The sequence below is a fragment of the Streptantibioticus silvisoli genome (assembly GCF_027947535.2).
Taxonomy (GTDB): Bacteria; Actinomycetota; Actinomycetes; order Streptomycetales; family Streptomycetaceae; genus Streptantibioticus_C; species Streptantibioticus_C silvisoli.
On record NZ_JAAGKO020000052.1, the window covers coordinates 1 to 57,671 of the forward strand.

Below are 57,671 nucleotides of genomic sequence, written 5' to 3' on the forward strand. Positions count from 1 at the left end.
GCAACGTGGTCGAGCGATGCTTCGCCCGCCTGAAGCAGTTCCGTGCGGTCGCCACGCGCTTCGACAAACTCGCCGACCGATACCGCGCCGGAGTCGTCCTGGCCTCCCTCATCCTCTGGCTCCGCGAATCAGGCAGATGATCATTTGTCAGACAGGCTCTAGCCATCGCGGGAAAAGGGGGGCACCCGCCCCCGGCAAGGGGCGGGCGCGCACCTCGCCGGCGTCACCTTCACCAACTGGCGGGGGACAGGAGCTCGGTGCGGTGGGACCGGGCCCAGTCGGCGAAGGTGCGCGGCGGACGATTCGTGACCGCGGTGACGTGGCTGGTCGGCTGGGCGCTCCACGGATCCAGGGTGGAGCGGAATTGCTCGATGACGGCGCTCGCGTACTCCTCGGGCATGCCGTAGGACACCATCTGAGCGACCGAGCCGGCCGGGTCGGCCTCGGCGTAGTGCAGGTCGCGGTCCAGCACCTTGCTGAGGATGGCGACCTGGTCGGCGGGGCTGAGCGGTTCGGGACCGGTGAGTTCGTAGCTCCGGTGGGCGTGGCCGTCCTGGGTGAGGCAGGCCGCGGCGACCGCGGCGATGTCCGCCGGATCGACGAAGGCGCCCCGGCCGGCGGCGAACGGGGCGTACACGACCTGGCCGCCCGCGATCATTCCCGCCCAGTTGAGCGCGTTGGACATGAATCCGGTGGGCCGCAGGAACGTCCATGCGATGCCGCTGGCACGGATCGCCTCCTCGTCGGCCCGGTGCAAGGTGGAGATCGGGTCGGTGGCGCCGTGCGCGACGTTGCGCACGGACAGCTTGACGATCCGCTCGACGCCCGCTCGCTGCGCCGCGGCGACGAGCCGCTGGCCGTGTGCGGCGATGTTGAGCCCCTCGGTCAGTGCCTGTTTCGATCCACGGTTTTGTGTAGCTTTGGGTCCTAGCCTGGGCTGGTGTCCGAGGAGACGAGCCGGGCGGGCGAGCGGGTGTGCGAAGGCTGTGGCGATCGGCTCAAGCCGACTGTCCGGCCGTGGATGAACCGTTCCGGGTCTGGTGGAGACTCTAGATCTTGACTGTGACCTGGGGTTTCTTGTCGCTCAGGTAGTAGTGGGCTTCGTATTCGGCCGAGGGAACGTGGCCTATCTCACCGTGCAGGCGACGGTGGTTGTACCAGTCGGCCCACTCGGCGGTGGCCAACTCGACCGCCGCCAAAGTCTTCCAAGGTCGCTGTGGTTTGATCAGCTCCGTCTTGTAGAGGCCGATCGTCGATTCCATCAGTGCGTTGTCGTACGCGTCGCCGACCGAGCCGATGGAGGCCGCGATGCGTTCCCGTTCCAGGTGTTCGGCCAGGGCGAAAGACGTATATTGGGCGAGTTCAACCGGTCGTTGCAACACCTGGCTGCTGTAGCGAGCGTAGCTGCTCCTCGAAGACCTCGGCCGGTGTCCGCCAGCCGAGGATCTTGCGTGGCCGGTTGTTGATCGCCAGGGCGACGGCTTCGAGGTCTGCGGACGACCACCGGGACAGGTCGGTGCCCTTCGGGAAGTACTGACGCAGCAGCCCGTTCGTGTTCTCGTTCGTCGGTCGTTGCCAGGGTGAGTGCGGATCGGCGAAGAACACCTTCGTCCCGGTTTCGACGGCGAACCGGGCGTGGCCCGAGAGTTCCTTTCCGCGGTCCCAGGTGAGGGTTTTGCGCAGCTGCTCGGGCAGTTTCGTCATTGATGCCGTAAGCGCCGTGTTCATCGCGATCGCGCCGTAGCCTCCGAGCGAGGGTCCGTTCTTCACGGGCGGGTCCTCGCCCCAGCCCTCGAGCCGGGGCAGGTGCACCAGGAGCGTGGAGCGGCTGCTGCGCTCGACGAGCGTGCCGATTGCGGATCGTCCCGTCCCGATAATCAAATCTCCTTCCCAGTGTCCAGGGACCGCGCGGTCTGTGGCCTCGGCGGGGCGTTCGCTGAGGACGACATCTGCGGTGACGTGCCCCTGCGGCTTGTTCTGCGACCGCGCGCGGGGAGTCCGCAGTGCCCGGCCGGTGCGCAGGCATGCCACGAGTTCCCGCTTGAGCGCGCCACGGCCTTCGATGAACAGCGCCTGGTATATCGCTTCGTGGCTGATGCGCATGGACTCATCATCGGGGAAGTCGGCACGAAGCCGGTGCGAGATCTGCTCCGGACTCCAGGCCGTCACCCATCGCCTGTCCTGCCGGCGCGGCTTGTTCAACCCCTTCCAGGCGCGCGTCCCAGGCCCGATGACGATCGTGCCGTCAGGTCGACGGACACTGCCGGCCAGCCGATCCTGCACATACTCGCGCAACCTGTCGTCGCCTGCGAGCTTCGCAGTCTTCGGACGCTTCGCGGCGCGTTGAGCCTTCCACTGCGCCACCAGGGCCCGGTAGACCGACGTGCCGCTCCGGGTCGCCGCATTGCGGCGCAGTTCGCGTGAGATCGTGCCCGCGTCGCGTCCGATCCTGCGGGCGATCTCGCGCACGCCGAGCTCCTGGGCGCGCAGCAGCGCGATCTCCTCACGCTCAGCGAACGACAGGTACCGGCCCGTGGGCTCGTCCAGGCTCAGCGGCGTCATCCCCCCAGCGTGTCGGAACCACCGGATCCCGACAGGTGCCGACACGCCGACCCCCTCGGCGGCCCGGACCGTTGTGACCCCGGACGCGATCAGGCGCCAGAACTCCCGTTGCACAGCACGCGACGGCTCCGGGCGGCCGGGCGAGCGCATCGGCGCCCGCATCGCCCGATCCGCGGCCCACTGCCGTCGAACCCCGGCCGGCGCCAGCGGCACCGGCTTCCCCGCTCGTCCCATCCAACACCTCCATCATGAAGGTGTTGCGACGACCAGTTGAATCCACCTTGCGACCCGGCATCGGAGTGATGGATCAACTCGCCCGCTGCCGGCCGGGTGCCGGCCCGGTCGCCATGCCACAGCGCCATCTCCAGGGCGGCCAGGACGAGTTCGGTGTGCTTGGTGGTGGCTGCCGACCAGCCGACGATGCGGCGGGAGAAGGTGTCCACCACGAAGGCGACATAGACAGTGCCGGCCCAGGCCGCGACGTGGGTGAAGTCCGCGACCCAGGTGCGGTTCGGGGCAGCGGCCACGAAGCTGCGGTCGACCAGGTCGGGCGCCCGTTCGGCGGCTGGGTTCGCCACCGTGGTGATCACCTTCCTGCCGCGGACCGTGCCGGTGATGCCGAGTTCGCGCATGAGGCGTTCGACGGTGCAGCGGGCTACCGCGTGACCCTGCCGGTTCAGCTCCCGCCAGATCTTCCGGGCGCCGTACACACGGTAGTTGGCGTCATATATCCCGCTGACCAGGGCCTTGAGGTCCGTGTCCCGCAACTGACGGGCGGAGGGCGATGCCTGGCGCTGTTTGTGGGCGTAGTGGGTGGAGGGGGCGATGCCGCAGTCGTGCATGGTCAGCACGTGGCAGATCGGCTCGACACCGCCGAAGCGGTCCCGGTGCTCGTCGATGAACGCTACGAGCGCAGGTGTGGCCGGTCGAGCTCGGCCGCGAAGAAACTCGCTGCGGCCTTGAGGATCCCGTTCGCCCGCTTCAGCTCGGCGTTCTCCTTCTTCAATGCCTTGACCTGCGCGGATTCCTCCGTTGTCGTCCCGGGCCGGGTCCCGCTGTCGATCTGGTCCCGGCGGACCCAGGTACGCAGCGTCTCGGTCGTTCCGATCCCGAGCTTGGTCGCGACGGCCTTCATCGCGGCCCACTCGGTGTCGTAGTCGGGCCGCACCTCTGCGACCATGCGAACCGCACGCTTGCGCAGCTCAGCGGGATAAGGGGAGGCACGTGCCATGACTCAATCCTCTCAGAGCGTGTTTGAGATCGGCTATTCGGTGGTGCGGCGGAGTAGTCGGGGGCCTTGGCGGGTGGCTGGTTTGCCTCGGGTGAGGCGTCGGAGCATGAGGTCGGTCATGGCCCAGCGGATCATGGTCTCGGCGTGGGCGGGGCTGCGTTCGTAGTCGCAGGCGAGACGCCGTCGGGTGGTGATCCAGGCGGTTGGGTCGGCCGCGCGGCGAGGTGTCTGCTGGGCAGTCCTTTTCCGCGCGGCCTCCCGCCGAACCGGACGTGATGGTTTCCCATCATCCGGCTCTCTCGTGATCACTGCGTGAGAGGTATGGCCGATTGCTTCGAGTGGATGTGGTCGTGGCAGTGGCGGCAGACCACCAGGGTCTTGCGCCGTCGTTTCGCCATGACCCGAGACCAGTCGGAGGGTGGCCATTTTCGGTTTGCGAGTTCGGCGAGTTTGCGGACGTGGTGCACTTGAACCTCGTCCGAACCCCCGCAGAGTTCGCAGGTGTTCACCAGGAGTCTCTTGATCAGCTCCTTGGTGGGGTAGTCAACCAGCTGCGGTCGGCGGTCGGTGAGGGTCGCCGTTCGCTGTTGCTGGAGGGGAATTCCACCGAACCGTGCAACCAGTGGCTTTCTGTTTCCGCGTGGGACACGGGCCTCGAAGCAGACTCGCGGCCCGTTCGGTGTGTCGATCTTGGCTTTGTGTTTCGCCGCCATCTTGGACACCGTTGAGCGGTGCTTGGCCGCCAGGGTCTTGAGCATCGATGTCTCCATGACCCATTGCAGGCGGTGCAGCCGGAAGACATCTCCGGCCAACAGGTAGTACTGGGCGATCCCCCTGTAGACAGCCCCGAAGGTGGAGACGATGGTGTAGTCGCTTCCATTGGTCAGGGCTGGCTGTTTAGCGGGTTGACCGCGTTCCAGGTAGGGGGTGCTCTTGGCTTTAATCACGTCCCGGGGCACTCTCAGCGCGATTTGGCCGTTGATGGTTCTGCGGCCGTTGGTCTTCTTCGTGCTGTTGTGCTGGGTAGTGATCTCGTAGCCGAGGAATCGTGCTGCCTTGGTGCGGGCGTGTGTGATCAGCGTTTTCTCGTGTGAGAGTTCCAGCTTGAGGTCGTCACGCAAGAACTCCGCCACACGCTGTTTGATGGCCTCGGCCTCGGCCTTAGGTCCGGTGAACCCGAGGAGATGGTCATCCGCGTAGCGGATATAGCGTAGTCGCCGGTAGTCCGGATCGCCTGGGTCTGCGCTCGGCAGGCTCTGCATCTGCTGACGTAAGGACCGGGCTCCGGCCCGGTCTGTGCGTCGTCGTGCTTTCGCCAGCCGGTTCTGCAGATCCAGGTAGGCCGGGTTGCGGGCTCGGCGCTCTCCTCTGGTGTATTCCGGGATGAGTACCTTCTCGACGAATTCATCCAGCTTGTGCAGGTAGATGTTGGACAGGACCGGGGAGGCCACTCCGCCTTGCGGTGCTCCTGAGAGTGTGGCTCCCCACTTCCAGTCCTCCAGATATCCGGCTGTCAGCATGTTGCGCACCAGCCGCAGGAACCGGTTGTCGTAGATCTTCTCGCCGAGGATCGAGAGCAGGACCTGGTGGTCCAGCGATCCGAAGCAATCGGCGATGTCTCCTTCGATGAACCAGGCTGTGCCCGTCCAGGTGTTGGCCACTTCCCGCAGCGCGGTGTGGCAGCCCTTGGCTGGACGGAAACCGTGAGACCGGTCGGAGAACATCGGCTCGTAGTACGCCTCCAATACGAGGCGTATGACCTCGCCGACGAGCTTGTCCGACCATGTCGGCAGCCCGAGCGGACGCGTCTTCCCGTTCTTCTTCGGGATATGAACACGCCGAACTGGTCGGAAGCGGTAGCGCTCGTGGCGCATCGCATCAATGATGCTCCCGATCTTCCGTTGCGACATTCCGTCCACGGTCTCCTGCGTGACCCCCGGCGTCATCGCGCCCTGGTTGGCGTAGATGCGTCCGTAGGCCATCAGATACAACTGCGGGTTGAACAATTGCCGGTATAATTCGTCACACGGCAGGCCGAGCCTGCCGCGCTCACGCAGGACACCCAGCACCGTTTCGGCGCTCTGCATTGCGCATACCTCCCGATCTGCTGGTGTCACAATCACCTGGCCCCCTTTGCCCTGTGAACGGCTTTCCCGTTCTCCCTGGCCGGTCGTTACTCCGGCGACTACTACGGGGCCTCCGTCGCCGTAGGACTCGCGTCCGTCAGGCGATCCCACGTTCGTCTTTGTTGTACGTCATAGCGTGACGTAGGCGTCCCACTCATCCCCTTGAATGCCCTCGTTGGGCATCGCTCCGCGCCCCGGAAGTTGCGTCGACTCACGTTCGATTCCGACGCAGGACACGGCACCGGTTTCAGTTGTCTTTCCGGTGGATGGGAACTTGCATCTCCTGGGGATTGGGCTTCAAGCAATCCAGCCTTCGCCATATCACGCGGGCCTCCCAGCGCACTGTCTCTGACAACTGAGCCCGGCCGCTGGTTTTCTGACATGCTGTTGTCCCCTTCACCTTTCGGATCCAGGTGAGTCATCAGGCCCAGAAACCTCCTTCCAAGTTCCTCCCGGCTGAGCCGGGGATACAACAAAGCGCCTCGTGGCGCACAACGTGCGCTCCACCGCCCATCGTTTCGGCTGGACCTGGAAGCCGCGTTGCCCTTCGGGCTTGCGGACGATGTCCAGGTTGCGGTCGAGGATGTCCGTGGTCCAGGTGACCAGGCGGCCGGCGAAGCCCTGGTCGGCCCAGATCTTCTGGACCGTGGGGTGGTCGAGGCGGGTCCACAGCAGGGAGCGCTTCGCGCCGTCGCGGTCCTGCACGGATGCGGCCATGACGTGGACGGCCAGGAGCAGGCCGAGGGTGTCGGTGACGATGAACCGCTTGCGGCCCCGGGTCTTCTTACCCGCGTCGTACCCGCTGGTGGCACGGGAGACGGTGTCGGCGGACCGGACCGACTGCGAGTCGATCAGTCCGGCCGTGGGCTCGGCCTTCCGGCCGTCGGCCTGCCGGACCTTCGCACGCAGCGTGTCGTGGATCCTCTCGACGGTGCCGTCGTCGTGCCACCAGGTGAAGTACCAGTACACCGTCGCCCAGGGCGGGAAGTCCTTGGGCAGGTAGCGCCACTGGCATCCGGTCCGCGCCAGGTACAAGATCGCGTCCACGACCCGGCGCCGCGGGTGTTTCTCCCGGCGCCCGCCCCTCCGGCCCGTCCTCGGCGCCGGGAGTAACGGCTCGACCAACGCCCACTGCTCATCCGTCAGATCCGACGGATAGCCCTCCCCAGAAGCAGTCATACCAGGCCCAACGAGCCATCCCCAGCCCCGCAACGGCAGATCTCAGACACGCTCTCAGAGAATCGAGCCTCCATTCGACCCGGAACGGTTCACTGCGGCCTGCGCTGAGGCTACCGGCAGGACGGCCGTACCGAGGCCAGCCATGGCCACTGCGGTGAAAAGTCCGATCTTCTGCATGAAACTCTTCATGTGCTCCCTCTCGGTCAGTCTGATAGGCCGAAGGATTACGGCCTATCAGGAGAAACGACTCCAAAGCTGTTGGGGAGCGGGCCTCAAGCGGTGTTTTTTGGCGTGCTTATCCTCGGAGCTGTTTGCGGTGAGGACGGTTCGCGTGGTCAATCGTTTCAGCGGAGCGTCATAGGAGTTCATTGGCCAGGAAAAACCATTCTGTTATTCCTGCTTCCGGATCGGGCAGGCTTCTATCAAGGCCGCGACGGCATCGGTCGAAGGGTTCAGACACAGGCACTCAGGCCGACTGGACGATCTGGTCGACGCCGTGCTGCAGCACGGCGTTCCAGTAGTCGATGTCGGTGGCCATCAGCTGCACCAGTTCGAGCGACCACTTCCAGTCGCAGTTCTTGGCGCCGAGCAGCGCACCCAGAACCTCGGGCAGGGCCATGCCGATGTAACGCGGCTTCAGGCGCACCCGGGAGGGGACCTTCACCGACTCCAGGTCGGCGGCGGTCAGATGTTCCTGGCTGACCAGCCACTCCGTGATGAACGCCTGGGTCACCGACTGTCCCGCCTGCTGTGCCGCCGCCACCTGGCCGCGCAGGTCCGCACTGTGATCGCTCAGGTGGACCAGCCAGTCGCGGAGCCCGGGCGCGAGCGTGAAAGCGGCGTCGTTCGTCTGGCCGGAGCTCTGCTGCTTCTGCCAGGCGATGACCTTATCTATCCCCTCGGTCTGCTCGTCGCCGTCGAAGTCCGGGTGCTCGGGGCCGCGGAAGTTCGTCAGGTTCGCGGTGCGGGTCTCGGCGGAGCCGCTGCTGGTGATCATGCTGGTATGTGGGGAGGCGCTGGTCATCATGAAGATGAGGGCATTCATGTCGGCGGCCAACTCGGGGTCGAGGTTCATCTGCTTGGCCGTCCTGATGACGTCGTAGTAGTACAGATGCGCACCGGACTCCGAGATCGCGTCCTTTATCTTCTCCCTGAGCAGCACGCTCTCGACGGAGTTCTCCACCACGTCGACCCCGCCCAGCTCGGCCAGCAGCCCCACATGTGCCTCGCCGACGTTGCCCAGCCCGATCTGGTGGGCGACCCCGTCGCGCTTCAGACTGCCGAGCACCTGCCAGGCGTCCGTGAGTAGTTCCTTGTTGACGTCCAGGTTGTGGATGACCAGGGAGTCCAGCGAACCATTGAACAGCGCGGCGACCTTGCGCAACCGGTCGGTCAGCTGGGCGGGCGACTCACCGGCCTTGACGTCGAACTTGTAGAGCAGCTCGTAGCTGTTCCGGGGCCGGCCACGCAGCGCCTCGGCGACATCGTGGATGTTGTTGTAGCTCTCCGCGGTGTCGAAGCGGCGGTACCCCTCGGAGACAGCCGCGTTCAGCTGTTCCCGGCTCCGACCGTCGACGCCGAACACCGGCCACGGCTTGTCGGGGGCGGGCTCCTCGGCCATCATCCGGGCCACCACCGGCTCCGCCTTCTGCGCAGACGGCGCGGCGGCGGTCGGACCGGCGGTGGTCGGGCCGGTGGCGCGCTGGGCGGGCACCGGGCCTGACAGCGCCTGCCGGGCGTTGGCCTCCGCCTCGCGTTCGAAGCGGTCGGATGGGTCCGAGACGCGCAGGCCGGAGCCGTTGTCGGTGCCCGCGACCGGTCCCTGGCGCTGCTGGATGACGTGGGTGAGCTCGTGGGCGAGGGTGTGGCGGTCACCTCCGTCGTCGCCGATCACCACGTGGTTGCCGGAGGTGTAGGCGCGGGCGCCGATCTCGGCGGCGGAGCGCTGGGCTGTGGTGCCGGTGTGCAGGCGCACGTCGGAGAAGTCGGCGCCGAGGCGTCCTTCCATCTCCTGCTGCAACGGTGCGGCCATGGGTTGCCCCGAGCCGCGCAGGACGTCATGGACGGAGGAGCGCTGGACGGCAGGAGTGTCCTGTTGGTGACCGCAGCCGGCGCCGTGTTGATGGCGCGACTCCTCGACCATGCGGGACACCGCCCTGTTCCCGACCGCGCGCTGCAGCGCCAGGAGGGTCAAGGGAGAGAGTGGACCAGGCCCCAGCCTGGCAGACGTCATCGGGGGCCTGCTGACACGCGGCGCGCCCTGCAGCGACTTTGCGTCGGGGGTCGTGGCGTTGTCGTGCGCGCGCATCGGTGGGCCTCTCTAGGCTCTGGGCGGAACACCCCCTTTCCTACCGGGTCCGTCGCGTCGCCCGCCAGGGCGATTCGGGCAGAGTGCATTGCCCGAATGTGCGACATCCCGCGAGTTCCCCTGACCCCTGCTGAGTCGTCGACCCCGTAGCCAGGGCCTTCTTCCTCCTTCGTGTGCTCTGCTGGCCGGTGACGTAACTTCGGGATTCTCGAAGCGTTCTCATCTCGTCCGACCGATTCGCAGTCGGGCTGAAGGCGAGGAGGCTCGGGTTGGCGGCGCTGGCGGTCGTACGGGACCTGTGTGAGCACTGGGCGCCCGCGTCGGCGGAGGAGCTAGAACAGTTCGAGACCGACGTGCTGTCCGGGTTCGTCCTGGCGCGAGCCTCGGCAGGGCTGACGGACGGCACCATCCGCGGGGACGTCGGGCACCTGGATCAGATCAGGTCCTGGTTCGGCCGACCGCTGTGGGACATGGAGCCGGCCGACGCGGACGCATACTTCGGGAAGGTGCTGCGGCACTTGCCCAGCGGCACTCGGCTGGGCCGGTCACAGGCACTGAGCACGTACTTCATGTTCCTGGAGCTGCGACACAAGGTCGAAATCCACCGGATGACCGGCCGGGCGGTCGAGTGCCCGATCGACGAGATGAACCGGCCGCGCGGGGCCAAGGACGTGCGACTGCGGATCCCTCCGAGTGGGTCGGAGATCGTGACGCTGTTCAACGGCTGGGGCAGCGGGTTGGCGACCTGCCGGAAGTTCGCCCCTACCGCCCGGAACTACACCGCCTCGAAGCTGACCAATGTGGGACGTACTCGCGTTCGCGCAGGTCATGGCTCGGGTCAGTTCCAACGGCCGGTCACCATACCCGGACGACCATGCATGTGGTTGTGGCGATAGAGACGTTCTCACCCCGCGCGATTGCACGTACCCGCGTTGTCCGACCGACGACGCCAGGTTGGGGTTGGCGCTGTTCGACGACCGGGATCGAAAACAGGCACTCAGCGAGAACACCGCGCGTACGCCGTCCAGCACGGGTGCCAGATCGTCGTCACCGAGATCGGCCACGACCTTCTGGGTGCCTTCGGGAAAACCTGCGCCGGGATTGCGGGTGAGAACCCGAAGGTGATCCGCGTGGTCGGGAAGAAGCGCCTTGACGACTTCCGAACCGATGGTGCCGGTGGCTCCGGTGATCAAAATCATGAGGTCTGGTCCTTTGTCTGGGATGGGGCTCGGGGAATAGGAGAGCGGGTGCCGCTTCCGCAGGCCGGGGCTCCGTCCCGCGATGGCACAGTGGGCGGATGACCTCGTTCGGCGTTCACGGGCACCAGATGTGGTGCTCGGCCCCGCGTCGACGGGAGTTGCTGCATGGGTGCCGTTGGCCTCGCCGGTGCGGGCTCATGCCTGACATGCGGCCCATTCGGCCCGAGGCCGACAGCGACGCGTGATGCCAATCGCTGGAGGCCGCGAGGTGCGGAAACCGGGTCCGCGCCGAAAGCTTCGGTCAGAGCAGTTCGAAGGGGCTTTGGTATGGGCGCGGATCTGCGCGCCCGCCTGTCCGCTCGCAGCGCCAGGCCCCCGCAGGCTCCCGCCGGCGGTGGCGGGCCGTGCTGCGACAAGTCCGACTCCGGTGAGCACGTGCATCCTCACCACCACCCGCCCATCGTCGAAATCGTCAGGATAATTGATTACTATAGTCAACAGAGCTGACTAATGTCAAGGCGGACCGGGGACGTGCCGACACCCTTCGAACCCCGGGGTTAGAAGCTGGCGGGAGCAAGCGACAGGCGGCTCGGTGCGGCCGGGCCTGCCGTGCGGGGGAGTCGGTTCTCTCGCGGGGGCGACGAACTCGCGGTCCGCGATGAGACGCATGTCCTTCTCGCGGTCATCAACGAACGCCTGTGACCCCTCGGGCGGCGCGCTGCACGCAGACCAGTTGATCCCGCTCGTCCCATGACCCGGTGACGGTGAAACCGAGTCGTTCGTACCGGGCAATGGCCTCGGTCCGCCATTCCCGTACCGAGAGCCGGACGGTGTCCACGCCGTTCTCCGCGGCATGGGGGAGCGCGGCGTCGAACATGGCGGACGCAATGCCCGGGCCACGGAAGTCAGGGTCGGTCCAGAGCCTCTTGATCTTCCAAGGCCCGTTGGGCGGGGAGGTCGGCACCACACAGCCCGCAGCGGCATCCCCCAGGAGGGCCACTCGCACGGCATCACCGGCGAACGGGGTCCGAGGGTCGGTGATCTCTGCTCGGTAGCGATCCGGCAACTCGTCCACTACGGCGACCGGTTGCCCCTTCTCGGCCTCGGTCCGAGGACTCGATGCCGCGGCGGGCGATGCGCGTGGCGGTGCCCCGGCTTCGAAGCCGTCGACGCCGAAAAGGGAGGAATCCGGTGCCTCGGTGACGGCCCGGCCACTGCTCAGCGGCTTCGAACTCGGCTGTCCTGCTGGGGCGCGGGGCCTGCTGGGGTACCACTCGGAGGCCTGTACCACTCGAAGGCCCGGCGGCTGCGCCGCGCGAACGAGCACCTGGTCGACGTGTTCCCGCTCCTGCCCCAACGGCTCGGCCGCCAGCGCCGGTTGAGGACCGCACTGGCGTTGCGCACCGGCTGCCCGTATCCCTTCTTGGGCAAGCCGGCGCCGGTCGGCATCGCTCCGCCCCGCAGTGGCCGGAGCGGACGCGGTCCACGTGGGGGCCCTCTGCCGGAACCACGCGGAGGTGCTCCCGTCCCGCAACGCGGCGACGAAGGGCGGCCGTTGAACCGGCACCCGGCCCGGGCCGTTACCGGACGAGGTGGCTCTCGATGTGGTCGATCACCGCTGACACGGCCTGCCGGTACGCGGTGCTCGACCGGCGGACCTGGGACAGCAGCATCCCGCCCTGGATGGCGGCCAGCAGGGCGGTGGCGAGCGCGGCCACATCGGCGCTCCCGCTCAGTTCGCCGCGCGCCTGCATGCGCGCGAGCCCCGACCTGATGGGATCTTCCCAGCGGTCGAAGGCGGCGACGAGGCCGGCCCGCGCCGACTGGTCGCTGTCGGCGAGTTCGCTGGCGAGCGAGCCGATCTCGCAGCCGCCCTCGCATCCCATGGCGTCCTGCCGGTCTCCTGCGATGTCGCACCACTCGCGCAGGGCCTCGATGCTGTCCAGGCTGTCCAGCAGGGGACGCTGCCGGGTGATCTTGGCGTCCGTCTGATGGTCGATGACCGCCAGCACCAGGCCCTGTTTGTCGCCGAAATAGTGGTAGATCTGCGACGCGCTGACTCCGGCGGCCGCCTGGATGTCCGGGATGCTCGTGCCCCCCGCGCCGCGGTGGAACATCAGCTCCGCGGCGGTTTCGACGATGCGCTCGCGGGTCTTGCGGCCGGCCTTGGTGAGCCGGCGTCTCTCCGGCTCGTCGGCCCTCACTGGTGTACTCACGCGGCCAGGCTACCAAAGTTGGAATTGACATTCCAATGACGGCCCGCAGATATTGGAAAAGTCATTCCATCCCGGGATGGCCGTCTCCTCAGACAGGTGTGCACCATGCCCCTCGACCCCCAGATCGAGATCCTGCTCCAGCAGTTGGCCGCGGAAGCCGGACCGGCCCCCGAGAGCCGCACGGTGGCGGAGAACCGCGCGTTCGGGCGCGCCTTCACCGCCCTGGCCGGCGTTCCCGAACCGATCGCGGACGTCCGGGACACCGCCGCCGCTGCCGGCGATCGCGACATACCCCTGCGCGTCTACCGGCCTGTCACCGGGCCGGACGCCGGCCTGCTGCCCGTGACGCTCTTCTTCCACGGCGGCGGATGGGTCTTCGGCGACCTGGACACCCAGGACCACATCGCCCGCACCGTGGCCGGCCGCTCCGGCACGATCGTCGTCTCCGTCGACTACCGGCTGGCACCCGAGCACCGCTTCCCCGCCGCGACCGACGACGCCTACGCCGCGCTGACCTGGGTCGCGGACAACGCGGCCGGCTTCGGGGGCGACGCGGAGCGCATCGCCGTGTTCGGCGAGAGCGCCGGCGGCAACCTCGCCGCGGTCCTCGCGCAGGAGACCCTGCGCCGCGGGGGACCCCGCATCGCGCTCCAGGTGCTCGCCTACCCGGCGGTCGACCGGTTCGACGACAGCTGCTCGATGTACGAGAACGCGACGGGGCCGGTCCTGTCCCGTTCCTACCTGGAGTGGTTCTGGGGTGCCTACCTCAGCACCCCCGACCAGGGCGCCGACCCGCGGGTCTCGCCGGCGCGCTGCGACGTACCGGCCGGACTCCCTCCCGCCGTCATCGCCACCGCCGAGAACGACCCCCTGCGCGACCAGGGGGACCGCTACGCCCGCAAGCTGGCCGACGCAGGGGTGCCGGTCCAGCACCTCCCGGTCGAGGGAGCCGTGCACGGGTTCCTGTCGTTCACCGGCTCGGTACGACTGTCGCGGGACACCCTGGACCGGCTCTCGGACGCGGTGGCCGTGGCCTTCGCCTGACCTGGCCCACGCGGCATCGACCGCCGTCGGCCGTCTCCGTGGCTGCCGCCGGCCGTCTCCCCGGACGCCGCCTACGGTCTTCCCGGCTGCCGCAGGCCATCTCCCCGGACGTCGCAGGCCGGTGACGAGCGGTCGGTGGGACGGAGGCGTGGGTGAGCGGCGGCGATCAGCAACGTTCAGCGGTCGACGGCAGCCGAGCCCCGAGCCGAGCCGGGGAGCCGGGACGGCGGCCGGAGCCGGAGCCGGAGCCGGAAACCGGGCCCGGACCCGGCCCCGGGGCCAGGGGCGGCCCGGGGCTCCGCTTGCGGCCGGTCGTCAGCCGGCCTGGTCGCAGGCGTCGAGGATGAGGCGAGCGATATCGTCGGCATGTGTGACGATCGACAGGTGGCCGGAATCGAGTTCGATGGTGGTCGCTCCCATCCGGGCCGCGAGAAACTGCTCCAACGCGGTCGAGGTGGTCCGGTCGTTCTTCGAGACCGCGTACCAGGTGGGCTTGTGCTGCCAGGCCGTGGCGGTGGTGGTACCGGCGAAGAGGGAGTCGGAGATCCTCCCCTGTGCCGCGTACATGGCCAGCGCCCTTCGGCGGGGCACCCCGTTGGCGAAGTCGTTGAGGAAGCCGTCCCGACTCAGCTGCTTGAAGCCGCCGGACTCCACCAACTGGGCGGTGGCGGGCGGCGTGGGGAAGCGGCCGGCCAGCGCGGTGTAGTCCTCGCCCGCCTCCGGTGCCCGGGCGGCGACGTAGACCAGGCCGGCCACGTTCGGGGCCGTTCCGGCCTGGGAGATGACGGTGCCGCCCCAGGAGTGCGCGGCCAGGATCGTGGGACCGTCCTGGAAGGCGAGGGCCCGTTCGGTCGCCGCCACGTCGTCGGCGAGCGAGGTCAGCGGATTCTGTACCGCGGTGACGTTCACCCCGGCGCTCTGGAGCCTTTCGATCACCTCCGACCAGGAGGATCCGTCCGCGTAGGCGCCGTGCACCAGCACGACGTTGCGCACCCGGCGGCCCGAGCGGGGGCGGGCGTCGGACGGGTCGGCGACCGCCTCCCGCGGGGAAGCGGCGGCGGGGCCCGCGCTGCCCAGGACCGCCGCCAGCCCAGCGGTGACCGCTCCCGAGAAGATCCGTCGAGAGATCATGTGCGACTCCGTGCCTCGCGCCGCGCACATCGGGACGTGCCCGGCTTGGGCCTCAATCCTGTTCGGGGCGGACACCGGCCGCCTGTGGGGCACTTCACAATGGGCCGGTACGTCATATTTCCGTAAGACGTCGTTCCCCTTCGCCGACGAGGAACTACGGCGTTCACCCAGGACGCCGTGTTCGACCTCAGCGGTATCGGCCACAGCATTCACTCGTTCGAGCCCCACGTGGGTCGCGAGCAGGTCGTCCGGACGCTGATGGATACGGTGGGAAAGGGCATGGACACCTTCCACGCGCTGTCCGGCATCCGGGTGAAGGCGGACGGCGGCAGCGCCCGGCTGACCTGCTACCTGATCGGGCGACACCACCGCGACGGGCAGGGGCCGTCGGTTCCGTTCCAGGACCATCTCCTGCTGGGCAACCGGTTCGAGGCCGGCCTGGTCCGCGACCACGACCGCGGATGGCTGGTCCGCCGTCACCGGGTCAGCCCGCGCCGGTCCGTGGGGAATCCCCGGCCGCCGCGCTCTCCACCGCGATGACGGCCCGGCATACCCGAAAATGGACAGGGAACCTGTCAGCTCACGTCCGGCGACGGACGCAACAGGAGGAGACGGTGGCCATGCGAGTGATCGGCCTGACCGAGTTCGGCGGACCCGAGGTGCTGCGGGTGATCGAGGTGCCCGACCCGGTACCGGGCCCCGGCGAAGTGCGGATCCGGGTGCACGCGGCATCGGTCAACCCCACGGACACGTTGCTGCGCTCCGGGGCCGTGTCCGCCCGGTTCGACGGGCGTCCCGGTCCCTACGTGCCGGGCATGGACGCGGCGGGCGTCGTCGACGCGGTCGGACCGGACACCGACACCCCGCTCCGGCCGGGGGACCCGGTGGTCGCGATCGTGCTCCCGTACGGTCCGCACGGCGGTGCCTACGCCGAACGCATCGTGGTGCCCGCGGCATCCGCGGTGCCGATCCCGTCCGGTGCGGACTTCCCGGCCGCCGCCACGCTGCTGATGAACGCCCTCACGGCCCGGGTCGCCCTCGACCTGCTCGCCGTGCCCGCCGGTGGGACCGTCGCGGTGACCGGGGCGGCCGGGGCGTTCGGCGGTTACGCGGTGCAACTCGCCAAGAACGACGGGCTGCGCGTGCTGGCGGACGCCTCGGCCGCCGACACGGAGCTGGTGACCGCGCTGGGCGCGGACGAGGTCGTGCCGCGCGGCGACGACGTCGCCGACCGGTTCCGCGCGCTCGCGCCCGGCGGGGTGGACGCCGTGCTCGACGGAGCGGTGCTGAACGGGCTGGTCCTCCCGGCGATCCGGGACGGCGGCGGCCTGGCCGTCATCCGCGGCTGGCAGGGCCCGGCCGACCGCGGCATCCGCGTTCACCCGGTGATGGTCGGCGAGGCCGCCACCGACCACGCCCGCCTGCTCCGGCTGCGGGAGCAGGCCGGCACGGACGAACTGACGCTGCGGGTGGCCGACGTACTGCCGGCCGACCAGGCCGCCGAGGCTCATCGGCGGCTGGCCGAGGGCGGAGTACGCGGCCGCCTCGTACTGGATTTCACCGCTTTCCCCTCCTGACGTCCCGACCCCGCGAAGCGGCGACAGCACCCGCGGCGGCCCGGTGGTTCGGCCGGCAGCGTCCGGTGCGCAGCGGGGTGGGCGCCGCTGCGGTCCAGTCACGGTGCCGGTGCCGGCTGCTCACAACGGGCACCGGCGCTGACTTGTCGCGGCAACCGGCGCCGGCGCCGGCTGGTCACGCCGGATCGGCCCGCCGTCCGCGTGGGAATGTCCGTGCGTCGCCGAGTACGAAGAGCGGTTCCGGCTGCGGCGAACGGGCTCAGCGGAACGAGCTGAATGGGCTCAGCGGCACGCGTCGAACGGGCTCAGCTGCCGAGCGGGTTCAGCGGAATGCGGCGACGTTGCGGGCGGCCCAGTCGGCGAAGGGGCGCGGTGCACGGCCGAGTACCCGCTGGACGTCCGGGCTGACGCGCCGTTCGGCCGGAGTCGGGGAACCGAGGATGTCCAGCGTGTCGTCGGCGAGTTCCGCCGGCATGCTCTGGGCCATGGCGGCCTTGGCCTCGTCGCGGGTGAACTCGTGAAACGTCACCGGTGAACCGACCGCGGTGGCGATGGCCTCCGCCTGCTGGCGCGGAGTGATCACCTCCGGGCCGGTCAGCTCGTAGACGGCACCGGTGTGCAGGTCGTCCAGCAGGCAGGCCGCGGCGACCGAGGCGATGTCCGCCGGGTCGACGATCGGCACGCCGACGTCGCCGAAGGGCGCGGCGACGACCCGTCGCGTGCGGACGGACTCGGCCCACCACAGAGCGTTGGAGGCGAAGCCGCCCGGCCGCAGAACGGCCCACTCCAGGCCGGAGTCCCGCAGCGTGTCCTCCAGCGCGCGCATCGCGATCCGCGTCGGGCCGAAGGGCCTGGTCACCACGCCCAGCGTGGAGAGCAGCACGACCCGGCGGACCCCGCCGGCCACGGCTTCGCCGATGACGTCGGCAGGACTGGCGCCAGCGGCGTGCAGGTCGCCGGACAGCAGCAGGAACAGCGCCTTCGCCCCGGCCAGCGCGGGCTTGAGGCTGGCCGACTCGGCCAGGTCCGCCACCACATGGCGGCCGCCGTTCGGGGCCTCCGCCGCGTGCCGCGACACAGCCGTCACCTGCTGGCCCGCCTCGGCCAGCGCCCGCGTCAACGGCCGGCCGATATTCCCGGTAGCCCCGGTCACCACGATCATGATCAGCTCCTTGTCGGATGTTCTCTGAGGTCCTGACGCTAGGAGCACGGGCTAACTTTTGGTAAGTACATACCTTGAAGTAAGCTCCTGACATGGTGGGAGGCGTGCAGCACAGACCGGCCGGGGCGGGTCAGCGGTATGACGTGTTTCACACCGACTGTCCCGCGCGCGACCTGGTCGACCACGTGACCAACCGGTGGGGCATCTGGGTGTTGATCTCCTTGCGGAGCAACGACCTCCGGTTCTATGAGCTGCGCGAGAGCATCCAGGGCATCAGCGAGAAGATGCTCGCCCAGACGCTGCGGGCGCTGGTCCAGGACGGCCTGCTCCGGCGGGAGGTCGAGCCGACGACGCCGCCTCAGGTCACCTACGGGCTGACCGAGTTCGGCCGGGACGTCGGCGAGCCGCTGACCGAACTGTTCGACCGGATCACCCGGCGGCTGTCGGCGGGCGGCGAGGGATGACGCGGTAACGGCCGGTGCGGGTCCGCGACACCAGGGACGACGTGCTGAGCCAGGTCCCCGGCCTGATCGGACAGCGCCCTCGCACTGATCCGGCAGCGACCTCCGCCCGAGCCCGAGACACCGACGTGCCGGACCGGGCCGTTGGAAACCAGTCGCCTTCCGTGGCTGGAAGCCGGTCGGCCGGGGGGTTTCCGTAACGAGCTGCATGACATGCGGACTTCCGCTGGTCCGCCGGCCTGCTACGACCAGTGTCCGGGACCGTCGCCTTGGTCAAGTCGTGGCTTCCGCCGGGGTGAAGCGGACGGGCGGGCCGGTGCTCGGTCGTGCGGCGGTGACAGCTGTGAAGGGCCACGCGGATCTGTTCGGACGGAGACAGCGGCACGGTGGCATGATCGCGAGGCGTGGGTGGCGAGCGCCGCCTGGACATGGGGTCGAGCCCGCGCACCCCGGCGGCACTGGTTGGCCGGAAGCTCAGTGGAAGACACGCTGTCCCGCAGAGGCTCGGGGCGGCGCATCCGATGTCCAGTGCGGCTTCGTGAGCTGAGCGTTGGCGGCATCGGTGAGCCGGTGCCGGTAGTGGCTTCGCCGTGCGGTGGCTCGATGGCGGCCGCGCCAGGGTGACCGTCGCACGGACCTGCCCCGCGATCATGGCCACGGCCTCGTCCGACATCGGCCGCCGGCGATCAGCGTCAGCGCACGGCCGCAGCCGGCGCGCGATCTTCAGGAGCCCGTACAACACCCGATGATCACGCGCCGGCCGTTCCTGTTCCCGCTCCAGCTCTCAGGTGGGCAGGTCTGACGCCGGATCGCAACGTCGGACGGGACTGTCCAGCCGTCGGCCCTGCCCACTTGTCCGACCCGCCCGGCTCAGCCGCTGACCGGCCCCCGCCCAGGTCGCTGTCGGTCGGCCGATAAGGAGGCGCCACCGCGGCTACAGGGGTACCACTGCGCTGTAGTTCTCCGGGATGCTTCCGGTCCCGCCGGTGGCCCAGGTGATGTCGGTGAGGCCACCGGTCTGCCAATCCCCACTCTGGTAGGGGGTCAGCAGAGACCAACTGCTGCTGTCGGTGTCAATGACCGAACGGGTGGCCGAGTCCACAAGACTGCCGTTGAGGTAGAGGCCCAGGGAGATCTGGATCCTGGCGACTGTGCCGTCGCAGTACACGAGAACCGCCCCGTACACGAGGACCGTGCCGTCCACGGTGTCGTCGCTGAGAGTCGGGTTGGCGACTACCAGGTTGCAGGTGATCGTGGTCCTCGGCGAGGTCTGCGACGACGGCACGACGGTGACGCTCGCCCCGCCCGCCGTGTCGGTGACGCTCCGGCGGCCGGCCGGGACGGTGAAGGTGCTGGTGTGCCCCGCCAGGTGGCGGGGGACGGCGGGGGCGGCCACGGCTGCGGGGGCTGCGGCCACGCCCAGCGCGGCCAGCGCCGCCGCGGCGGCCGTGCCTCCGAGCAACGTCCTGCGCATTGCGACCTCGATTCGGGGAGCGGTCATGGTTCACGACTGGTCATGTGCCGGAAGGCGACGCCGGGTTGCCGGGTGCGGGGTGCGCTGCGGACAGGTCGTGGTCACCTTCGAGAAACGGGAATCCGCCATTCCGTACGGAATTTCCGCCTCCCCGGAAAAAATCCACGACCTTCACGCTGCCTCCACGTGACGGAATCATGGTCCGGTGCGCCGGGGCGTGTCAAAGGTCGCACCGGGCGGTTTTACGCCATTCCGCTTTCACGGACCCCACGCCTCGCACGCGGCAATTCCGCCACCCCGCGGAGCGCGCCCCGGGTGACGAAAAGACGCCAGGGGGACCACGGCTGGGCTGACTTGGTGCTCGGCGGTGCAAAGCCGGCCTCAGCAGCATTACCGGTGCCGGGGGCGCCGTAATCGCCGATCTCGCCGGGGTCAATGTTGGGTGCGACGTGCAAGAGCCGCAGCGCCCGGCTCGGTTCCCGAACCCGGCGAGCGGATCGGCGAGGTCGTCAACCAGGACCTGACGCTGCTAGTTTCGGGCGTTATGCAGAGCATTGATTCCCAGGAGCTGCGTCGTCGGTTCGCGGCATTGACCACCGCCCACCTCACAGATGCCTGCATCCGTGCCCGGGTTCCCGTTCGCTGTGCGCCCTCGGCACTTCAGGCCGTCATCCCGGGAAGCCGGATCGCGGGACGGGTACTGCCCGCCCGCCACGTCGGCAGCGTCGACATCTTCCTGGAGGCGTTCGAGCACGCGGAGCCGGGCGACGTCCTGGTGGTCGACAACGGCGGCCGTACCGACGAGTCCTGCGTCGGCGACCTGGTGGCCCTGGAGGCCAGGACCGCCGGCGTGGGCGGCATCGTCATCTGGGGCCTCCACCGCGATACCGCCGACATCCGGGCGATCGGTCTGCCGGTCTTCAGCACGGGGTCGGTGCCGACGGGACCGCAACGCCTCGACGAGCGGCCGAAGGACGTCCTGGAGTCGGCCGTTGTCGGGGAGTGGACGGTGGGCAGCGCCGACCTGGTTCTCGGGGACGACGACGGAGTGATCTTCGTGCCGTCCTCGGGCGCCGCCGAAGTCCTCGACCTCGCCGAAGCGATCCGCGACACCGAGCGCGGCCAGGCCGAGCGAATCCGCTCCGGCACCTCCCTGCGCGCTCAAGTGCGGTTCGACACGTACCTCGCCGGACGGCGCGAGAACCCGGCCCTGACGTTCCGCGAGCATCTGCGTGCCGTCGGCGGGGCGATCGAGGAGTAGGCGAAGTCCGGTGCGGCGAGGGGCCCGATGCCGGGGGCCCGTGACGGCGGCGACGGCCGGAGCGGCACGCGCGCGGAGGAGCCGTCCGGCGTTCAGGGCGATTCCGTGCCGGCCTCGCCGTTCGCCCGCCTCGGTCGTGCGGGACCTCCGGTGGTGGTGTGCGGGCCCGCCGTCCTGGTCAGCCACGCGGTCAGATCATCGGTGAACCGGTCGGGCTGCTCCTGGTGCAGCCAGTGCCCGGCGCCCGCGTAGACGTGCAGTCCGTCATCCGGGCGGGTCATGAAGGCCCGTCCGGCGACGGCCCGTTCGTCGTTGCGGTAAAAGGCGAGTACCGGACACGTCAGGCCCGCGAGGAACCGGTCGGTCGCAGGCCGGAAGTGGAAGGAGCCGGGGCCGAAGGCGATGCGCCGGTACATCGCGCACGCCACGTCGGGGCGGGCGTGCAGTGCCGATTCGCGGTGCGCGGCGGCCAGTTCGGGGGAGGTGCCCGGTGCGTCGTCGAGGCGGGCGAAGTAGTCGGCGATGACGTCGTTGGCGCCCGGGCCGGCCAGTTGGCGCGCGACGTCCTCGATGCGGGCGCGCCCGTCTTCCCCGACGCCGTAGGAGGGGTCCACGCAGACGAGCCCGGTGACGCGGTCGGGTCGTCGCGCCGCGAGGGTCGCCGCGACCTCGGTGCCGGCGGAGTGGCCGATCAGCAGGGCGCGTTCGATCCCCAGGTGGTCGAGCAGGGCCGCCATGTCCCCGGCCAGGTCCGCCAGCAGGTAGCCGTCGTCGCTCGTGCCGGACCGCCCGCAACCCCGCAGGTCGGCGGTCACCACTCGGCCGTACGGGGTGAGGCGGTCGATCAGCGGCGCCCAGTCGGAGGAGGCGCAGGCCCAGCCGTGGACGAGCAGCGCGGCGTCGAACAGGCGGGGACCGCCGCCCTCCTGCGCCGGGTGGTCCTCGAAGTACAGCCGCAGGCCCGGACGTTGCAACCGGGTCATCGCGATCGGCCCCCGCTCCCCGGCCCGGCGAGCTCCGTGCGGTGGTCCTCGTGACTTCCGGCGGTTGGGTCCACGGCGTGACGGACTCCGGTCAGGAACCACGGGACCGGCCGTGGTGGCGCGACCGGGCCGCGAGCCTGCTCTGCCGCTCCGTCAGCACCGGAGCCGCGAACGGCCGTGGCCTCGGTTGCGACGCCGGTTCCGGCTCCGGAGTCGTCTCCGGCTCCGGGAGGGAATTCTGGCATGCAAGCGATATACACGCTGCGCCGGGATTTCATGCGCCCCGAGGTCTTCGCATTCCTCCGGCGAGGGTGGGGGAGTGCTCTCCGGATATCCCTCGGACTGGCCGAACGTCCCAGGTCGCGGCGGACGTATTTCGGTGGCCGCGCCCGGCGCCTGTCGCCGAGCGGAAGGTATTCGCCGGCCCGGGCAGGAAGCCGAACGGGTGACAATGCCACGGCGACGCGTGAGTTCGGTCCCTCTTCCGTCCGGCGTGGACCAGGTGGTCCGGGTACGCCGCCCGGGTGAGGTGTCAGGCAATACGCCGACTGAAGCGGCTGCATGTCGGCCTGGCCCCGGTGATCCTGGCCCACGGGTTGGCGAATTCACGCCTGCTTCGCTGCCCCGGTTCCCCAACGCGGCGGATCTTGCGTCCGGTTGGCCGACGGGTACGACACCTCGCCGGCCGAGCGGGAGGCGAGAGCCTGACCCCGCCGCGCCCTCGGAGACCGCAGCGGCGGGTGGAGGCCGGGCCGGTCGTGGGATCGATCCGTTCCCGGCCGGTACCGGTTCCTCCCGGGCCGCGTCTTCATCCGGGCCACCTCCGTGACCAGCCCGTACACCGAACTTCAGCGCACCGCCGTATCGCAGTTGTACGCTGCTGTGCGGGCAGCCCCTCACGATTGCCTTGTACGCAGTGGTCATGGGAGCGCCCCACGTGTTCCCGTGTGAGCCAGGAGGCAAGTGATGAGCGAGCCGTGGACGATCGAGCGGATCGCCGAAGCCCTCGGTGACCACACCCTGGCCCAGCGGTTCCTCGGGGAGATCAACCGGACGCCTGCCCACGAGTTGCTGACGACGTTCGCCAAGTGGGAACGGATCGCCAGGATCACACTGGCCGCGGTGGAGCGGGGCCGGGATCTGGCACCCTTCGCGGAGCGCGGCGAGAACCCGCCCGGCGTATGGGTCGACAAGACTGATCAGGTCCTCGAAGTGGCTGAGCGGAACCGGTCTCACCGGGTCGCGTGAGCTGACATGCTGCGGGTGTGTACCGGCTCGAATACCAACTCGATCAGGAAACGCTCCACGACGCACTGCCTGAGGACGTCAGCGCCGCGTTGACCGATGCCCTGGCCGTGGCGTGCAACGACCCGCTGGGCGCGACCCGCCCGTACGGCGTGGACGACAAGGCCATCCGCATGGCGTACACCGACCAGGCGTTCGCCGTGGTGATGCTGGGGCACGAGGTGAGGACCATCTACGTCCTGGAGATCATCTTCCTCGGCTGACCGCCCCGCCCTGCGTGTAGGACCGCCTGATGCCGGCGGTTTCCCCGCCACGCCGCGGAACGGACTCATGGCGTCGCCGAAACACCGCACGCATTCATCAGTGCGTCCACACGGCCGGTGCCGGCACGCCGACGGCCACCGCGACGCACGCTCGCACGAACCCCACACCGGCATTCGCCGCCCACGACGTCACCGTACGTTCAGCAGTCGCGCACCGGCCGGGTACGGACCCTTGTGACCGGGAACGCCGGTCGGAGTGCTGTCCCCCTTGCGGCGTGCGGTGGCCGGTCCGGGAGAGTCCCGCACCGGGAAGACAGGACAGCGCCGGCGGCACTGACGGCACTGAACCGAACGGAGAGGGGGCCGAGGTTCCGGGCCCCTCTCCCTCCTGGATCCGCCGGGGCTCAACTCCCCACGGCGGCAACGTGCTTGTTACGCCCCGATCGCCGGTAGCGGGCGACCAGGGGTCTTCTGGTAATGGGTTGGCGCGTGTGCGGGAGTTCCCGTGCGTCATGTCCGGTGCCCATCGGTGCGGTCATCGCGAACCGTGTGGCGCCGTCCGGGGAGAGAGCCGCAGGACGCGCCGTATGCCGACGCGGTACGGCCCGGGGACGATGGGCTGGAGACGGTGGGTGGAGCACTTTTGCGCGTCGTAGCCGGGCCTCAACTCGTTTCGGCGCCGGGAGTACGGTCGGCGGGCGGGGTGCGCCACTGCCTTTTCGCCGTCCAGGGCAGCGTCCAGGTGCCGGTGCCGACGATGGCGATCAGCAGGAAGCTCCAGCAGAACATCACGGACGGTTCGCCGCCGTTCTGGATCGGCCACAGGGCGTGCTCCTGGTGGACCGTGAAGTACGCGTACGCCATCGAGCCCGAGCTGACCACGGCGGCGATGCGGGTTCCCACTTCGCCGATGCCGAGCAACACCACTACGCCACCGACGAGTTGGATCAGCCCGGCCCACCAGCCCGGCCACGCGCCCACCGGCGGGCGGCCGCCCTCGGGGCCACCGAACAGACCCAGCACGGTCGACGCGCCATGACAGGCGAACAACAGACTCACCACGATGCGGAACAGTGCGAGAGCCGATGGACCGGCGGCGTCCAGTCTCTTGCCCGTGTTCAACACGAAAACCTCCTACGAGTCGGGGATTGCGGAGCCGGCCGGGGCGCGACGAACACCGTCACGGGGGACCCCTTGCCGAACTGCTTGCGCAGCGACTCATACGTGCGCGCGCCCGGCGACGCTCAAGAAGGGAGAAACTTTTTTCTGAGGCTCGTGCAGGGACCGTTGATGGCATGGGAGTTGGGGCGTAAGTGCATGATGGTGCGTCAGCTCGATGGTGGCGGCGGGACGGGACGCGGCCGGTGAGCGACGCCCCGGCGTTCCGCCGACCGGTCGGCGCCTACGCCATCCGAGGCCGGCGGGTCGACCTCGGACCACCGGTAGGACCCGTCGGGCCCCGTCAGCGTCTCGCCGGGCAACATCAGGAAGCCGTTCCGGTGGCCGATCGCCCACTGCGGGACCTCGCGCGCGGTACCGGCCGCGAGCGCGGTCCAGGTGACGCCGTCGGGCAGGTCGTAACGCATCGCCGACGGGCCGTCGACCACGAAACGCATCCACCCGCCTCGATGGACGCGGCATGCTTGATCAGCCCAGGCACAGCGCGCTGACCGTCGCACGTTCACCGGCCCGGTCGTCGCCGAGCCCGCGCGTCGTGGCGGTCAGGGCCGATCGCGCACTCGCGAGCGCGGTGAGCAGGTCGGTCCGCTCGCCGTCGAGGGTGTGGTGGGGTGTGGTTGTGGCGGTCACGGTGATGAAGCCTTCCAGCCGTTCTCGGTGTGTTTGGTGGGATCAGGGGCGCTCGGTGTGTTGGGGCATGCCTGGTGTGGTTGGTGCGTTCCGGCGCGCTTGGTGTGTTCGGTGTTTCTGATGTGGTTCGTGGGCCCGCCCGAGCCGAAGGACGCCTTCGCGCACCTGGTCCGCCGCTACGCCATGGCCGCAGCCGACGCACCCACCGACGCCGCCACTCCGGCGCGCAGCCGATGAGCCGGGCAGCGTCAGGCCGACGCCGTGGCGGGCCCGCCCGCCGACGCGGCCCCCGGCGTCCTGGACCGGCCTCCGGCGGTGGGCCCGCGCGCCGAGCAGGCCGCCGGATCCGGGAGACTCGACCCATGACCGACAGCCGCTGCGCCGCCGCCCACTCCACCGACCCCAGCCCCTGCGAGGGACCGCACGACGCCGTACTGATCCGGGAGCGGCGTGCCGTGGCGACCCGCAAACGCACCGGGATGGGAGGCGTCGCGATCACCGGACGTGCGGACCTCGACGGCGTACCGGGCTGCGTCCACCACGGCGCCCGGCTGCTCGCCTCAATGCACGGTGGCCACGCCTACCCCGGGCCGTCGAACGACACCGGCCGTGAGCCGGGTGACGGCGCCGCGACCGAGGCGTACCGGCGGGCGAAGACGCTCAAGCCGTTCGACTGGGTGACCCGCGGCGACACCGCCTGACCGACCGCACGGCGCCGGCGCACAGCCGCTGCCGCAGGGCCGCCGCCATCGGCTCCCGCCGTACGGTCGCCGTCCTACCGGGCCCGCCGGACCGGCGTGGGCCTGTCGTACCGGCGTGGGCTGCGCACGTCTGCGGCTGCCCGCGGACCTCGCGCTCGACGCGCCCGCACGGGCCGTGGAGCGCCAACACCGCCGCCCGTCCGGTGACCGGCAATTCTCGGTCGGGTGGTGGTTCTGGTCGGTGGGTGTGACGCGTGGGCCCCGGGACGGATTCCGTCCCGGGGCCCACGCGGTGGTACTGGATGGTGCTGCTTTTGTGGTTGTGGTGTTGGTGAATTCCGGTGTTGGGGTGTGGGGGTCAGTATGCGGAGTTCACGTTGTCCATGGAGCCGTAGCGGTGGGCGGCGTAGTTGCAGGCGGCGACGATGTTGGCGACGGGGTTGTAGATGTTTTTGGAGGTGCCTGCGACGTGGTAGGTGGCGAAGGTCGGGGGGATGACCTGGAGCAGTCCCTTGGAGGGGATGCCCTTCTGGGCGTTGATGTCCCAGTTGTTGATGGCGTGGGGGTTGCCGCTTGATTCGCGCAGGGCGTTGCGCTTGATTCCGTCGTAGCTGCCGGGGATGTGGTGCTTGTGCATGACGGACAGGGCCTGGTGTATCCAGCCGTTGAGGTTGTTGGGGGCGCTGGTGGTCCTGGCGGCGGTCTTGAAGCCGATGGACTTGTGGGCGGGGTGCCGCTTGGCGGTGTGCGCCGTGGTGGTCTTGGCGTGTGTCTTGGTGTGCGTCTTGGCGTGGGTCTTGGTGTGGGTCTTGGTGTGCTGGGTGGTGGTGTCGAGCAGGTGGATGGTGAAGTCGGTGTTGGTGGTGCTGATGTTCTTGGTGTGCTGGGCGGTGGGGGTGCCGGTGTGCTGGGGGGCGGGCGCGGCTTGTGCCGAACCCGGCACCACCGCGCCGGCCAGAATCGAGGCTCCCACGACTGCGATGCCGGCCGCGGACAGCTTCTGCTTCCGGGTCATGCGGGCGGTCTGGTCGCGAACGGTTCGGGTGGCGCGGGTGAAGGTGGCGGGAATGGGCATGAAGTCTCGTGTCCTGTCCAGTCGGGTCGCAGAGGCCATTTGGCGTTTCGCTGTGTTGCAGCACAGTTCTCTGCGGCTCGCCCATTCTTAGCGATCGGAAAAACGGCAGGCAATTGTGTGATGTACGACCCGTGGTAGTTGAGGGGTGGCTCGTGCTTATTGCGGTGGCGTGTTTATGTGCTCGTTACGCCTTTACATGTCCTTCATGTCTGCCGGGTGGGTACTACGTGGCTTCGTGTGTGACGTGGGTCCTGTCGGGGGCGTCACACGGGAGGGGGTTCTCCCTTGCCGAACGTGAGGGTGTGAACGCGATGGGTGCCGACATTTCACGGGGTTTCGGTTGCGGAGGTGGCGGAGCGGTGGCCGGCTCGGCTCCTGACCCGAGGGGGCTGCCCGAGCGCGCGCCGCCGTACGCCGACCTGTCGCGCAGTCCCGCTACCCCGTGTCCGATCCCGGCTTGCCGATCAACGATTCCCGGACTGCCGGTCAACGAGTAATGTGCCCTGGCCTCGGTACGGATCTGATCCCATGGAGTCCGCATGTACGCACGTCCCCTCGGTCCCGGAGCGCGGCTTGCCCCGCTCGAGCCCCGGCGGGCGGCGGAGTTCCTCGCCAACCTCGACCGGTGTCGTACCCACATCGCGCCGTGGGTGGGCCGTAGCTTCGTCGCCACGGACCTGGAGTCCGCCGAGGCCGTGCTGCGCCGCTACTGGGACGCCGAGGCGCTGACGGGCGCCGGCATCCGCGGCATATGGCTGGACGGGGTCCTGGTCGGCGGCGTCATGTTCGTCTCCGTCGACACCGCGACAGGCGTGGCCGAGGTCGGCTGCTGGCTGGAGCCCGCGGCCGAGGGGCGCGGGCTGGTCACCCGGGCGGCCGGGCTGCTGATCGACTGGGCCTTCAGTGACCTGGGGGTCGACCGGATCATCTGGCACACGCTGTCCGCCAACGTCCGGAGCATCAGTACGGCCCGCCGTCTGGGCCTGACCTTCCAGGAGGCGGACGACTCCGGGGACGTACCCATGGAGATCTGGTCGACCACCAATGAGGTCTGGCGCGGTCGGCGACCGGCTGACGCGCCTGACGCGGCTGGCACGGCTGAGTCCGTCTCGGACGAGGAGCGGATCGACGCCCTCGCTGCGGAGTTCTTCGACGCCTTCACCAACGCCGGCCGATCGGTGGACCTGTTCGCGCTGGAGTCCTCCTTCCTCCCGGGGGCCCAGGTCGTGAGCCACGCTGAACCCGTGAGGGTCGAGTCGCTGGCCGATTTTTTGACCCCACGTCAGATTCTGCTCAGCAGTGGAGAGTTGACGGACTTCAAGGAGTGGGAGACGAGCAGCACCACCCTGGTCTCCGGGAACGTCGCGCAGCGCCTCGTCCGCTATGCCAAGTCCGGCGTCCTGCGGGGCGTCCCCTTCGCCGGGCGCGGGACGAAGTCCATGCAGCTGGTGCGGACGCCTGCGGGCTGGCGCTTCGCGGGCATCGCCTGGAGCGACGACACGGACGACAGCGGCGACAGGGGCGACAGCGGTGGGTGAGCCCGGGCGCGACGTCGTGCCCCCGTCCGGCACCGCCGCGATCCCGTTCGCGTCGCACCCCGGCCCCCTCCGGGCCGCCCCCGGCGCCGAACCCGGCCACGATCCGCTCCGCGCCCCCACGTCCGCCTGCTCCCCCCGCACTCAACCGCTCCCCGCCCCCACGCCCGACGTCCGACTGCTCCTCGCCCCCAACGCCCGCCCCGATCCCGCCCCCGCCCCCACCCGCCGCAGGCTCCGCGCGGAGCAGACGGGCCACGGGGAAGACGGACCACAGAGAGGGCGGATCGCGGCGATGACGGACCGCAGCCGTACCCGATGATCTCCGTCGCCCCTTGTTTGCTTCTGTTATTTTTTGATAGGAGCATTGACGAAGAAATAAACATGAAAGGACACTGTGCACCATTCCTCCTGAGGCGAAGGGTGCGTCAACCGTGTCGCGAATAACGAGACTTGCCCCGTTGTGGGTGCTTGCGCTGCTGGCCGCGCTACTGGCGGTGGTCGCGGCTCCGGAGGCTCATGCCGCGTCCACGACGGCGGTGACCGTGGACGGCAGCCAGAGCGGGCGGACGTTCGACGGGATCGGTGCGATCAGTGGTGGCGGTGGCAACTCCCGTCTGCTGACCGACTATCCCGCGGCGCAGCAGTCGCAGATCCTGGACTACCTGTTCAAGCCGGACTACGGCGCGAACCTGCAGATCCTCAAGGCGGAGATCGGCGGCGACGCCAACTCCACCGACGGTTCGGAGCCGTCGATCGAACACGTCAAGGGGCAGATCAACTGCAACGCCGGTTACGAGTTCTGGCTGATGAAGCAGGCCAAGGCCCGTAACCCCAACATCAAGTTGTACGGTCTCGCGTGGGCCGCGCCCGGCTGGATCAACGGTGGTTTCTGGTCGACGGACACGATCAACTACCTGATCTCGTGGCTGGGTTGTGCCAAGCAGGACGGTCTGTCCATCGACTACCTCGGTGGCTGGAACGAACGCGGGCACGACGTCAACTGGTACATCCAGCTGCGCTCGGCCCTGAACGCCGCCGGCTACTCCGGCGTGCAGATCGTCGGCGACGACAGTGGCTGGAGCGTGGCGGACGACATGGCGTCCAACTCCGCGTTCAACAACGCCGTGCAGGTCATCGGCGCGCACTACCCGTGCGAGGGTGGCGACGGCGGCGATGCCGACACCTGTTCCAGTACCGCCAACGCCAAGAACAACGGCAAGCCGCTGTGGGCCAGTGAGAACGGCTCGCAGGACATGAACAGCGGTGCCCCCGCCCTGATCCGGTCCATCACCCGCGGCTACGTGGACGCCGACATGACGGGGTACCTCAACTGGCCGCTGGTCGCCTCGATCTACTCCAACCTGCCCTACAACACGGTTGGGCTGGCGACCGCGAACTCGCCGTGGTCGGGCAACTACAGCGTCGGGGAGAACACCTGGGCCACCGCGCAGGTGACCCAGTTCGCCCAGCCGGGCTGGAAGTTCATCGACTCCGGATCGGGGTACATCGGCGGGTCGGAGTCCAACGGCAGCTATGTGACGCTGAAGTCGCCGAACGGCACGGACTACTCCACCGTGCTGGAGACGACGACCGCCACGGCCGCGCAGACGGCGAACTTCACCGTCAAGGGCGGGCTGTCCACCGGCACGGTCCACGTGTGGGCCACCGACGTCAACAACCCGAACCCCGCGACCGACTTCGTCCACACCCAGGACATCACGCCCAGCGGCGGCACCTACTCGCTGACCATGCAGCCGGGCTACATCTACACCGTCACCACCACCACCGGTCAGGGCAAGGGCACCGCCACCGCTCCCGCGGCGCACGCGCTCGCCCTGCCCTACAGCGACAACTTCGACGCCGACGCCACGAACACCGAGGCGAAGTACCTGTCGGACATGCAGGGTTCCTACGAGGTGCGGCCGTGCGCCGACGGCCGGTCGGGGCAGTGCGTGCAGCAGGTGACCCCGGTCAAGCCGATCGAGTGGCAGGACGACTCCGACGCCTTCTCCCTGCTGGGTGATCCCAGCTGGTCGAACTACACGGTCAAGACCGATGTCGACCTGCAACAGGCCGGTACCGTGGAACTGCTGGGCCGGGCCAACACCCAAAACCGCCCGCAGAGCCACCAGGCCGCCTACGAGCTGCGGGTGACCGACACCGGGGGCTGGTCGATCGTGAAGAGCACCAGCGCCGGGAATCTGAGCACCCTGGCCTCCGGCAGCCACGCGGCCCTGGGTACCGATTCGTGGCACACCGTCTCGCTCGGGTTCTCCGGTGATCAGATCACCGCGACCCTGGACGGGACCACGCTCGGTACCGTCACCGACTCCTCGTATCTGACCGGGCAGGTCGGGATCGGCGTGGTCGGCTACCAGACCGACCAGTTCGACAACCTGTCCATCACGCCCAACCCGGCCGGCAACATCGGTGGCGTGCTGAAGGGTTCGCAGTCCGGGCTGTGCGCCGACGTGACCGGCCAGAGCCAGGCCAACCTGACCCCGGTCCAGCTGTGGGACTGCACCGGCGGCGCCAACCAGAGCTGGACGGCGACCCCGTCCGGACAGCTCACCGTCTACGGTTCCAAGTGCCTGGACGCCAACGCCGGCGGCACGGCCGACGGCACCGCCGTCCAGATCTACGACTGCAACAACACCGGTGCCCAGCAGTGGACGGTCAACTCCAACGGCACCGTGGTCAACACCGCCTCGGGCAAGTGCCTGGACGCCACCGGGGGAGGCACCACCGCGGGTACCGCGCTGGAGTTGTGGACGTGCAACGGCGGCAGCAACCAGGTCTGGGCGCGCGGCAGCGTCTCCGGTCCGCTGCGGGGCAAGGGGTCGGGCCGCTGCGTCGACGTCCCCGCGGCCAGCGAGGACAACGGTGCCCAACCCGCGCTGTGGGACTGCAACGGTGCGAACAACCAGACCTGGACGTCCACCGGCAGTAACCAGCTGACGGTCTACGACAACAAGTGCCTCGACCTCATCGGTGGCGGCACGGCCGACGGCACCGGCGTCCAGATCTACGACTGCAACGGCACGAACACCCAGCAGTGGCGGGTCAGGGCGGACGGCACGGTCGTCAACGTCGCATCGGGCACCTGCCTCGACGCGACCGCCGGCGGGACGGCCGACAACACCCCGCTGGAGATCTGGAGTTGCAACGGCACCAGCAACCAGAGCTGGTCACGTACCTGAGCCGACCCGACCGGCCGACCGGCCGAAAGGCACAGCACCGCTGGTCCGCCGCGCATGCCGCGGCGGACCAGCGGGGGTGCGAAGGTGTCAGGCGACCCAGGGACTGGTCAGGGCGAACACGGCCGAGCCGTCGGCGTCGGCGAGTTTCGGCGCGACGAACGCACGGGCGGCGTCGGAGGTCTGGACGCGCAGGGCGGGCCGTTCGGCGGTGAGGGCCGCGACGACCGCCGCGGCGGCGTCGGCGGCGGACTGGGCGTTGGCGAAGGCCCCGGCGGTGCGGGTCAGGTAGGCCTGGGCCGCGGGAGCGTACGGGCCCATGCGGTCCGTCAGTTCCTTCTGGTCGGCGGGGATTCCCACGTTCGCGACGAACTCGCTGGCGACGGCCGCCGGTTCGACGATGATGACGCCCACTCCGACGGTGGCGGCGACCGGCGCCAGCGCCTCCATGTACCCCTCGACGGCGAACTTCGCTGCGCAGTAAGCCTCGTTGAACGGCTGTCCGATCACGCCGCCGACGCTGGAGACGGTCAGCACACGGCCGCCGGTGGCGCGCAGGTGCGGCAACGCCGCGGCGGTGGCGTTGAGTACCCCGAAGAAGTTGACTTCCATGACGCGCCGGGCGACGTCCACCCCGTCCGTCTCCAGCGTGCCGACATGGCCGGAGCCGGCGTTGTTGATCAGCGCGTGCAACGCGCCGTGGTCGGCCACCACCCCGTTCACACACTCCGCCACGGAGGCGGGATCGGTCACGTCCAGCGGACGCACCTCGATGAGCTCGCCCACTCCCGCGGACTCCGCGGCCTTGCGCAGCCGGTCGGCCTTGGCGACGTCCCGCATGGTGGCGACGACCCGCCACCCGGCGTTCGCGGCTCCCAGCGCCGTCTCCAGGCCCATCCCGGTGGAAGTGCCGGTGATCAGGACGATCTTGCCGTTCATAGAACCTCACATCATCAGGGCGCAGGCCCTCGGATCGAAGCGGTCCGGCCTCGGGTCGGTCACGTCCACCGACCATGCCTCTTCGAGTGGGCTCGAAGGCAAATCGCCACGAGGTCCGGCCTCGGCAGGTCGGTTGGGACGGGCCCGACGGGCTGCCGGGACTGCGAAAGTACCCGCTGCGCCGACCGCGCGGGGCCGAAGACGGCCGGCGAATGTGCTCAGCCGCGCGAGGCGAGCCAGGCGTCGTGGGCGGCCTCGGCGACCGCGAGATCCTGCCAGGCCATCCCCACGCCCTTGAAGACGCCGATCCCCTCGGCGGGCGGCAGCGCGGCCAGGTCGGCCACGGTGACCAGCCGGTCCGCGCGCAGGGCGCCGGCCGCGACCGCCATGACGACGTCGCCGGCCTCACGCAGCGCGGTCGGCGCGTCCTCCACCACCACGCGGGACGCCCGGGCGAAGACCGCGTCGTCGAGTTCCCTGGCATCGGGTTCGTGCGAGCCGACGGCGGCGACGCAGGCGTGGCCGGCCAGCAGACGCCCGTCGAAGACCGGTCCCCGCGCCGACGTCGCGCACACCACGATGTCGGCCGACGCGACGTCCTGCGGCGCTCCGACGACCGCGTTGACGCCCTCGGCGCGCAGCTGGCCGACGAACGCGGCGGTGCGGTCGTGCCGACGCCCGACGACCGAGACCTCGCGGAGCTTGCGGACCGCGGACACCGCGTGCACGTGCCCCCACGCCTGCGGTCCGGTGCCGAAGACCACCAGGAGGCCGGCGTCCTCGACCGCCAGCTCCCGTACCGCCAGCGCGGACAGGGCCGGGGTGCGCAGCGTGGTGAGCGTGGTGCCGTCGACGAACGCGCGGGGGGTGAGGGTGTCGGCGTCGAACAGCACGTAGACGGCCTGGATGCGCGGCAGGCCCGCCGCCGGGTTGTCGGGCGCGACGGCGGCCAGTTTGACGCCGACGGCGGTCGCGTTGGCGGCCGGCATCAGCAGCAGGTGACCGCCGGCCGCCGGTACGGCGGTGCGCGGGGTGTGGTCGCCGACCCCGCGGGCCAGCGCCGACTCCAGGGCGAGGACGGCCGTGTTCCACGACACCAGGGACATCAGGGTCGCGCCGTCGATGTAGGGCGGGGCCGTCATCATGGTTCCTTGTCGCAGGCGGGATCGGGAGCCTTGCCCGGCCACCCGCATCAGTAATATATTACATAGCACTGAAATCGCACCGGGAGGAACGGTCATGACGGTCGGTCCGGACGCATGAGCGCGACGGTGCGACCGGCGGATCCGGCCGGGGAGTTCGACGTTCCTCCCCTCGGCGGCGGACGCAACCTGCGCCAGCGCGTCGCCGACGTCCTGCGCGCGGCGGTGATCGCCGACCGGATGCGGCCGGGTCACGTCTACTCCGCCCCCGCCCTGGCCCAGCGCTTCGGCGTGTCGGCCACCCCGGTGCGCGAGGCGCTGCTCGACCTGTGCAACGAGGGGCTGGTCGAGCCGGTGCGCAACAAGGGGTTCCGGGTCGTCGAACCGTCCGGCAAGCAGCTCGATGACCTCACCCGGTTGCGGACGCTCATCGAGGTGCCCACCGTCGCAGGCCTCGCCGCCGATGCCCGCGACGCCACCCGGGACGCCGTCAACGGGCTCCGCCCGGTCGCGCGTGACCTGGTCCGCGCGGCGCGCGACCGCGACCTCGTGGCCTTCCGCGATCTCGACCGCGCCTTCCACCTCTCCCTCCTCGCCCTCGCCGGCAATCCCGCGCTCGTCGAGATCGCCGGCAACCTGCGGGCCCGCAGCCGCCGCGCCGGCCTCGACCACGACGGCCTCATCGCCTCCGCGCAGGAGCACGAGGCCGTACTCGACCACGTCCTGCGCGAAGACCAGGCAGCGGTCGCTGAGTTGATGACCCGTCATATCAGCCGGCTCCGCGATGTCCGAGCGGGCGGGTCCGGCCACTCCTGACCGCGGCGACCGTCACCGGTTCGGCCAACGCCTGCGCGGGGGAGTCGAGTTGGCAGGCCGGGGTGCCGGGACGCGCGCTCCGTCGAAGAGAAGACGCCGTCGGTGTTCGTGGCGCCTGCCCGTGTCGTAACCCGACCGTCGTGTCGCACCCGGCCGTCCCGGGCGTCCGGAGAGCGGATCTGCTGCCGGGGGCGCCGTCAACGGATGCCGTGGAGCAGGCGGACGGACACCAGGTCAGGGGGGATGGCGGCCGCCGGGGCACGGCGTTTCGCGGTCGCGCCGGCCTGGCGACACGATGGCCGGGCGGCGCGCGGAGGGAACTGTTCCGGGCGGTTCTTTTTCGGTCGGGGGGTTGACGCGAGACATTGGTCCAGGCCAATTTAGGGGTGAGCGGTCACCGGAGCACGCAGCTCGTGTCCTGCGTCGTGCGGGCCAAGTGCTGGGTGTTCACGGTCGGTCCGCCCGTCGGCCCCCACGCCGGCGCACCAGACAACCCGTGCCCGAACGGTGTCCTCGACCCCCGTTCCGGCATGGGTTTCCCATACCCCCACAGCTGGAGTACGCCCATGCCCGAACGCTCCATCGGTTCCCGGTCCCAGCGTCGCGCCCGGCGCCGGACGGTCCGTACCGCCACCGCCATCGCTGCGGCCGTACTCGCCGCCGGGTCCGCCCTGCTCTCCACCGGGACCACGACCGCGCAGGCGGCCGGCGGATTCGGGACCTTCGCCCCGTACGTCGACCTCTCGCTCTACCCGCAGTACGACCTGGCCTCCAGCGCCGCGACCGAGGGCACCAAGTACTTCAACCTCGCGTTCATCACCGACGGTGGCTCGTGTACGCCGAAGTGGGCCGGCGTCACCGACCTCACCGACTCGGCCACCGTCGCCGACATCGCGGCACTGCGCTCGGCGGGCGGTGACGTGCGGGTGTCGTTCGGCGGCGCCAGCGGCAACGAACTGGCCGCGGGCTGCAGTTCGGCAGCCGACCTGGCCGCCGCCTACCAGAAGGTGATCGACCAGTACTCCCTGACCTACATCGACTTCGACGTGGAGGGCGGGGCGCTCACCGACACCGCGTCGGTCGACCGCCGCAACCAGGCGATCGCCATCCTGGAGCAGAACAACCCCTCACTCCAGGTCTCCTACACGCTGCCGGTGCTCCCCACCGGTCTGACTTCGGACGGCGTCAACGTCCTGGCCAGCGCCAAGACCAACAACGCCACCATCGCCGCGGTCAACGTCATGGCGATGGACTACGGGTCCTCCTTCCCGGCGGACATGGCGCAGAACGCCATCGACGCGGCCACCGCGACCCAGGGCCAGGTCAAGTCGGTGTGGACCGACCTCACCGACGACCAGGCCTGGTCGAAGATCGCGGTCACGCCGATGATCGGCGTCAACGACGACAGCGCCGAGACGTTCACCGTGGCCAACGCCTCGACCCTGGTGTCCTTCGCCCAGAGCAAGCACCTGGCCTGGCTGTCGTTCTGGTCCGCCACCCGTGACCAGCCGTGCCCCGGCGGCGCGCAGGACTCCGCGTCGGCCACCTGCTCGTCGATAGACCAGACCGCCGGTGACTTCGGCAAGGCGATGAGCGCCTACACCGGCTGACCACCACGCCGACAGCCGGCGGGTCGAGGGACGTTGCCAGTGCGCGACGCCCCTCGACCCGCCGGCGGCGTTCGTCAGCCGCCGGGCCCGTTCCCGTCCTCGCTCATCGGACCTGGCGGGTCCTGACGCCGTCGGCCTCGAAGTCGTAGACCGTCCGGTTGACCCGCAGACCGTCGACAGCGCCGACCCACACGAAGTCAGGGCCCTTGCCCACCGCGACGGAGTAGATGGTCGGTGCCGGCCCTCCGTCGTTGAGCGCGGCCTTCACCTGCTGGAAGGTGCACGGGGTGTTCTGGTTGCAGCCGGTCACCAGGCCCGCGTTGCCCGTGAGGAACCAGGTGCCGGTCGTGGTGGCGTCGAGGTACGGACTCCAGCGGTCCGTCACCGGGGACGCGTCCGGGACCCACACCATCGTGGTGTAGTGGTTGGTCGGGTTGGCGGTGAGGTTCGGCTCGATCTCGAACCTGATGCTCGGCAGGTTCCGCGCGCCGGCCGCGCCACCGCCGCCGTAGGCGATGTTCTCACTGGTCTGGAAGACGTGGAACCCGACCTGGTTCAGGCCCAGGACCGGGTCGCCGTAGAAGTCGACCTCGTTGCCGAAGTCGACCTTCTCGCTGGGCGGATTCAGCGTGGTGGAGTGGTCGGCCACCTCGATGCCGAGGCTGCCCTGCCCGTAGGGCGGCCTGGCCGAGGGCCCCTGCACGCCGAACGAGCCGAACGGGCCGTTGCGCAGCGCGGCGACCGGGGAGCCGACGGTGTTGCGGGTGATCACGCCCCAGTGGTCCGGCCGCGTTCGGTTCCCGCCCCCGTGGGCGGAGGCCGATCCTGGAACGGCCGAGATGACGATCGCGGCCAGCGCGGTGGCCGCGATCGCCATTTTCTTGCTCATGCCGAGGCGAGAGTGCACCCTCAGTCCTTCCTGGTCGTCGAAGGGCCGGAAAAGCGCCGGAGCCGGGCCGGCGCCGCCCACGTCAACGTAATCCGCGCCGTGCCGCGCACAGCGGCGGCATGCGCGTCCCGCGTCGTCATTGACCCCTCCGGCTCAGTGGGCCTCCCGGCCCGGCACGACCACGCCCGGGCCGCCCGGGCCAGCCGCGCAGCGGCGGCGGCGCGACCGGGTATCGGCGAGGGCGCAGCCCGTACCGCCAGCGGTGCGACCGCGCTCGCCGGCCGAAGCACCACACCCCGAGGGTCCCGATGCCCTTCGGGGTGCGGTGTGCGTCCGTTGCCGATCCGCCCCCGGCGTCCGGTCAGCGGGGGTCCAGGCCCGCCAGCATCTCCGGCAGGTCCCGGCTGTGGATGACCCCGAGGCTCTTCGTCGCGCGGGTGAGCGCGACATAGAGGTCGTTCACGCCGCGAACGTGTGCGGCGATCAACTCCGTGGGCTCCACGACGAGGACCGCGTCGAACTCCAGCCCCTTGGCCTGGGCCGCCGTCATCAGGACGACCGGTGACTCCAGTGCTGACGGATCATCAGTGGCGGTGACGCCGTCCAACTCGGCCAGCCCGTCGAGCAGTTCGACCGGCCAACCCGGGGCGTGGATGATCGCCATCCTTCTGCCGTCCAGTGCGGCGATCTCCTTCCGCACGGCGGCGCGCAGCGCCGGGCCCCGGTCGTCCTCGGGAATCCGCAGGCTCCACGGGCGGATTCCGCCGTCCCGCACCGCGCTGGGGGCGGTCAGGGCCGGGTCGACCGCCCGCAGGACACCCTCGGTGATCCGCATGATCTCCGCCGGCGTCCGGTAGTTGATGGTGAGTTCCACCGTGCGCCAGCGTCCGGCCGTGTACTCGTCGAGCGCCTCGCTCCAGGAACTCAGCCCGGCCGGCGCGCCGGTCTGCGCCAGGTCGCCCACGATCGTCATGGAACGGCCGGGGCAGCGCCGGGTCAGCAACCGCCACGCCATGGGGGACAACTCCTGCGCCTCGTCCACGATCACGTGCCCGAAGCCCCAGGTCCGGTCCTCCAGCGCGCGCTCGGCCAGCGGGCGCAGCGCCTCCTCACCGCGGTACTGGCTCACCAGCGTCTCCGCGTCGACCAGCCCGTCGCCGAAGTCCTCCAGAACGACCTTCGCGAACTCCAACTCCTCAGCTTCGGCGGCCACTTCGGCCTGGCGGGACGTGGTGCTGCCGGGCAGCGGGCCGAGCAGTTCCGCGGCCTCGTCGAGCAGCGGAACGTCCGCGGTGGTCCAGGGCACGCCCTCCCCGTCGGGGCCCGGGCCCTCGCGCAGGAGTGCGGCGCGTTCGGCCTCGGAGAAGTCCGGCATGGCTCCCGCCAGCAGTTCCGGGGAGCCGAACAGGGCGGTGAGCAACTGCTCCGGGCTCAGCAGCGGCCACAACTTCTCGGCCAGCGCCTGGAATTCGGGCTCGCCGACGAGCCGGTCGGCGAGGTTCGCCACGTCGTCCAGGTCCATCTTCCCGCCCTGGTCCCTGGCGATCCGCAGGGCCAGCTCCGAGGAGAGCCGCTCGACCAGGTCGGGCCGTGCCGCGTTGTGGGGTTCGCGGGACCTGTGCGCGGCGGCGTGGGCGCGCTCGCACAGGGCCCTGCTGATCTCCAGCTCCTCCTCGTGGGGCGATGTCCTGCCGACGGTGATGGTCCATGACGTCTCCGGCAACTGCCGCAGGCCGTCCAGCGCGGCGCCGAGTACCCGCGCCATCCGGGCGTCGCCCTTGACGGCCGCCGCCTCGGGCGTCTCCGTGTCGGTCCCGGTCACGCCCGGGTAGAGCGCGCCGATGCTGCTCAGCACGACCTCGCTCTCACCGAGCGCCGGCAGCACCTGGTCGATGTAGCGCAGGAACGTCGCGTTCGGCCCGATGACCAGCACACCGCGCTTGGCCAGCCGGTCGCGGTGGGTGTAGAGCAGGTACGCGGCGCGGTGCAGGGCCACCACGGTCTTGCCGGTCCCCGGACCGCCCTGCACGACCAGCACGCCGCCGAGCGCGGAGCGGATGACCCGGTCCTGCTCGGCCTGGATGGTGGAGACGATGTCGCCCATCCGCCCGGTCCTGGCCGCCGTCAGCGAGGCGAGCAGGGCGGTCTCCCCGCTCAGCTCGGAGCCGCCCCGGCCCTCCAGGGCACTCACCCCGAAGGCGTCGTCGTCGAAGTCGACGATGGTCCGGCCCTTGCTCCGCAGGTGCCGTCGTCCCGTCACACCGCCGGGCACGGTGGGCGTCGCCCGGTAGAACGGCTCCGCGGCCGACGCCCGCCAGTCGGTGAGGACCGGCTCGTGGTCCTCGTCCGCCAGGGCGATCCGGCCGATGTAGCGCCGCTCGCCGTCGGCGCTCTCGATCCGGCCGAAGCAGAGCCCGTACTCGGCGGCGTGCAGTTCCGACAGCCGGCGGACGTGGTGGATCTCCAGCGTGTCGCGCTCCATGCGGGACTGGAACGTTCCACCCCTGTCGTGCAGGTGGATCTCGCGCAGCAGCGCCGTCGCGAGTTCGCGCTGGGTTTCGAGGTGGTCGTACAGCTCGGTGACGTACTCGTTCTCGGCCCGCAACTCCCGGGTCCGCCAGTTGTCGGAGGGCCGAGTACCGCCGGCGTCCAGGTTCGTCCCGTTTCCGGATCCGGCATCGACAGCTGAATGGGGTTCGGATGAGGACGATGACGGAGGGACCAAGGCTAGCTCCATTGACTCAGGACTCACAAACGATCGAGCAATTCGAGGCGGCGGTGGAAAGGCCGCCATTCACAGCACACAACGGAACGGGGGACTGCACATAACGGAACGGGGGAACAGCACACAGCGGCACGGGGGACCGGGGCCCGCGCGGGTGGCGGGCCCGGCGGGGTGGGAACTCCTCACAGCATGATCGTAGAAGCCGGCGCTGTCGCTCCGCCGGTGAGGGCGGCACCGGTCGGCCGCCGCGGAACGCCTCCGAGTATGCCGGTATCCCCGAGCACGCCGGGCCGGCGGCGCGGCCCGGCCCGGCGCCGGGGGCCGTCCCCCGCTGCACGCTCCCACGGCGTTCACGCGGATACTTCACGGTCCGACGGGGCCCACGCGGACTTGGGCACCCCTCGCTGACCGGCCGCGTCGCGCAATCGTGCCGGTGTCCGGTCGCGCCGCGAACTCTTTCGGCAGCGGGCGAACGTCGGGCTTGATCCACGCGTCGGCCCGGATGCGTCGGCCCGGATGCGCCGGCGGTGGGTGGCACGGCGACGGTGGAGTGAGCCGGCGGCGCGCACCCGTACCCCCGCACCCCCGGGCCCTCGCCTCGGCACCCCAACACCCCCGCACCGAGCGACCGCGACCGCGCCGCGAGTCCCGTCAGCGGTTCGACGTCCCCACGCGATCCGTACGTCGACAACAACACCCGCATGCCGTGACTCTCATTTCCGCGATTTCTGGCCTGGCCCGGAGATTCTGCGGCATGACCGGGGCCTTGCCGCAAGCCCCCCTGTGCGATATAAATTGAGAATGGAGAGGAACAGATATTCTCCTCCCCATTCCTCTCTCTATCGCTTCGTCGGCTCTTCGGCGAGCTCCGCGGCAAGTTTTTCGGCGAGGCCGGCGTGAGGTTCGGCGGCCGGAGTTCGTGGAAGCGCTGCGGCACGTATCGCCACGCGTCGTACCAGAACATGCCGGGCCGCACCGGCCCCCGATACAACGAAACGCGTCGCACCGCACCGCCCCCGTCGAACCGGAACGCACCGCACCGGTCCTGCAGCCGCCGTCGACGTCACCGCGTCGGTACGTCGCCGCGTCAGGTGCGGGAGAAGCCGGCCCAGCCGTTCAGCACGAAGTCCTCGCCGCTGCGGCGGACTTCGGTCGCGCCGTGGCCGGGGAAGTGCGCGGGGACGACCAGGGCGTTGCTGTCCGCGGCCTGCCCGAGGACGCTGCGCCTGGTGGCGGCCGCCTGGGCGGGGTTGTCGCAGAAGCAGCTGTTGCAGTCGGGCCGCAGGATCTGCACCGGGCTGTGCAGGATGTCACCGACGAAGACGGCGCGGTCCGTTCGCGACGCGAGGTGGAGCACCGACGATCCGGGGGTGTGCCCCGGCGCGGCGCGGAGGACCAGGTTGCCGTCGACGCGGTACGTCCCGTCCCACAGCAGCGCCTGGCCGGCCTGGTGGATCGGGGCGATGCTGTCGTTGAACACCAACTCGCTTCCCTGCCACCGCGAGCGTTCGTGCTCGTCCCGGGGCGGGCGGCCCGGCCCCGGCCCCCGCGGGTCGAAGTAGAGGTTGTCCGCTCGGGGGACGAGGTAGGTGGCGTTGGGGAACGTCGGCACCCACTCACCGTCCCGCAGCCGGGTGTTCCAGCCGACGTGGTCGTAGTGGATATGGGTGTTGATGACGACGTCGACGTCCTCCGGCCGCACGCCGGCCGCGGCCAGCCGGTCGAGGAAGGTGGTGCGCAGTCCCGCGAACAGCGGCACCTGGGGGCGGTCGCGGTCGTTGCCGACGCCGGTGTCGACCAGGATGGTCCGTCCTTCGCTGCGCAGCACCCAGGTCTGGACGTTGGCCAGACAGGCGTCGTCCTCGGGGCGCCAGAAATCCGGCGCCAGCCATGAGCTGTTCGCGCGCCACAGGTCCGGATCGCTGTCGGGAACGACGAACCCGGCCGTGGAGATCGGACCGCCCCACTCCACGACCCTCGTGATCTCCACGTCTCCCAGCGAGATGCTGTCCGTACTCATGCTGTCGCCCTCAGGTGTTCGCGGTGTCGTGCCCGTCGTGCTGCGCGGCGGGCACGCTGGCTGTGATCAAGCGTACGAAGCACCACTGCGCATATGAATGCTTCTGAAGCGCAATCCCATGCTTGATCCGCTCACCCTGTTACGTGAACGTAGAATCCCGATATGGATGTGCTCAGCGACGCGATCGCCACGATGCGCACCGGTGTGCCGGTACTGAACCGGGCCCGGCTGGGCCGGGGAGGGTGGCGGTTCGCGCCGTACGACGGCACGGGCTTCCACATCGTGCTCGACGGGCGCTGCTGGCTGCTGCCGGACAGCGGCGAGCCGGTGGCACTCGGCGTCGGTGACGTCGTACTCCTCGCCCGAGGTCAGGGCCACGCCCTGGCCTTCGGCGACACGGAGGCTCCCTCGCGCCGGCAGACCCTGTTGTTCGACGAGTGGAACAGCGAGCGGGTGCGGCGGGAACCGGCCGCGTCCGACGCGACGACCGCGGTGCTGTGCGGCAAGTACCGGCGCGACGGCTCCCGCCCCCATCCACTCCTGCGGGAGCTGCCGGAGGTGCTCCGCGTGCCCTCCGGGATGGGCCGGCACGTCGAACTGCGGTGCGCGGTCGACCTCTTGGCCCGGGAGGCCGGCGCTCCCCGCACCGGAGGGCAGTCGCTCGTGGCGAGCCTGCTGGACGTCGTCTTCGTCTACCTCCTGCGTGCCTGGCTCGACGACTGCCCCGCCGTCGCGGCCGGGGCCGGCTGGCGACGTGCGTTGACCGACCCGGTGTGCACCGTGGCGCTGGACGCCATGCACGGTGACCCGGCCTTCCCGTGGACGCTGGAAGGGCTGAGCCGCCTCGCCGGGGTCTCGCGCGCCACGCTGTCGCGACGGTTCACCGCGCTCGCCGGGCAGTCCCCCATGGCGTACCTGACGTGGTGGCGCATGGCGACCGCGGCACGCCTGCTGAACGCGTCGGACGCCCCGCTCACCGAGATCGCCTCCCGGGCGGGGTACGGCTCGGCCTTCGCCTTCTCCCACGCCTTCAAGCGGGAGTTCGGCCAGGCACCGAACCGGTATCGCCGGGAGGCACGGTCTGGTTGACGGTTCGTCAGGGTGGTGCCGTCGGGGGGTGAATTCCGGTTGCGGCGGCGGGAGTTGTCGGGGTCGGATGTGGTGTGGGGAGGCCGTGGTGTGTCGGCAAGCGCCGTCGCCCCGCTGCTGGTCAGGGGGCCGGTGTCTTCTTCGGCGGGGCCGGTGACTGCATATTCGCGCAGCGCCCGCAGGCTGTTGATCACGATCCGCTGCCAGGTGTGTACACCATGCGCATGGCCGACTGTTGGCTTGGGCAGGCCCGCGAAGTCAACTCATAAGATCATGTTTAAAGCTTGGTAGTACCCCGCTGTACGCTTCGCCCACGGCTGAAGAGCTGACGATGCTTTGGGTAAAGCTCATGGGACGGGTGGATTCGCAGTGGGGGAACGGCGGCTCGTGACCGGCGAGCGAGCACGGGGCAGGGACAGGGGCACGGACCCGGCGGATCGGTGGCGCCTGTCGGTCTTTCACCTCGTCGGTCTGGCGGCGGGCGGCGTGCTCGGCTCCGGCTGGGTCACCAGTGCCTCGAAGGTCGAGGGGGCAGCCGGTACGAAGTCGTGGCTGGTCTGGCTCGTGGGCGGTCTGCTGATGTTCGTCATCGCGTGGGTCATGGTCGAGCTCGCCCAGGACGCTCCCAAGACGGGCGGTCTGATCTTTCTCCCTCTGCAGACCAGCGGCCCGTTGGTGGCCACGGTCGTCGCCGCCGGCCTGTGGATCTTCTACCTCATCAACCTCGTCGCCGAGGCGGTCATGATGGCGCACGACTTGTCCTGGTGGAAAGGGGCGCACGTCACTAACGGAACCTCGTTGACGACTCCTGGCTGGCTGCTCGTCCTGGCAGGCATGGTCGTCATCTACGCGCTGAACCTGCTCCTCCCGCGGATCTTCTTCCGCGTCAACTCCTGGATCACGGTACTGAAGATTGTCATCATCGTCATCACCGTGCTTCTGCTGGCCGAGCAAGGTCACCACTCGATATCCAGCGGGCTGACCGAGCACGGCTGGATCTCGGCGCTGACCTCAGTGGTCGGCAGCGGTGTGATCTACACCTACGTGGGTTTTCAGGGTCCGCTGGACTTCGCCGGGAACGTTCAGCGGACCGCGGGGCGCTGGCGCCACGGCGCACGACGGCCGGCGGTTGGTGACGATCCGGTCCGGGAACGCGCACGGGAGGTCAGCCGGTTGAGGTGGGCGGTGCTGGGAACCCTCGTCGGCTCCGTGCTGCTGTATGAGGCACTGCAGTTCGCCTATCAGCACAATGTTATCGGGACGGGCAGCAACAACGGCATGCCCACCATCGCCGACGTCGTCCAGGATCACCAGGCCGGGGTTCTGAGAGTGGTGTTCCACGTCGCCGGTGTGCTGGCCCCCCTGGGCGCAGGGCTGGTCTTCGCTCACGCGCTGACCCGGGAGGTCGCCGCGCTGGGCCGGGCCCACCTCACCCACCGCGGGTTGCAGACCGCCCGCCGGACGACGATGGGCCGGCACCACGGGATCTACTGGCTGGTGCTGCTGGTGAACCTGTGCATCGGGGTGGTCATCCTGTGCCTGGAGCGGGGCAACATAAGTAACCTGATGGCCGTCACGGGGGTGCTGGCCCTGATCGTCTACGCCATGCCGGCCGTGGTGCTGGTGGCTCAGCGGAATCGGCTCGTGACCCGCTCCAAGCGGCGGCGCGTCGTGCAGTGTGTGCTGGCCCGAGTGAGCTTCGCCCTGATCGCGCTGGTCCTGTACCTGACGGGCTGGCCGGACGTGTGGCGGGGCATGGTCGCTCTCGCGGTCGGCTGCGTGCTGCTCCTGGGCCTCCCGCTGGTGTCCTTGCGCTGGCCGGGGTTCGGACGGTTCTACGACGCGAAGGCCCACGCGCTGTTGTTCCGGCGCTGGCGGCACGACGCCGCGGCCAAGGCGGCGCTGATACTTCTCGGGTACCTCGCGGCGCTGACCCTCCTGACGCTGTGGGGCAATGCCGCTCCCAGCACCCTCAGCACGCCGGGCAAGCAATCGAATCCTTCTTACCACACGAAGACCAAGGTCCTCGGCGGTGCGACCGTCGTCGTCGCGATGGTCGCCTTCCAGGCGCTGGTCGTCACTTCGCAGCAGTTCCTCACGGCGGCTGACGGATCGCGGCGGCTTCCGGCGCCGGCTACCGCAGCAGTCTGACGAAGTCGGCCACCCGGCCGTGGAAGTCCGGCCCCTGGAGCGCGGTCACCGCGGCGCCGCGGTGACCGGCGTCGGACCAGCGCCCGAGGGTGTTCGTCAGCAGGTTCTCCAGTTCGGTCCCGGGAAAACCGTGTTCCGTCAGGCACCGGACGATGACGCGCATGTCCTCGGGGGTCATGCGCTGCTCGTCCTCCATGCACCGTTCGAGAAGGTCGGCGGCGTCGCCCACCAGGCCCGCCTCGTTCAGTCGCGCCGCGGTCCGCGCTATGACGCCGGCTGATTCACCCCGGTGCCACTGGGCGTCGTCCGGATCGGCGAGCTGTTTGCAGGCGAGGAAGACCGCGGTCCTCGGATCGGTGTCGTGCGTGTCGCGCAGTGCCTGGATGTACTGGGCGAACTGTTCGGGTTCGACCGAGCGCCGGAGCATTTCGTCGGCGAGAATCGTGGCGATCTTCTGCTCGGCGCTCCTGCGGCGGCGCGGATGCGTGATCCTGCGCAGCAGTTGGACCATCTCGTCCCCGGACCGGCCCTTGACGTGCACGGCCGCCACCTCCCACAGCTGTTGCCGGCACTCGTCGGTGACGCTGGTCCGGTCGAGATGACTGTCGAAGAGCACCAGTTCCGTAAGGGAGCGCGGCCCTCGGTCCGGCTTGTTCCCCCGGGCCGCGATGTCGGCGAGGAACAGCTGGGTCGAGCCCTTCAGCAAGGGTGCGTCGTGCCACCTCTTGACGAGGCCGGCCAGCTTGTGGGGGTCTTCGATCGACGCGGCGCACCTTCGCAGTTCGCCGCACGCGTCGGACCCGTTGGAGGCCAGCAGGCGGCAGATGGCGATGATGTCGTCGGACTCCAGCCTCTCGCTGACGTACTCGACGATCTCGCCTTTCCTGCCCTCTCCCGCCTGGTCACTGTGGAGTACCCCGGCGATGATCCGGCGGAGGAACTCGAAATCCTCGTGGCGGTTCAGCTGATGGGCGACCCAGTCCGCCAGGAGTGACTCGGAGGGGCTGATCGTGCGGAGGGCCTGGGCGAACTCGACCGCGTCGGCGTCGTCCGGCAGTCCGCCGTTCGCTTTCAGGTCGAAGTGTCGCAGCGTCTCGCGCATGACGGCGTCGGCCTCCGCGGGACATCCCAGGAAGAGCAGCGCGACGTACAGCCGCGCCCGGTCGAGTTGGGTGCGACCCGAGTCCGGCGAAGTGAACCGCTGGATCGTCCAGTCGACCACCTGCTGCGCTTCGGTGTCCGCGCTGCCGTGTCTCCCGGAGTTCTTGCAGGCCTGAAGGAATTCGGCGATGTCCAATGCGGGACGCTGGCCTGCGACATCGTGCACGACGTTCCGCACGAGTGTCGCCGTTCCGTCACCGTCGTCCCGCGCTTCTCCCCCGGCGGTTCCGCGGTCGGTCTTCAACTGTTCGATGACGAGTTCTGCCGCTTCCTGGGGAGTGCGGCGCAGCGCGGCCGTGGCGATGGCTTGGAAGGTGTCGTCGGAGTTCTTGAAACAGGCTGCGAACGCCACGAGTTCACCGACCGGTCGGCTGATGGCGAACTCGCGCATGGCGAACATGGACATGGCGGGCATCGGGGCTGCTCCGGCCGTTCCCTCCCGCATCCCCTTCAGGGTGTCGTTGAAGAACGAGACGTCGACCGTGGAGACCCATGCGAGGCTCTCGCGGCTCCACGGCCCCTCGACGGCCTCGCTTTCGGCGGGCTGTTCGTCGCTCATACCGGCCGTCCCCGGCGATGCGCCGCTCGGCTCAGGAAGCGCACGAAAGTCTCGGAGTTGCGGTAGGTCCTGCTGGCCTCCGCCTCGACAAGCCGGGCCAGTTCCGAGCATTCCGGGTCCCGCCTGGCCCGCAGGAGGGCGACGACGTCGCCGGCCATCCCCTCGTCCCGCAGCAACTCCGGCAATCTGGTGGCCCGGCCGAACTTGAGGGCGTCGATCCATGCGGCGGGACCCTGCGGGGCGACATCCTCGATGCGACGGCCGTGTTCCATGCGATTGGGGAAGATCGGGATGTTCTCGTTGGCGTCGTTGAGCACCATCTTCGGCATGGGGTGATCCGTTCGACAGGTCTTCATGCTGTGCTTGACCGCCTCACGCAGCTGGCCGATGGTGAAGTGCTCCACGTTGGCCGTCGTTCCGGTTTGCAACAGGTGCAACAGGTGCCCGCTGAACGGGGTGCAGGCCGAGAAGGCCGGAGGGAGCGCGGCGCATCCGTCGGCCGGTGCGAAGTGCCCGGAGCCGCCGCCCTTGAGGGCGGCGAAGACGCAGGTGCCGCTCTGCGGTTCGCCGAGAACCTCCAGCCGCGCCGCGCTGTCCTCGACGCCACCGCCGAGCGCCGGCAGGAGGTCGGAGTAGCAGCAGTCGGCGATCAGCACCTTCAGCCCCGCGCCCGCCTTGCGCATGACGTGGTAGAAGTACGAACTCGACAGCCACTTCCAGGGTTTGCTCGCCTCCGAGGTGCCGACGGCGAAATGCACTTCCTTGGTCGGCAGGTCCTTCCAGTGCATCCCGTGGCCGACGTAGACCACCATGAGGCGGTCCTTGGGCCCGGTCCCGGCGGCTGCCTGCTCCAGGGCGTCCATCACTGCGTTGGTGGTGGCGACCTCCTCGCCGGACAGCACCCGGCAGCCGTCCGGCCCCAAGGAGGAGTCCTGCCGGAGGACCGCACCGTACTGGAGCGCGCTGGCGGTGATCGTCGGATGGCTGTCCAGTTCCGAGCCGGGACCGTAGTCACCCACCCCGATGACGAGCGTCCGGTTGGCCACTTCAGCCCTCTGCGGGGCCGTCGCTCGCCGTGGTCTCCCCGAGTTCGGGCACCGGCTCCATCTCGACCGACACCTCCGGGGGCTCCAGGTACTCGGAGGTGAAGCGCCGGAGCACCTCCTTCACCTTCTCGAACGCGTACTCCGCGACCAGCTCGCCCGTTTTGCCGACGATCGTGGCCAGGAAAAGGTCCTCGAGCGTGCCGAGCACCGGTGCCCGTTCACCCTCGGGCTGCTCCCGGATCCAGGTCAGGCCGGTCTCCGCGGTGAGTGCTTTGTACAGGCGGTCCGGATCGTCCAGGCTGTTCAACCCGCTGACCCGCACCGAAATCTTCTTGACCATGCCCGCGCCCCTGTCGAGGAATGCCTCTGTACCGCGACCAGCGTACCGACTGCCCGTGGGTCCTCACGCCGAGCGGTGCCCCAACTGCGTTGACATCAAGGGGAGTTAAGGCTGATCGGTGTTCCCATCCAGGTGTGGGAACGCGTCCCGGCCGGCACCGCGCCGGTCGGTCCGGCGGGCTCGCGGGGCGTCGTTCACCGGTTCGCGCGCGGCGGGCGACGGGAGCCGGGGCTTGCCACGGACCGGGGTGCCTGGTGCCGCCGGGGGAGAAAGCGGAACGCCCGGACCGGGGACCGGGGACCGCCCCGACCGGGTCGCAGCCGTCGGGGCAACACCCCCCTCACCCACGCCGGCCCGGTCGTCGTCGCGACGGTGAACGGCGGGGCCTACGCGCCGATCGCACGGTTCAGCCGGTGCCGGATCGGTTCCACTTCGCCGGTGTCCGCGGGGAACGTCGCGGTCAGGTCCGCCAGGGCGGTCAGGGTGTCCGTGATCCGGTACTTGCCGGGGTTCGCTGCCAGCAGGAGTTCCGTTTGGTCCATGGCCGCCGGCCAGTCGCGCAGCGCGCACAGGACGGCCAGCAGGCTCGCTCTGCCGTCGATGGTGTCGGTGCCTTCTCCGGCCACCTTGTCTGTCAGGATTCGCTCCGCCGTACGCCACTGTTCGCAGCTCTCGTCGGACTTCGTCAACCGCAGAACGATTCCGTATTCGTAGCGGGATGCGGCGTCGTCGGGCTTGAGTCGGGTGGCGTGCCGCAAGTCTGTGAGGGCTTCGTCGTAGCGGCCGAGCAGTCGGCAGGTCCGTCCGCGGCCGGTGATCGTCCAGGTGTTCTTCGGGTCGAGTCGGGCGGCGCGCTGGAAATCGGTGAGGGCTTCGTCGTAGCGCCCCAGCAGCCGGTAGGTCTCTGCGCGGCTGGTGATGGCCCAGGTGTAGTTGGGGTCGAGCTGGATGACGTGGTTGAGATCGGTGAGCGCTTCGCCGTAGCGGCCCATGGCCCGGAAGGTCTCCGCCCGATTGGCGATGGCCCAGGTGTAGTCGGGGTTGAAGTGGATGACCTGGTTGAGGTCGGTGAGGGCCTCGTCGTACTGGCCCAGCAGCCGGTAGGTCTCTCCGCGGTTGGCTATGGTCCAGGTGTGGTTGGGGTCGAGTTGGATGGCGCGCTGGAATTCGGTGAGAGCTTCGTCGTAGCTGCCCATGGCCCGGTAGGTATCTCCGTGGTCGGCGACAGCCCAGCGGCTGTCGGGATCGAGTCGAAAGTGCGTTGGGTGACTCGATGGGAAGGGGTGAGGGTGTTGTCGTGGTGACCCGTGACTCGTGGCCCGGAAGACTTATCCGCGGCCGGTGACGGGCCAGGTGTGTTGGGGGGCGGGTGGGATGGCCTTCGGGAAAACGTCGGGGGTTTCGTCGTGCCGGCCGGTGACAAGGTGCACCCATCCGCGGCCCGATAAGGCGCGAGTGAGGTTCGGACCCGGGCTCAGGGCCGGGTTGCGGCCGGTGAGGACGGTTTCGCAGCGGCCGTGAGCGCGATGTCCGCGCCCGCGGCCACCACGGCCGAGGATCGTCGCCGGGGTGGTGATACCGGGGATGGTGAGCAGCAGGGGCAGGGCCGCAGTGGGTTCGGTGGTGTCCTCCCCGAGGCTTGCCCGGAGTCCGCGGGTGAGGTCGGCGAGGATACCGGAATCGGCGACACCGACGCCCCCGGTGGGTATCGGCGCCCGATGACGCAGGGTGGGGTCGTCCTGGCCGCACGCCCGGACGCTCTCGTTGACCGCGTGGGAAAGGGCCGGCACCGGGTCGGTGCACAGCCGGTGGCATGTCTCGCGGAGCCGGTGCTCCTGCCTGACGGTGTCCTGCCCGGCGACGTCCGGCCCGACGGCGTCCGCGCCGAAAGCGGCTGGTCGCAGGCCATGGCGGGCTTCGTGGGTCTGGCACCGCCGTCCGATTGCTCCTGCCGGGCGGGTGCGGTTCCGGCTCCGCCGGAGTGGGGAGCGGGCACACCGGGGGAGGGGCGTCGCGTCGCGTACGGCGGGGCGGCAACGGCGGTACGTGGTCCAGGAGTTGGGGCACGGTGACTTCTGCGGCCACTGATGGCCGCCGGGAACCGGAACGCTGCCAGCCACCGGGTGGACGTCCTCGTGCGGCCCCGATCCGGTTCTCGCTCGCCGTCCCGGTCGCACCGGCGTCAGCGCGCGCTCCGGCACCGGCGTCAGCAACGGCACCGGCATTTCCGGACGCACCGGCACCGGCACCGGCGGCGGTATCGGCACCGACGTCAGCATCGGTACCGGCGTCAGCACCCGCACCCCAAGCACGGCGCGCACCGGCGTCGGCAACGGCGCCCGCGTCAGCACCGCCATCGGCGCTCCCACCCGCGTCATCGCCCCGGCGGTCGGCGTCACCGGGCGCGTCACCGACCGCGCGTCGTCGTGGCTGCGGAACCGCGCGGCTACCACCGCCCGCAGACGGTCCGCGCCCCGGGGCGGCGAACGGTCGGCTTCACCGGCGCGGTAGCCCTGCCCGGGGCCGGCGCCGTGCCGCCGACGCGGGCGGAACCGTCCGTCAGGGCCTTCGGCCGGCACTCCGTCAGGCCGCACGGCGTCACCACCACCGCACCAGCGGCACGCAACCGGAACGATCTCATCGAACCTCTCCAACCGGCCCCAGAGGAAGGGCGATGACCGGGTTTTATCCCAGCGCACCACCGGACGGCCAATCACCACCCGAATGAGAAAACCGGAGCCGGGCCGTCTCCCGGTAACGGCCAGCGACGCTACGCGCGTCACGGAAGGATGGCGGACGCGCCGCACCGGAACCGGTGTCCCGGGTGGCGCCCGGCGCCCACCGCGACGGCATGCCACCGCCGACGAAGGCCGGCGGTGTTTCCGGCCGATGGGGCAGCCAAGGGCGGGCGAAGGCGGTCCAGTCGGAACGGCGCACGGCATAGGGGTATTTCTCCCTACCGGAACCTGCGGTTCGGGACGCGAGCGGGCCTCGTGCCGGACATCTGATCACGTTTTTCGCTCATCCGGGATGGTCGGCGGTGGCGAAAATACGGAACGCGAGCACCGGACCCCGCCCCCGCTCGGCGGCGAGGTGTCCGACCCGGCGGGCCGCAGGCCGACCCCGCGTCAGCCGACGCGCAGATGTACACGCAGCAACTCCCTATGTCCCAGGTCCCGTTCACCCGTCGCCGCCCGTCCGAAGGGGCACCGTCGGCGCCTCGCCGGGCGCCGTTGACACGCCGTGCACCCCGCCGTGACACTGGGCTCGCGCTCGGCCTTGAACCGGTTCGGGGCCCACGGCGTGAGTCGCCTCCGGCACGCCCCCACCGCCGTTCCGCCGTACCTCCTGGCCGCCGTTCCGCGCCGCCGGGCAGCTCCCGCGCCGCCGTACCCACCGCAGCGGTCCGCCCGCCCCGGTCCGCGGCCGGTGCGGACCGCCGCCCGGACGCGACCGCGCCGTCAGAGGCGACCCGGGCGGGCACGGCGACTTCCTGGATCGCCGCCGTAACGTCAGGAAGGCATAACGACCATGGGAATGGTTCACCGTCGCGGTTTCCTCGGACTGGCCATGGGGGCCGTCATCGTTCCGGCGCTGCGCCCCATCTCGGCCGCGGCCTCCGCTCCGGGGCCGGCGCCCGCGGTGGCGCCGGCCGCCACCGGGGGATTCGTCTACCCGGCGCCCGGACAGAGCACGGGGTCCGGCGTGCTGCCCGCCAAGCCGGCGAGCGTCGAATACCTGGGGGCGCAGGACTACGGGACGGACGTCGCACGGGACCTGGGCTTCTCCGGCGTCGTCAACGGCCAGTCGGTGTGGACCTACGGCGACACCCTGGTCCCGAACGGCAGCGGTGGCTACGCCCTGTCGGCGTCGGACAGCGTGGGCCTCGGCGACTCGTCGAACCCGTTGCGGGTGTACGACACGGTCAACTCCTCGGGCTGGCCGTCGGAGTGGATCCCGCTCAACGCGGCGGAGAACGCGAACGGCGGCCTCAGCCGCTACGGCATGGGCGGCACCAACGTCGTGGAGTACGCCCCGGGCAAGGGCCTGGTGTGGTATCTGAAGAACGACCGCGGCACGGACGGGCAGGGCATCGTCGGAGCCGGTGTCGCCACGGTGACCGCCGGCCCGGGCGGCGCGGTCGCGACCCGCACGAGCGACACGACGTGGGGACCGACCGAGCCGCACTGGGGCGACGTGGGCGTCACGTACAACCCGCTCGACGGGAAGGTCTACGTCTACGGGCACGGGCCCGACCCCTACGGCCTCAACGTGTACCTCGCGCGGGCCTCCGCCGCGCAGGCGACGGACGTCTCCGCCTACGAGTACTGGAACCAGTCCGCACAGGCGTGGACCAACCTGCGCTTCTCCCTCAGCGGGGCGCTCGGGACCGTGAAGCTCTCCGACGACCTGGCGCTCTTTTCCCACCAGGAACTCGGCCAGTCGAACGCGTTCTGGAGCAACCACTTCAACACGTGGATGTTCGTGGCCGGTGCGAACGTCGGATACACCGACATCATGGTGATGACCGCCCCGGCCCTGGAGGGCCCGTGGACCGCGCCGGTCACCGTCGCGTCCACCTGCCCCGGCAACGTGTGCAGCGCCATCCGGTACGCCATCGCGCCGCACCCGGAGTACGACCCGACCGGCGAGACGATCCTGGTCACCTGGACCGACTCCAACGTCGTCCAGACCGCTCGCATCCACTGGCAGTGACCCGCGGTCCGCAGCCTGCGGCCCTGCTTTCCGTCGGCGGCCCGCGATCCGCGGCCCTGCTCACCGCTGGGGCGCGCATCGCTGCCGACGGCTGACCGCGATGTCCCACCGGTGCGTCTGCCCGGTCCCCGCGCGGGGGCCGGGCAGACCTGCGAAAAGGGGCGCGCCGACCCGGATCGACGAACGGCGCCCACCACGTTCTCCCGCCGATGCCTTGACATGTACAACGTTGTAATCGTGTCATAGGACCACGCCCGCCGCCCCGAACGAGGGGTGGCGGTTCGGGCCTGCCCGCCCACCGCCGACCGCGAGTGGGGACCCCACCGCCGCAGCACCGCACCGCCGCCGCACCGCACCGCCGTACTGCTGCACCGCACCGCCGCAGCACCGCACCGCTGTACCGCTGCCCCGCCGCACCGCCCCGCACCGCCGCGCCACCTGGCACACCGTCTCCTCAGCCCCGCGCGATCGTGGGCGCCCGGCCGCACCCGCGAGCCGGCCGCGCTCCGACCGGCCGCTCCGCCCCTGCCCCGCCCCTGCTCGGCCCCGACCGCCCCGCCGGCCACACTCCCGGGAGCACCCATGCCGATCATCCGTCCGACCGCGCTGTTCGCGGCGATCCTGTGCGCGGTGGCGATGCTGTTCACCGGTGTCCCACCGGCCCGGGCCGAGTCCAACGGCGGCGTGCGCATCATGCCGCTCGGCGACTCCATCACCGACGGGTACACCACCCCCGGCGGCTACCGCACCGACCTGTGGCAGTACCTCGCGGCCGACGGACACACCGACGACTTCGTCGGCTCCCAGTCCAACGGGCCGGCGCAGCTGGGCGACCACGACCACGAGGGCCACCCCGGCTGGCGCATCGACCAGATCGACGCCCAGGTGACCGGCTGGCTCCAGGCCACCGACCCGCGCACCGTGCTGCTGCACATCGGCACGAACGACATGACCCAGGACTACGACCCGGCCGACGCCCCCGCCCGGCTGTCGAAGCTCATCGGCGACATCACCACCGCCGACCCCGGCGCCGACGTGCTGGTCTCCGACCTGATCCCGATCGCCGACCCGACCGCCGAGGCGCTGGCCGAGCAGTACAACGCCGCGGTGCCCGGCGTGGTCGCCGACTGGGCCGCGCAGGGCCGGCACGTGCACTTCGTGTCCATGCACGACGCCCTCACCACCGCCGACCTGACCGACGGCGTCCACCCGACCCCCGGCGGCTACTCCAAGATGGCCGCCCGCTGGTACTCCGCCCTGATCTCCTCGCCGGTCACCCGCTGGGAGGCGGAGAACCCGGCCTACACCACCGTCCAGGACGCCGACCACCCCGCCGACACGACCGCCTCCGGCGGTTCGAAGACCGGGCACATCGACAACGCGGACAGCTTCCTGCGCTACAGCATCAACGCCCCCTACACCGGCCAGTACCGCATGTACGTACGCGCCGACAACGGCATGGGCACCGTGTGCACCCACAACCTCACCGTCGACGACGCCCCGGCGGTCACCGTCTCCTATCCCTCCTACGGCTGGGGCAACTGGACGATGACCGGCGTCAACGTCCAGCTGAACCAGGGGGCCAACACCCTCACCTTCGCCAAGGGCGACTGCTACGCGGAGATCGACTCCATCGACTTCGCGACCCTCGGCGCGCCCACCCCCTGGATCTGAGCGCCCCCGGATCCGAGCGCTCCCTGGACCTGAACGGGCCGGGCTGCGGTGGTGGTGGCGGGTGCCGTCCACCACCGTCCGTCCACGGTTCCCGTCCGCCCGCCGTCCGCTGTTCCTGCCTGCCCCTGCCCGCCGTTCCTGCCCGCCGTTCCCCCGCGCGGGAACGGCGGGCCCGTGTTTGACTGTCCGGGTGGAAAGCAAGCGCGTTCCCACGTTCGCCAGGCGTCCCGGCCGTTCCGGTGCGGGGGCGCGGAGCGAGGTGCGTGCCCGGGCCGCCGCGGAGCGCGAACGGGTGCGCCTCATGATCTCCATCACCGCCCGGGCCGGCCAGTACCGCAAGGGCCTGGTGCACGCGGCCGGCCGGCTGAGTACCGAGGAGGCGGTCATCCTCGCCGACCTCGAACGGCACGGCCTCCAGGTGCCGCAGCTGCACGACGTGCTCTGCGGCGGCCATGTGCTGGTGGACGATCCGGGACTGTACGAGGAGTGGCGGTTCGACAGGGTCAGCCACCCGCGCATCTCCAGCCACCACCGCGACATCGACAAGACGCGGTACCCCGATATCGGCATGCGCGGGAACGTGGTGCGGGAGAAGCTGCACGGGCGCACCCAGCAGGGCACCTGGGTGCAGTTGGAGAAGACACCGGCGGCCTTCGGCCAGCGCAAACTGCCGAGCTTCGACGACGTGCGGCACCTGATGGACTACGTCGTCTACCGGATCACCCGCAGCAACGTCGGCCCCTGGGGGCTGTCGCGGATGACGGAACGCCGTCCGATGTACCTGTCGCCGATGCTCGCGGTCCCCACGCGACTCACGCCGCCGGTCGCTCGGTCGCTGACCCGGGCGCTGCACCGGATCGAGGAGAGCGACGACGTCACGGCCGTCTCCGCGGACCTGGCCTCCCACGTTCCGCCGCCCGAACGGGCCGATCCGGCAAACGAGTTGGGGCGGGCGCTGTCGGGCAGGGGCGGGCGCGGACTGTTCGGGAGTTCCGAGGTGTGGGTCACCCAGGCCCCGTCGCCCAGCGCCGCCGCAGTCCTCAGCGAGAGCCACAGGCCGCCGCCGGCGGACACGTGGCGGGTGGGAGAGCCGACATGAACGACGACCAGCGCAACGCCGGTGCCACCGGGCCGGGTTCGGCCGGCCAGCCGGACGCCGCGTCAGTGCCGGAAGGTCTGGTGACGGCGGTGGTGGGCCTGGTGGACACCGGTCCGGTCATGCTCGGCGCCTACACCATCGCCGAACTGACCGCGGTGGACGCCATCGTGGACTTCCTGGAGGCCCGTCCCTCGGACGAGGTGCTCGCCGAGGCGGTCCGGTCGCTGGCGGCGCGGCAGTTGCTGCTGGCCGGGTCGTCGCAGGAACAGGTGGAAGTACGCGGTGACTTGGGGATCGCGGTGGCGTTCCAGCAGCGCGCCCGCATGGTGCTCGACGCCCGCTCGGCCGGGACGGAGCCGGGGGAGCCGTGGCGCATCCTGGTGCTGCCGCAGCCGGAACGGATCTGCCTGGTGGTGCGCATCGACGCGCTCGGGGTGCACGAGATCGCCCTCCACAAGCTGGACGAGACGCTGCGGATGCTCACCGAGTGGCTGCCGCGCGGCTCGGCGGCCGGGGAGGAGACCGTGGCGGACGCGGACGTGCTGCTCACCGGTTCCGAACGGTCGGCGCTGGTGACCGTCACCGAGTACACGGCGCAGGGGTCCGCGGAGATCGCCGGCGACAGCAGGGACCTGATCCTGGCCCGCCGGGACGGCCGCCTGCACGCACTGTCGCGCAAGCGGTCGGCCCACCAGGACGGCGTATTGGAGCCGGCCACGGTCGACGGCAAGGACGGCGTCCGCGACCGCCTGCTGGAACTGATCGCCGCGTGAGAGTCGCCTGACGCGGCCTCAACTCCGTTCCCCCGTAAGCCCCAGAAGTCCGCTCGCCGCCCGGTGTTCCTGAACTGCCGTGCGACGTGGGCCGGTTGGTCGTCCCGGCTCCCAACTCGCAGCGGGCAGGCGCCTTCCCGGCTTCCGCCGCCCCCCCGCTGCCGGAGCCCCGCCGTATGACGGACCTTGACCGCCGGCGTTGCTGCCTCACGGACCGCGGTGCGGAGGCCTTTCACAGACCCCCGGTGTAGAGCAGCCGGTTGGGGGAGTCGGGGCCGAGGGAGGTGATGACGTCCTTGGTGGAGGTGTCGGTGAGGCTGCGGATGATCTCCGGGGGTGTGATCCGGGGGTCCCGTTCTTCGAGGAGTGCCGCGGCGCCGGCGACGTGGGGTGCGGCCATGGAGGTGCCGCTGAGGGCGTGGGAGCCGCCGCCCAGTTGCACGGAAACGATGCCCACGCCGGGCGCGTAGAGCGACACGCAGGGGCCGAAGTTGCTGAACCCGGCCTGGCGGTCCTGGCGGTCGACGGCGCCCACGGTGAGGGCCTTCGCCGCCCGGCCCGGGGAGGCGTCGCACGCGTTCCGCGCGTCGTTGCCGGCGGAGACGACGGGCAGGACACCGCGGTCGGCCAGTGCGTCGGCGGCCGTGTCGATCGCGACGGACGCCGCCTCACCGATGGACGCGTTCAGGACGGCCGGACGCCGGGCGTGGGCGGCGACCCAGTCAAGGCCGGCGATCGTCTGGGCCGCCGTGCCTTCACCGGTGCAGCCCAGCACTCGGACCGCGACCAGGGAGACCTCGCGCGCCACGCCGTAGGTCCTGCCGCCGATGGTCCCGGCGACGTGGGTGCCGTGGGAGTGGCAGTCCTGGCCGTCGTGCCCGTCCCCGACAGCGTCGAACCCGACGGTGGCGCGTCCACCGAACTCCGCGTTGCCGGTCTCGATCCCGGTGTCGAGGACGTACGCGGTCACGCCACGGCCGGTGCCGTCGACGGTGAACCGGTCGTCGAGGGGGAGTGCGCGCTGGTCGATCCGGTCCAGGCCCCAGCTGCCGACCGCCGGCTCCGGTCCGTTCGCCGCGTGGGGCGTCCGCCCGGTGCCCCGGCCCGCCGCGTCCGGCGGCCGTGTCCCGTCGAGCGTGACCTCGCTGTTCTCCTCGATGGCCTCGACGGCGGGCAGCGT

At 70.1% G+C, this 57,671-nt stretch carries 44 protein-coding genes and 6 pseudogenes (1 of these 50 running past the window's edge); 21 read left to right on the forward strand and 29 right to left on the reverse strand.

Annotated elements, in window-relative coordinates; genetic code table 11:
• Positions 1–162, forward strand: a pseudogene (locus POF43_RS27485) (IS5/IS1182 family transposase); the annotation flags it as partial.
• A 67-nt stretch (positions 163–229) separates the two neighbouring features.
• Here the strand turns inward: POF43_RS27485 and POF43_RS27490 are convergent.
• The 8 genes and pseudogenes from POF43_RS27490 to POF43_RS27525 form a co-directional block, all read right to left on the reverse strand.
• A complete protein-coding gene (locus POF43_RS27490) occupies positions 230–994 on the reverse strand; it encodes an NmrA family NAD(P)-binding protein (RefSeq protein ID WP_308217774.1) in 765 nt (254 codons plus the stop codon).
• Between the two features lie 55 nt (positions 995–1,049).
• Positions 1,050–1,358, reverse strand: a pseudogene (locus POF43_RS27495) (integrase core domain-containing protein); the annotation flags it as partial.
• 4 nt (positions 1,359–1,362) lie between these two features.
• Entirely contained in the window at positions 1,363–2,712 is a 1,350-nt protein-coding gene (locus tag POF43_RS27500) for an IS30 family transposase (RefSeq protein ID WP_443732116.1), read from the reverse strand.
• Positions 2,652–3,569 carry an IS3 family transposase gene (locus POF43_RS27505; RefSeq protein ID WP_271322397.1) on the reverse strand — a complete coding sequence of 306 codons (918 nt, stop codon included), beginning with the start codon at positions 3,567–3,569 and terminating at the stop codon, positions 2,652–2,654. The genes POF43_RS27500 and POF43_RS27505 overlap by 61 nt, the downstream gene beginning before the upstream one ends.
• Positions 3,467–3,793, reverse strand: a complete 327-nt coding sequence (locus tag POF43_RS27510; RefSeq protein ID WP_271322382.1) for a transposase — start codon at positions 3,791–3,793, stop codon at positions 3,467–3,469. The genes POF43_RS27505 and POF43_RS27510 overlap by 103 nt, the downstream gene beginning before the upstream one ends.
• A 305-nt stretch (positions 3,794–4,098) precedes the next feature.
• Positions 4,099–5,880 carry a reverse transcriptase/maturase family protein gene (locus tag POF43_RS27515; protein ID WP_271322383.1) on the reverse strand — a complete coding sequence of 594 codons (1,782 nt, stop codon included), beginning with the start codon at positions 5,878–5,880 and terminating at the stop codon, positions 4,099–4,101.
• Between the two features lie 435 nt (positions 5,881–6,315).
• On the reverse strand, positions 6,316–7,098 hold the full coding sequence (locus tag POF43_RS27520; protein ID WP_271322384.1) for an IS5 family transposase: 783 nt from the start codon (positions 7,096–7,098) through the stop codon (positions 6,316–6,318).
• Between the two features lie 466 nt (positions 7,099–7,564).
• Positions 7,565–9,241 carry an aldo/keto reductase gene (locus POF43_RS27525; RefSeq protein WP_372516140.1) on the reverse strand — a complete coding sequence of 559 codons (1,677 nt, stop codon included), beginning with the start codon at positions 9,239–9,241 and terminating at the stop codon, positions 7,565–7,567.
• Positions 9,242–9,675: 434 nt separating this feature from the next.
• On the opposite strand from POF43_RS27525, the gene POF43_RS27530 reads away from it, so the two are divergent.
• Positions 9,676–10,302 (forward strand): hypothetical protein, encoded by a 627-nt coding sequence (locus POF43_RS27530; RefSeq protein WP_271322386.1) that lies wholly within the window; start codon positions 9,676–9,678, stop codon positions 10,300–10,302.
• A gap of 111 nt (positions 10,303–10,413) precedes the next feature.
• Here the strand turns inward: POF43_RS27530 and POF43_RS35230 are convergent.
• The 3 genes and pseudogenes from POF43_RS35230 to POF43_RS27540 form a co-directional block, all read right to left on the reverse strand.
• A pseudogene (locus POF43_RS35230) lies at positions 10,414–10,605 on the reverse strand (NAD(P)H-binding protein); the annotation flags it as partial.
• A gap of 685 nt (positions 10,606–11,290) precedes the next feature.
• Positions 11,291–11,680, reverse strand: a complete 390-nt coding sequence (locus POF43_RS27535; protein WP_271322387.1) for a GNAT family N-acetyltransferase — start codon at positions 11,678–11,680, stop codon at positions 11,291–11,293.
• A gap of 505 nt (positions 11,681–12,185) precedes the next feature.
• Complete coding sequence (locus POF43_RS27540; protein WP_271312140.1) at positions 12,186–12,821, reverse strand: TetR/AcrR family transcriptional regulator; 636 nt, start codon at positions 12,819–12,821, stop codon at positions 12,186–12,188.
• A 105-nt stretch (positions 12,822–12,926) separates the two neighbouring features.
• On the opposite strand from POF43_RS27540, the gene POF43_RS27545 reads away from it, so the two are divergent.
• The gene (locus POF43_RS27545; protein ID WP_271322388.1) at positions 12,927–13,865 is read left to right on the forward strand and encodes an alpha/beta hydrolase; all 939 of its coding nucleotides are present in this window, start codon (positions 12,927–12,929) and stop codon (positions 13,863–13,865) included.
• Between the two features lie 315 nt (positions 13,866–14,180).
• Here the strand turns inward: POF43_RS27545 and POF43_RS27550 are convergent, their stop codons facing one another.
• Positions 14,181–14,996: an alpha/beta fold hydrolase gene (locus POF43_RS27550; protein ID WP_271322389.1), complete on the reverse strand. Its 816-nt coding sequence runs from the start codon at positions 14,994–14,996 to the stop codon at positions 14,181–14,183.
• Between the two features lie 171 nt (positions 14,997–15,167).
• Here POF43_RS27550 and POF43_RS27555 point away from each other — a divergent pair.
• A pseudogene (locus POF43_RS27555) lies at positions 15,168–15,536 on the forward strand (nuclear transport factor 2 family protein); the annotation flags it as partial.
• A gap of 80 nt (positions 15,537–15,616) precedes the next feature.
• Complete coding sequence (locus POF43_RS27560; protein ID WP_271322398.1) at positions 15,617–16,573, forward strand: NADP-dependent oxidoreductase; 957 nt, start codon at positions 15,617–15,619, stop codon at positions 16,571–16,573.
• 322 nt (positions 16,574–16,895) lie between these two features.
• Here POF43_RS27560 and POF43_RS27565 read toward each other — a convergent pair whose 3' ends face one another.
• Positions 16,896–17,735, reverse strand: a complete 840-nt coding sequence (locus POF43_RS27565; RefSeq protein ID WP_271322390.1) for an SDR family oxidoreductase — start codon at positions 17,733–17,735, stop codon at positions 16,896–16,898.
• 92 nt (positions 17,736–17,827) lie between these two features.
• Here POF43_RS27565 and POF43_RS27570 point away from each other — a divergent pair, with 92 nt between their 5' ends.
• Complete coding sequence (locus POF43_RS27570) at positions 17,828–18,199, forward strand: winged helix-turn-helix transcriptional regulator (RefSeq protein WP_271322391.1); 372 nt, start codon at positions 17,828–17,830, stop codon at positions 18,197–18,199.
• Between the two features lie 931 nt (positions 18,200–19,130).
• On the opposite strand, the gene POF43_RS27575 is transcribed toward POF43_RS27570, so the two are convergent.
• Positions 19,131–19,697 carry a hypothetical protein gene (locus POF43_RS27575; RefSeq protein ID WP_271322392.1) on the reverse strand — a complete coding sequence of 189 codons (567 nt, stop codon included), beginning with the start codon at positions 19,695–19,697 and terminating at the stop codon, positions 19,131–19,133.
• Positions 19,698–20,112: 415 nt separating this feature from the next.
• Here POF43_RS27575 and POF43_RS27580 point away from each other — a divergent pair, with 415 nt between their 5' ends.
• The gene (locus tag POF43_RS27580; RefSeq protein ID WP_443732115.1) at positions 20,113–20,931 is read left to right on the forward strand and encodes an RraA family protein; all 819 of its coding nucleotides are present in this window, start codon (positions 20,113–20,115) and stop codon (positions 20,929–20,931) included.
• A gap of 92 nt (positions 20,932–21,023) precedes the next feature.
• Here the strand turns inward: POF43_RS27580 and POF43_RS27585 are convergent, their stop codons facing one another.
• Positions 21,024–21,914 (reverse strand): alpha/beta fold hydrolase, encoded by an 891-nt coding sequence (locus tag POF43_RS27585; RefSeq protein ID WP_271322393.1) that lies wholly within the window; start codon positions 21,912–21,914, stop codon positions 21,024–21,026.
• Between the two features lie 966 nt (positions 21,915–22,880).
• Between POF43_RS27585 and POF43_RS27590 the strand changes: the two genes are divergently transcribed.
• Entirely contained in the window at positions 22,881–23,162 is a 282-nt protein-coding gene (locus POF43_RS27590) for a hypothetical protein (protein ID WP_271312133.1), read from the forward strand.
• Positions 23,163–23,179: 17 nt separating this feature from the next.
• A complete protein-coding gene (locus POF43_RS27595) occupies positions 23,180–23,422 on the forward strand; it encodes a hypothetical protein (protein ID WP_271312132.1) in 243 nt (80 codons plus the stop codon).
• Between the two features lie 663 nt (positions 23,423–24,085).
• Here POF43_RS27595 and POF43_RS27600 read toward each other — a convergent pair.
• On the reverse strand, positions 24,086–24,547 hold the full coding sequence (locus tag POF43_RS27600; protein ID WP_271312131.1) for a DoxX family protein: 462 nt from the start codon (positions 24,545–24,547) through the stop codon (positions 24,086–24,088).
• 317 nt (positions 24,548–24,864) lie between these two features.
• Positions 24,865–25,231, reverse strand: a pseudogene (locus tag POF43_RS27605) (mycothiol transferase); the annotation flags it as partial.
• A gap of 111 nt (positions 25,232–25,342) precedes the next feature.
• On the opposite strand from POF43_RS27605, the gene POF43_RS27610 reads away from it, so the two are divergent.
• Positions 25,343–25,468: a hypothetical protein gene (locus tag POF43_RS27610; RefSeq protein WP_282704814.1), complete on the forward strand. Its 126-nt coding sequence runs from the start codon at positions 25,343–25,345 to the stop codon at positions 25,466–25,468.
• Between the two features lie 125 nt (positions 25,469–25,593).
• The gene (locus POF43_RS27615) at positions 25,594–25,932 is read left to right on the forward strand and encodes a hypothetical protein (protein WP_271322394.1); all 339 of its coding nucleotides are present in this window, start codon (positions 25,594–25,596) and stop codon (positions 25,930–25,932) included.
• Between the two features lie 358 nt (positions 25,933–26,290).
• On the opposite strand, the gene POF43_RS27620 is transcribed toward POF43_RS27615, so the two are convergent.
• Positions 26,291–26,947, reverse strand: coding sequence for a transglycosylase SLT domain-containing protein (locus POF43_RS27620; protein ID WP_282704815.1), 657 nt, complete (start codon positions 26,945–26,947; stop codon positions 26,291–26,293).
• Between the two features lie 599 nt (positions 26,948–27,546).
• Here POF43_RS27620 and POF43_RS27625 point away from each other — a divergent pair.
• Both POF43_RS27625 and POF43_RS27630 read left to right on the forward strand, forming a co-directional pair.
• Positions 27,547–28,545 (forward strand): GNAT family N-acetyltransferase, encoded by a 999-nt coding sequence (locus POF43_RS27625; RefSeq protein WP_271325897.1) that lies wholly within the window; start codon positions 27,547–27,549, stop codon positions 28,543–28,545.
• Positions 28,546–29,009: 464 nt separating this feature from the next.
• Positions 29,010–31,745, forward strand: coding sequence for a ricin-type beta-trefoil lectin domain protein (locus POF43_RS27630; RefSeq protein WP_271322701.1), 2,736 nt, complete (start codon positions 29,010–29,012; stop codon positions 31,743–31,745).
• 87 nt (positions 31,746–31,832) lie between these two features.
• Here the strand turns inward: POF43_RS27630 and POF43_RS27635 are convergent, their stop codons facing one another.
• Positions 31,833–32,681: an SDR family NAD(P)-dependent oxidoreductase gene (locus POF43_RS27635; protein ID WP_271322691.1), complete on the reverse strand. Its 849-nt coding sequence runs from the start codon at positions 32,679–32,681 to the stop codon at positions 31,833–31,835.
• 218 nt (positions 32,682–32,899) lie between these two features.
• Entirely contained in the window at positions 32,900–33,826 is a 927-nt protein-coding gene (locus tag POF43_RS27640; protein ID WP_271322692.1) for an ornithine cyclodeaminase family protein, read from the reverse strand.
• Between the two features lie 114 nt (positions 33,827–33,940).
• Between POF43_RS27640 and POF43_RS27645 the strand changes: the two genes are divergently transcribed.
• Positions 33,941–34,639: a GntR family transcriptional regulator gene (locus POF43_RS27645; protein WP_271322693.1), complete on the forward strand. Its 699-nt coding sequence runs from the start codon at positions 33,941–33,943 to the stop codon at positions 34,637–34,639.
• Positions 34,640–35,205: 566 nt separating this feature from the next.
• On the forward strand, positions 35,206–36,249 hold the full coding sequence (locus tag POF43_RS27650; protein ID WP_271322694.1) for a chitinase: 1,044 nt from the start codon (positions 35,206–35,208) through the stop codon (positions 36,247–36,249).
• Between the two features lie 103 nt (positions 36,250–36,352).
• Here POF43_RS27650 and POF43_RS27655 read toward each other — a convergent pair whose 3' ends face one another.
• The 3 genes from POF43_RS27655 to POF43_RS27665 all read right to left on the reverse strand — a co-directional run bounded on the left by POF43_RS27655 (position 36,353) and on the right by POF43_RS27665 (position 41,883).
• A complete protein-coding gene (locus tag POF43_RS27655) occupies positions 36,353–37,138 on the reverse strand; it encodes a hypothetical protein (RefSeq protein ID WP_271322695.1) in 786 nt (261 codons plus the stop codon).
• Between the two features lie 361 nt (positions 37,139–37,499).
• A complete protein-coding gene (locus tag POF43_RS27660; protein WP_271322696.1) occupies positions 37,500–39,743 on the reverse strand; it encodes a HelD family protein in 2,244 nt (747 codons plus the stop codon).
• A gap of 1,207 nt (positions 39,744–40,950) precedes the next feature.
• Positions 40,951–41,883 (reverse strand): MBL fold metallo-hydrolase, encoded by a 933-nt coding sequence (locus tag POF43_RS27665; protein WP_271322697.1) that lies wholly within the window; start codon positions 41,881–41,883, stop codon positions 40,951–40,953.
• A 162-nt stretch (positions 41,884–42,045) separates the two neighbouring features.
• On the opposite strand from POF43_RS27665, the gene POF43_RS27670 reads away from it, so the two are divergent.
• Together POF43_RS27670 and POF43_RS27675 are read left to right on the forward strand one after the other, a co-directional pair.
• Positions 42,046–42,972, forward strand: coding sequence for an AraC family transcriptional regulator (locus POF43_RS27670; RefSeq protein WP_271322698.1), 927 nt, complete (start codon positions 42,046–42,048; stop codon positions 42,970–42,972).
• Between the two features lie 387 nt (positions 42,973–43,359).
• The gene (locus POF43_RS27675) at positions 43,360–45,123 is read left to right on the forward strand and encodes an APC family permease (protein ID WP_271322699.1); all 1,764 of its coding nucleotides are present in this window, start codon (positions 43,360–43,362) and stop codon (positions 45,121–45,123) included.
• Here the strand turns inward: POF43_RS27675 and POF43_RS27680 are convergent.
• The 5 genes and pseudogenes from POF43_RS27680 to POF43_RS27700 all read right to left on the reverse strand — a co-directional run bounded on the left by POF43_RS27680 (position 45,107) and on the right by POF43_RS27700 (position 51,012).
• The gene (locus tag POF43_RS27680; protein WP_271322700.1) at positions 45,107–46,843 is read right to left on the reverse strand and encodes a hypothetical protein; all 1,737 of its coding nucleotides are present in this window, start codon (positions 46,841–46,843) and stop codon (positions 45,107–45,109) included. The genes POF43_RS27675 and POF43_RS27680 overlap by 17 nt on opposite strands.
• Entirely contained in the window at positions 46,840–47,889 is a 1,050-nt protein-coding gene (locus tag POF43_RS27685) for a caspase family protein (protein WP_271315717.1), read from the reverse strand. Before POF43_RS27685 ends, POF43_RS27680 begins: the two co-directional genes overlap by 4 nt.
• Position 47,890: 1 nt before the next feature.
• Complete coding sequence (locus tag POF43_RS27690; RefSeq protein ID WP_271315718.1) at positions 47,891–48,229, reverse strand: hypothetical protein; 339 nt, start codon at positions 48,227–48,229, stop codon at positions 47,891–47,893.
• 386 nt (positions 48,230–48,615) lie between these two features.
• Positions 48,616–49,437 (reverse strand): annotated as a pseudogene (locus POF43_RS27695) (tetratricopeptide repeat protein); the annotation flags it as partial.
• 120 nt (positions 49,438–49,557) lie between these two features.
• Entirely contained in the window at positions 49,558–51,012 is a 1,455-nt protein-coding gene (locus POF43_RS27700) for a hypothetical protein (RefSeq protein WP_282704816.1), read from the reverse strand.
• A 748-nt stretch (positions 51,013–51,760) separates the two neighbouring features.
• Between POF43_RS27700 and POF43_RS27705 the strand changes: the two genes are divergently transcribed.
• The 4 genes from POF43_RS27705 to POF43_RS27720 all read left to right on the forward strand — a co-directional run bounded on the left by POF43_RS27705 (position 51,761) and on the right by POF43_RS27720 (position 56,491).
• Positions 51,761–52,945 carry a glycoside hydrolase family 183 protein gene (locus POF43_RS27705; RefSeq protein ID WP_271325512.1) on the forward strand — a complete coding sequence of 395 codons (1,185 nt, stop codon included), beginning with the start codon at positions 51,761–51,763 and terminating at the stop codon, positions 52,943–52,945.
• Positions 52,946–53,527: 582 nt separating this feature from the next.
• Positions 53,528–54,619, forward strand: coding sequence for a GDSL-type esterase/lipase family protein (locus POF43_RS27710; RefSeq protein WP_271315966.1), 1,092 nt, complete (start codon positions 53,528–53,530; stop codon positions 54,617–54,619).
• A gap of 190 nt (positions 54,620–54,809) precedes the next feature.
• Positions 54,810–55,718: a hypothetical protein gene (locus tag POF43_RS27715; RefSeq protein WP_271324212.1), complete on the forward strand. Its 909-nt coding sequence runs from the start codon at positions 54,810–54,812 to the stop codon at positions 55,716–55,718.
• Positions 55,715–56,491: a hypothetical protein gene (locus POF43_RS27720; protein WP_271324211.1), complete on the forward strand. Its 777-nt coding sequence runs from the start codon at positions 55,715–55,717 to the stop codon at positions 56,489–56,491. Before POF43_RS27715 ends, POF43_RS27720 begins: the two co-directional genes overlap by 4 nt.
• A gap of 232 nt (positions 56,492–56,723) precedes the next feature.
• Here POF43_RS27720 and POF43_RS27725 read toward each other — a convergent pair whose 3' ends face one another.
• On the reverse strand, positions 56,724–57,671 hold the 3' portion of the coding sequence (locus tag POF43_RS27725) for a S8 family peptidase (RefSeq protein WP_271324210.1). It continues 273 nt past the right edge of the window; 948 of the gene's 1,221 nt are visible here — the last part of the coding sequence; the start codon falls outside the window, past its right edge — the gene reads right to left on this strand; its stop codon occupies positions 56,724–56,726.

Excerpts from the sequence above, each read along its gene's own strand:
- POF43_RS27500 (WP_443732116.1), bottom strand. The coding sequence starts at position 2,712 with ATGCGCTCGCCCGGCCGCCCGGAGCCGTCGCGTGCTGTGCAACGGGAG.
- POF43_RS27520 (WP_271322384.1), bottom strand. The coding sequence starts at position 7,098 with ATGACTGCTTCTGGGGAGGGCTATCCGTCGGATCTGACGGATGAGCAG.
- POF43_RS27635 (WP_271322691.1), bottom strand. The coding sequence starts at position 32,681 with ATGAACGGCAAGATCGTCCTGATCACCGGCACTTCCACCGGGATGGGC.
- POF43_RS27515 (WP_271322383.1), bottom strand. The coding sequence starts at position 5,880 with ATGCAGAGCGCCGAAACGGTGCTGGGTGTCCTGCGTGAGCGCGGCAGG.
- POF43_RS27645 (WP_271322693.1), top strand. The coding sequence starts at position 33,941 with ATGAGCGCGACGGTGCGACCGGCGGATCCGGCCGGGGAGTTCGACGTT.
- POF43_RS27710 (WP_271315966.1), top strand. The coding sequence starts at position 53,528 with ATGCCGATCATCCGTCCGACCGCGCTGTTCGCGGCGATCCTGTGCGCG.
- POF43_RS27620 (WP_282704815.1), bottom strand. The coding sequence starts at position 26,947 with ATGACCCGGAAGCAGAAGCTGTCCGCGGCCGGCATCGCAGTCGTGGGA.
- POF43_RS27525 (WP_372516140.1), bottom strand. The coding sequence starts at position 9,241 with ATGGTCGAGGAGTCGCGCCATCAACACGGCGCCGGCTGCGGTCACCAA.
- POF43_RS27545 (WP_271322388.1), top strand. The coding sequence starts at position 12,927 with ATGCCCCTCGACCCCCAGATCGAGATCCTGCTCCAGCAGTTGGCCGCG.
- POF43_RS27585 (WP_271322393.1), bottom strand. The coding sequence starts at position 21,914 with ATGACCCGGTTGCAACGTCCGGGCCTGCGGCTGTACTTCGAGGACCAC.
- POF43_RS27690 (WP_271315718.1), bottom strand. The coding sequence starts at position 48,229 with ATGGTCAAGAAGATTTCGGTGCGGGTCAGCGGGTTGAACAGCCTGGAC.
- POF43_RS27665 (WP_271322697.1), bottom strand. The coding sequence starts at position 41,883 with ATGAGTACGGACAGCATCTCGCTGGGAGACGTGGAGATCACGAGGGTC.
- POF43_RS27705 (WP_271325512.1), top strand. The coding sequence starts at position 51,761 with ATGGGAATGGTTCACCGTCGCGGTTTCCTCGGACTGGCCATGGGGGCC.
- POF43_RS27560 (WP_271322398.1), top strand. The coding sequence starts at position 15,617 with ATGCGAGTGATCGGCCTGACCGAGTTCGGCGGACCCGAGGTGCTGCGG.
- POF43_RS27670 (WP_271322698.1), top strand. The coding sequence starts at position 42,046 with ATGGATGTGCTCAGCGACGCGATCGCCACGATGCGCACCGGTGTGCCG.
- POF43_RS27575 (WP_271322392.1), bottom strand. The coding sequence starts at position 19,697 with ATGACCGCTCCCCGAATCGAGGTCGCAATGCGCAGGACGTTGCTCGGA.
- POF43_RS27615 (WP_271322394.1), top strand. The coding sequence starts at position 25,594 with ATGACCGACAGCCGCTGCGCCGCCGCCCACTCCACCGACCCCAGCCCC.
- POF43_RS27590 (WP_271312133.1), top strand. The coding sequence starts at position 22,881 with ATGAGCGAGCCGTGGACGATCGAGCGGATCGCCGAAGCCCTCGGTGAC.
- POF43_RS27570 (WP_271322391.1), top strand. The coding sequence starts at position 17,828 with ATGGTGGGAGGCGTGCAGCACAGACCGGCCGGGGCGGGTCAGCGGTAT.
- POF43_RS27565 (WP_271322390.1), bottom strand. The coding sequence starts at position 17,735 with ATGATCGTGGTGACCGGGGCTACCGGGAATATCGGCCGGCCGTTGACG.
- POF43_RS27625 (WP_271325897.1), top strand. The coding sequence starts at position 27,547 with ATGTACGCACGTCCCCTCGGTCCCGGAGCGCGGCTTGCCCCGCTCGAG.
- POF43_RS27655 (WP_271322695.1), bottom strand. The coding sequence starts at position 37,138 with ATGAGCAAGAAAATGGCGATCGCGGCCACCGCGCTGGCCGCGATCGTC.
- POF43_RS27550 (WP_271322389.1), bottom strand. The coding sequence starts at position 14,996 with ATGATCTCTCGACGGATCTTCTCGGGAGCGGTCACCGCTGGGCTGGCG.
- POF43_RS27640 (WP_271322692.1), bottom strand. The coding sequence starts at position 33,826 with ATGATGACGGCCCCGCCCTACATCGACGGCGCGACCCTGATGTCCCTG.
- POF43_RS27720 (WP_271324211.1), top strand. The coding sequence starts at position 55,715 with ATGAACGACGACCAGCGCAACGCCGGTGCCACCGGGCCGGGTTCGGCC.
- POF43_RS27510 (WP_271322382.1), bottom strand. The coding sequence starts at position 3,793 with ATGGCACGTGCCTCCCCTTATCCCGCTGAGCTGCGCAAGCGTGCGGTT.
- POF43_RS27650 (WP_271322694.1), top strand. The coding sequence starts at position 35,206 with ATGCCCGAACGCTCCATCGGTTCCCGGTCCCAGCGTCGCGCCCGGCGC.
- POF43_RS27680 (WP_271322700.1), bottom strand. The coding sequence starts at position 46,843 with ATGAGCGACGAACAGCCCGCCGAAAGCGAGGCCGTCGAGGGGCCGTGG.